Annotated in this window: 53 protein-coding genes (2 of these 53 running past the window's edge); 15 read left to right on the top strand and 38 right to left on the bottom strand. The window is 64.6% G+C overall.

What is annotated here, in order from left to right; translation table 11 throughout:
• The 10 genes from E2I15_RS04025 to E2I15_RS03980 form a co-directional block, all read right to left on the bottom strand.
• Positions 1–2,364: the 5' portion of a PAS domain S-box protein gene (locus tag E2I15_RS04025; RefSeq protein WP_137483100.1), read on the bottom strand. 318 nt of this gene lie to the left of the window's left edge; only the first 2,364 of its 2,682 coding nucleotides appear in the window; it begins with the start codon at positions 2,362–2,364; its stop codon lies beyond the left edge, outside the window.
• Between the two features lie 143 nt (positions 2,365–2,507).
• Entirely contained in the window at positions 2,508–3,479 is a 972-nt protein-coding gene (locus E2I15_RS04020; RefSeq protein ID WP_137483101.1) for a Bug family tripartite tricarboxylate transporter substrate binding protein, read from the bottom strand.
• A gap of 135 nt (positions 3,480–3,614) precedes the next feature.
• The gene (locus E2I15_RS04015; protein ID WP_137483102.1) at positions 3,615–4,523 is read right to left on the bottom strand and encodes a DMT family transporter; all 909 of its coding nucleotides are present in this window, start codon (positions 4,521–4,523) and stop codon (positions 3,615–3,617) included.
• 286 nt (positions 4,524–4,809) lie between these two features.
• Complete coding sequence (locus tag E2I15_RS04010) at positions 4,810–5,610, bottom strand: NUDIX hydrolase (protein WP_137483103.1); 801 nt, start codon at positions 5,608–5,610, stop codon at positions 4,810–4,812.
• A gap of 2 nt (positions 5,611–5,612) precedes the next feature.
• Positions 5,613–6,566, bottom strand: coding sequence for a dihydrodipicolinate synthase family protein (locus E2I15_RS04005; RefSeq protein ID WP_137483104.1), 954 nt, complete (start codon positions 6,564–6,566; stop codon positions 5,613–5,615).
• A 128-nt stretch (positions 6,567–6,694) separates the two neighbouring features.
• On the bottom strand, positions 6,695–7,573 hold the full coding sequence (locus E2I15_RS04000; protein ID WP_018272088.1) for an SDR family oxidoreductase: 879 nt from the start codon (positions 7,571–7,573) through the stop codon (positions 6,695–6,697).
• A 108-nt stretch (positions 7,574–7,681) separates the two neighbouring features.
• Positions 7,682–8,542 (bottom strand): MaoC family dehydratase, encoded by an 861-nt coding sequence (locus E2I15_RS03995; RefSeq protein ID WP_137483105.1) that lies wholly within the window; start codon positions 8,540–8,542, stop codon positions 7,682–7,684.
• Between the two features lie 203 nt (positions 8,543–8,745).
• Positions 8,746–9,135, bottom strand: a complete 390-nt coding sequence (locus tag E2I15_RS03990; protein WP_018272090.1) for a Zn-ribbon domain-containing OB-fold protein — start codon at positions 9,133–9,135, stop codon at positions 8,746–8,748.
• Entirely contained in the window at positions 9,135–10,292 is a 1,158-nt protein-coding gene (locus tag E2I15_RS03985) for a thiolase family protein (RefSeq protein WP_137483106.1), read from the bottom strand. The genes E2I15_RS03990 and E2I15_RS03985 overlap by 1 nt, the downstream gene beginning before the upstream one ends.
• Before the next feature lie 248 nt (positions 10,293–10,540).
• Positions 10,541–14,035 (bottom strand): indolepyruvate ferredoxin oxidoreductase family protein, encoded by a 3,495-nt coding sequence (locus E2I15_RS03980; RefSeq protein ID WP_137483107.1) that lies wholly within the window; start codon positions 14,033–14,035, stop codon positions 10,541–10,543.
• A 234-nt stretch (positions 14,036–14,269) separates the two neighbouring features.
• Here E2I15_RS03980 and E2I15_RS03975 point away from each other — a divergent pair, with 234 nt between their 5' ends.
• Entirely contained in the window at positions 14,270–15,496 is a 1,227-nt protein-coding gene (locus E2I15_RS03975; RefSeq protein ID WP_137483108.1) for a c-type cytochrome, read from the top strand.
• Between the two features lie 4 nt (positions 15,497–15,500).
• Here E2I15_RS03975 and E2I15_RS03970 read toward each other — a convergent pair whose 3' ends face one another.
• The gene (locus E2I15_RS03970; RefSeq protein WP_137483109.1) at positions 15,501–16,142 is read right to left on the bottom strand and encodes a trimeric intracellular cation channel family protein; all 642 of its coding nucleotides are present in this window, start codon (positions 16,140–16,142) and stop codon (positions 15,501–15,503) included.
• Between the two features lie 144 nt (positions 16,143–16,286).
• Here E2I15_RS03970 and E2I15_RS03965 point away from each other — a divergent pair, with 144 nt between their 5' ends.
• On the top strand, positions 16,287–16,727 hold the full coding sequence (locus E2I15_RS03965) for a hypothetical protein (RefSeq protein ID WP_137483110.1): 441 nt from the start codon (positions 16,287–16,289) through the stop codon (positions 16,725–16,727).
• A gap of 67 nt (positions 16,728–16,794) precedes the next feature.
• Here the strand turns inward: E2I15_RS03965 and E2I15_RS03960 are convergent, their stop codons facing one another.
• From E2I15_RS03960 to E2I15_RS03950, 3 genes are read right to left on the bottom strand one after another with little or no spacing between them, the layout of a single operon-like run.
• Positions 16,795–17,613, bottom strand: coding sequence for an isocitrate lyase/PEP mutase family protein (locus E2I15_RS03960; RefSeq protein WP_137483111.1), 819 nt, complete (start codon positions 17,611–17,613; stop codon positions 16,795–16,797).
• Positions 17,614–17,669: 56 nt separating this feature from the next.
• A complete protein-coding gene (locus tag E2I15_RS03955; protein ID WP_016839915.1) occupies positions 17,670–18,020 on the bottom strand; it encodes an antibiotic biosynthesis monooxygenase family protein in 351 nt (116 codons plus the stop codon).
• A 33-nt stretch (positions 18,021–18,053) separates the two neighbouring features.
• Positions 18,054–18,362, bottom strand: a complete 309-nt coding sequence (locus E2I15_RS03950; protein ID WP_137483112.1) for an NIPSNAP family protein — start codon at positions 18,360–18,362, stop codon at positions 18,054–18,056.
• A 116-nt stretch (positions 18,363–18,478) separates the two neighbouring features.
• Between E2I15_RS03950 and E2I15_RS03945 the strand changes: the two genes are divergently transcribed.
• The gene (locus tag E2I15_RS03945) at positions 18,479–19,174 is read left to right on the top strand and encodes an ArsR/SmtB family transcription factor (protein WP_170991768.1); all 696 of its coding nucleotides are present in this window, start codon (positions 18,479–18,481) and stop codon (positions 19,172–19,174) included.
• A gap of 301 nt (positions 19,175–19,475) precedes the next feature.
• Positions 19,476–19,739 carry a GCG_CRPN prefix-to-repeats domain-containing protein gene (locus E2I15_RS03940; RefSeq protein ID WP_076831326.1) on the top strand — a complete coding sequence of 88 codons (264 nt, stop codon included), beginning with the start codon at positions 19,476–19,478 and terminating at the stop codon, positions 19,737–19,739.
• A gap of 158 nt (positions 19,740–19,897) precedes the next feature.
• Here E2I15_RS03940 and E2I15_RS03935 read toward each other — a convergent pair whose 3' ends face one another.
• Together E2I15_RS03935 and E2I15_RS03930 are read right to left on the bottom strand one after the other, a co-directional pair.
• Positions 19,898–20,170 (bottom strand): twin-arginine translocation (Tat), encoded by a 273-nt coding sequence (locus E2I15_RS03935; protein WP_502707168.1) that lies wholly within the window; start codon positions 20,168–20,170, stop codon positions 19,898–19,900.
• A gap of 149 nt (positions 20,171–20,319) precedes the next feature.
• Positions 20,320–20,637, bottom strand: a complete 318-nt coding sequence (locus tag E2I15_RS03930; protein ID WP_137483114.1) for a hypothetical protein — start codon at positions 20,635–20,637, stop codon at positions 20,320–20,322.
• Between the two features lie 92 nt (positions 20,638–20,729).
• Between E2I15_RS03930 and E2I15_RS03925 the strand changes: the two genes are divergently transcribed.
• The gene (locus E2I15_RS03925) at positions 20,730–21,977 is read left to right on the top strand and encodes a glycerophosphodiester phosphodiesterase family protein (RefSeq protein ID WP_137483115.1); all 1,248 of its coding nucleotides are present in this window, start codon (positions 20,730–20,732) and stop codon (positions 21,975–21,977) included.
• 149 nt (positions 21,978–22,126) lie between these two features.
• Positions 22,127–22,477: a cupin domain-containing protein gene (locus tag E2I15_RS03920; protein WP_137483116.1), complete on the top strand. Its 351-nt coding sequence runs from the start codon at positions 22,127–22,129 to the stop codon at positions 22,475–22,477.
• Positions 22,478–23,815: 1,338 nt separating this feature from the next.
• Here E2I15_RS03920 and E2I15_RS03915 read toward each other — a convergent pair.
• The 3 genes from E2I15_RS03915 to E2I15_RS03905 form a co-directional block, all read right to left on the bottom strand.
• Entirely contained in the window at positions 23,816–24,163 is a 348-nt protein-coding gene (locus E2I15_RS03915) for a hypothetical protein (protein WP_137483117.1), read from the bottom strand.
• A gap of 108 nt (positions 24,164–24,271) precedes the next feature.
• Entirely contained in the window at positions 24,272–24,547 is a 276-nt protein-coding gene (locus E2I15_RS39680) for a DNA-directed RNA polymerase subunit alpha C-terminal domain-containing protein (protein ID WP_170991769.1), read from the bottom strand.
• A 576-nt stretch (positions 24,548–25,123) separates the two neighbouring features.
• Positions 25,124–26,656, bottom strand: coding sequence for an acyl-CoA carboxylase subunit beta (locus E2I15_RS03905; RefSeq protein ID WP_137483119.1), 1,533 nt, complete (start codon positions 26,654–26,656; stop codon positions 25,124–25,126).
• A gap of 161 nt (positions 26,657–26,817) precedes the next feature.
• On the opposite strand from E2I15_RS03905, the gene E2I15_RS03900 reads away from it, so the two are divergent.
• On the top strand, positions 26,818–27,219 hold the full coding sequence (locus E2I15_RS03900; RefSeq protein ID WP_137483120.1) for a DUF4260 domain-containing protein: 402 nt from the start codon (positions 26,818–26,820) through the stop codon (positions 27,217–27,219).
• Here the strand turns inward: E2I15_RS03900 and E2I15_RS03895 are convergent.
• Both E2I15_RS03895 and E2I15_RS03890 read right to left on the bottom strand, forming a co-directional pair.
• Positions 27,212–28,012, bottom strand: a complete 801-nt coding sequence (locus E2I15_RS03895) for a PilZ domain-containing protein (protein WP_137483121.1) — start codon at positions 28,010–28,012, stop codon at positions 27,212–27,214. The genes E2I15_RS03900 and E2I15_RS03895 overlap by 8 nt on opposite strands.
• A 266-nt stretch (positions 28,013–28,278) precedes the next feature.
• The gene (locus tag E2I15_RS03890) at positions 28,279–29,142 is read right to left on the bottom strand and encodes a DMT family transporter (RefSeq protein ID WP_137483122.1); all 864 of its coding nucleotides are present in this window, start codon (positions 29,140–29,142) and stop codon (positions 28,279–28,281) included.
• Between the two features lie 319 nt (positions 29,143–29,461).
• Between E2I15_RS03890 and E2I15_RS03885 the strand changes: the two genes are divergently transcribed.
• Positions 29,462–30,817, top strand: a complete 1,356-nt coding sequence (locus tag E2I15_RS03885) for an aminotransferase-like domain-containing protein (protein ID WP_137483142.1) — start codon at positions 29,462–29,464, stop codon at positions 30,815–30,817.
• Between the two features lie 219 nt (positions 30,818–31,036).
• Here E2I15_RS03885 and E2I15_RS03880 read toward each other — a convergent pair whose 3' ends face one another.
• From E2I15_RS03880 to E2I15_RS03860, 5 genes are all read right to left on the bottom strand, one after another.
• Complete coding sequence (locus E2I15_RS03880) at positions 31,037–31,693, bottom strand: carboxymuconolactone decarboxylase family protein (protein ID WP_137483123.1); 657 nt, start codon at positions 31,691–31,693, stop codon at positions 31,037–31,039.
• An 80-nt stretch (positions 31,694–31,773) separates the two neighbouring features.
• On the bottom strand, positions 31,774–32,586 hold the full coding sequence (gene blaOXA, locus E2I15_RS03875) for a class D beta-lactamase (RefSeq protein WP_137483124.1): 813 nt from the start codon (positions 32,584–32,586) through the stop codon (positions 31,774–31,776).
• A 131-nt stretch (positions 32,587–32,717) separates the two neighbouring features.
• Positions 32,718–32,981: an EscU/YscU/HrcU family type III secretion system export apparatus switch protein gene (locus E2I15_RS03870; protein WP_137483125.1), complete on the bottom strand. Its 264-nt coding sequence runs from the start codon at positions 32,979–32,981 to the stop codon at positions 32,718–32,720.
• Entirely contained in the window at positions 32,978–34,561 is a 1,584-nt protein-coding gene (fliK, locus tag E2I15_RS03865; RefSeq protein WP_137483126.1) for a flagellar hook-length control protein FliK, read from the bottom strand. Before fliK ends, E2I15_RS03870 begins: the two co-directional genes overlap by 4 nt.
• 64 nt (positions 34,562–34,625) lie before the next feature.
• Positions 34,626–35,411 carry an ATP12 family chaperone protein gene (locus E2I15_RS03860; protein WP_137483127.1) on the bottom strand — a complete coding sequence of 262 codons (786 nt, stop codon included), beginning with the start codon at positions 35,409–35,411 and terminating at the stop codon, positions 34,626–34,628.
• Between the two features lie 70 nt (positions 35,412–35,481).
• Between E2I15_RS03860 and E2I15_RS03855 the strand changes: the two genes are divergently transcribed.
• Complete coding sequence (locus E2I15_RS03855; protein ID WP_137483128.1) at positions 35,482–35,937, top strand: hypothetical protein; 456 nt, start codon at positions 35,482–35,484, stop codon at positions 35,935–35,937.
• An 86-nt stretch (positions 35,938–36,023) separates the two neighbouring features.
• Here E2I15_RS03855 and E2I15_RS03850 read toward each other — a convergent pair whose 3' ends face one another.
• From E2I15_RS03850 to glsA, 5 genes are all read right to left on the bottom strand, one after another.
• Complete coding sequence (locus tag E2I15_RS03850; RefSeq protein WP_422109890.1) at positions 36,024–37,331, bottom strand: metal-dependent hydrolase family protein; 1,308 nt, start codon at positions 37,329–37,331, stop codon at positions 36,024–36,026.
• Between the two features lie 172 nt (positions 37,332–37,503).
• Positions 37,504–37,842 carry a DUF308 domain-containing protein gene (locus E2I15_RS39675; protein WP_338134500.1) on the bottom strand — a complete coding sequence of 113 codons (339 nt, stop codon included), beginning with the start codon at positions 37,840–37,842 and terminating at the stop codon, positions 37,504–37,506.
• A complete protein-coding gene (locus E2I15_RS39670) occupies positions 37,758–38,039 on the bottom strand; it encodes a DUF308 domain-containing protein (RefSeq protein WP_349629364.1) in 282 nt (93 codons plus the stop codon). Before E2I15_RS39670 ends, E2I15_RS39675 begins: the two co-directional genes overlap by 85 nt.
• A 454-nt stretch (positions 38,040–38,493) precedes the next feature.
• Complete coding sequence (locus E2I15_RS03840) at positions 38,494–40,059, bottom strand: MFS transporter (protein WP_283810531.1); 1,566 nt, start codon at positions 40,057–40,059, stop codon at positions 38,494–38,496.
• A gap of 158 nt (positions 40,060–40,217) precedes the next feature.
• Positions 40,218–41,216: a glutaminase A gene (gene glsA, locus E2I15_RS03835; protein WP_137483130.1), complete on the bottom strand. Its 999-nt coding sequence runs from the start codon at positions 41,214–41,216 to the stop codon at positions 40,218–40,220.
• Positions 41,217–41,636: 420 nt separating this feature from the next.
• On the opposite strand from glsA, the gene E2I15_RS03830 reads away from it, so the two are divergent.
• Positions 41,637–41,846, top strand: coding sequence for a hypothetical protein (locus E2I15_RS03830; protein WP_137483131.1), 210 nt, complete (start codon positions 41,637–41,639; stop codon positions 41,844–41,846).
• A 152-nt stretch (positions 41,847–41,998) separates the two neighbouring features.
• On the opposite strand, the gene E2I15_RS03825 is transcribed toward E2I15_RS03830, so the two are convergent.
• From E2I15_RS03825 to E2I15_RS03815, 3 genes are all read right to left on the bottom strand, one after another.
• Positions 41,999–42,202, bottom strand: a complete 204-nt coding sequence (locus E2I15_RS03825; protein ID WP_246729352.1) for a hypothetical protein — start codon at positions 42,200–42,202, stop codon at positions 41,999–42,001.
• 187 nt (positions 42,203–42,389) lie between these two features.
• Entirely contained in the window at positions 42,390–43,604 is a 1,215-nt protein-coding gene (locus E2I15_RS03820; protein WP_137483133.1) for an amidohydrolase family protein, read from the bottom strand.
• Between the two features lie 108 nt (positions 43,605–43,712).
• A complete protein-coding gene (locus E2I15_RS03815) occupies positions 43,713–45,029 on the bottom strand; it encodes an RluA family pseudouridine synthase (protein ID WP_137483134.1) in 1,317 nt (438 codons plus the stop codon).
• A 169-nt stretch (positions 45,030–45,198) separates the two neighbouring features.
• Between E2I15_RS03815 and E2I15_RS03810 the strand changes: the two genes are divergently transcribed.
• Positions 45,199–46,116 (top strand): alpha/beta hydrolase, encoded by a 918-nt coding sequence (locus E2I15_RS03810; RefSeq protein ID WP_246668393.1) that lies wholly within the window; start codon positions 45,199–45,201, stop codon positions 46,114–46,116.
• Positions 46,117–46,540: 424 nt separating this feature from the next.
• Here the strand turns inward: E2I15_RS03810 and E2I15_RS03805 are convergent, their stop codons facing one another.
• A complete protein-coding gene (locus E2I15_RS03805) occupies positions 46,541–47,401 on the bottom strand; it encodes a LysR family transcriptional regulator (protein ID WP_137483136.1) in 861 nt (286 codons plus the stop codon).
• 246 nt (positions 47,402–47,647) lie between these two features.
• Between E2I15_RS03805 and E2I15_RS03800 the strand changes: the two genes are divergently transcribed.
• The 3 genes from E2I15_RS03800 to E2I15_RS03790 all read left to right on the top strand — a co-directional run bounded on the left by E2I15_RS03800 (position 47,648) and on the right by E2I15_RS03790 (position 50,106).
• Positions 47,648–48,544, top strand: coding sequence for an NAD(P)-dependent oxidoreductase (locus E2I15_RS03800; protein WP_137483137.1), 897 nt, complete (start codon positions 47,648–47,650; stop codon positions 48,542–48,544).
• Positions 48,545–48,623: 79 nt separating this feature from the next.
• Positions 48,624–49,472 carry an alpha/beta fold hydrolase gene (locus E2I15_RS03795; protein ID WP_137483138.1) on the top strand — a complete coding sequence of 283 codons (849 nt, stop codon included), beginning with the start codon at positions 48,624–48,626 and terminating at the stop codon, positions 49,470–49,472.
• A 103-nt stretch (positions 49,473–49,575) separates the two neighbouring features.
• Positions 49,576–50,106 carry a VOC family protein gene (locus E2I15_RS03790; protein ID WP_137483144.1) on the top strand — a complete coding sequence of 177 codons (531 nt, stop codon included), beginning with the start codon at positions 49,576–49,578 and terminating at the stop codon, positions 50,104–50,106.
• Positions 50,107–50,758: 652 nt separating this feature from the next.
• On the opposite strand, the gene E2I15_RS03785 is transcribed toward E2I15_RS03790, so the two are convergent.
• The 3 genes from E2I15_RS03785 to E2I15_RS03775 all read right to left on the bottom strand — a co-directional run bounded on the left by E2I15_RS03785 (position 50,759) and on the right by E2I15_RS03775 (position 54,664).
• Positions 50,759–51,793, bottom strand: a complete 1,035-nt coding sequence (locus E2I15_RS03785; protein WP_349629363.1) for an IS110 family RNA-guided transposase — start codon at positions 51,791–51,793, stop codon at positions 50,759–50,761.
• Between the two features lie 116 nt (positions 51,794–51,909).
• Positions 51,910–53,244, bottom strand: coding sequence for a replication-associated recombination protein A (locus E2I15_RS03780; protein ID WP_137483436.1), 1,335 nt, complete (start codon positions 53,242–53,244; stop codon positions 51,910–51,912).
• 7 nt (positions 53,245–53,251) lie between these two features.
• The gene (locus tag E2I15_RS03775) at positions 53,252–54,664 is read right to left on the bottom strand and encodes a DegQ family serine endoprotease (protein WP_137483437.1); all 1,413 of its coding nucleotides are present in this window, start codon (positions 54,662–54,664) and stop codon (positions 53,252–53,254) included.
• Between the two features lie 287 nt (positions 54,665–54,951).
• Here E2I15_RS03775 and E2I15_RS03770 point away from each other — a divergent pair, with 287 nt between their 5' ends.
• Positions 54,952–55,767: the 5' portion of an OprO/OprP family phosphate-selective porin gene (locus E2I15_RS03770; protein WP_137483438.1), read on the top strand. It continues 783 nt past the right edge of the window; 816 of the gene's 1,599 nt are visible here — the first part of the coding sequence; its start codon is at positions 54,952–54,954; its stop codon lies off the right edge, out of view.

Raw genomic sequence — 55,767 nt, 5'->3', positions numbered from 1 at the left:
GTTGAGGAACAGATTGGTCAGCACCTGGCCATACGGTCCCGGATAGGAATTCATGATCAGGTTCGGCTCGCAATCGACGTTGAGCGTCAAATTGTGCTTGCGCAGGCCGGGCCGCAAGCTCATCACCACCTGCTCGGTGAGGTCGCCGAGATCGAAGGTGCGCTGGTCGGAATAGTTGCGGTCGGCGGCGACCTGCTTGAACGACTGGATCAGCTCCGCGGCGCGGTTGAGATTGGCGACGAGTTGCGAGGAGGCATCGCGCGCCGTGTTCAGGAAATCGTTGAGGCTGGAGCGGCGCAGGTCGCCGCGCTCGACCTGGGTGGCGAAATTCGCGGTCTTGCGCTCCAGCGCGGACGCCACCGTCAGGCTGATCCCGACGGGATTGTTGACCTCATGGGCGACGCCGGCCACCAGGCGGCCGAGCGCGGCGAGCTTCTCGGCCTCGATCAGCGAATTCTGGGTTTCCCGCAGATTGCGCAGCGCGGCCTCCGCGGAATCCCTCGCCTTGCGCATCTCCTGCTCGGAGCGCTTGCGCTCGCCGATGTCGAGCGCGACCGTGACGATGTTCTCGATGTCGCCCTGCGCGTCGAGGATCGGCAGCTTGTTGACCAGCCATTGCCGCATGTTGCCGGCGACGTCCTTGTACTCCTCTTCATAGAAGCCGAGCTCGCGGCGCGCCGACAGGACGCGCTTGTCGTTCTCATCGGTCTTGGCCGCGCCGTAGCGCGACATCAAATCGCCGGTGGTCTGGCCGATCGCGTCCTGCGGCTCGATGCCGAAGATCCCCGCCATGTAGCGGTTCATCAGCACGTAGCGCAGGTCGCGGTCCTTGACGTTGATGACGGCGGGCACCGTGTCGATGACCATCTGCAACAGCCGACGGCCTTCGGCGATCGCGTCTTCGGCGCGCTTCTGGTCGGTGATGTCGCGCACCGTGCCCTCGTAGCGGATCACCTCGCCTTCGTCGTTGCGGACGACGGTCGCCGAATCGGACAGCCACAGCACCATGCCGTCGCTCGCGCGCACCTGATACTCGTAGTCGCGCACCATGCCATCGCGCTGCATCAGCTGCTGGTACTGCTCGCGCGCCGCCGGATCGACATAGACAGTGGTGGCGATGTCGTCGATGCCCTTGATCAGGTCGTGCGGCGTGCCATAGCCCATCATCCGCGCCAGCGCCGGATTGGCGTTGAGCAGGGCGCCGCCCGGCGTCGTGACGTAGATGCCCTCGACCGATGCCTCGAACAGCTTGTGGTAGCTCTCCTCGGCGAGCCGCTGCTCGGCGAGCGCGCGCAGCGCAGCCTCGCGCGCGCTGTCGGCATCGACCAGAGTCTGGCGGAATACTTCGGCGGCGCGCGCGATGTCGCCGATCTCGTTGTCGAGATCGGCGCCGGGAATGAACGCGCTCTTCTCGCCGCCGGCGACCTTGCGGATCGAGCCCGCGATCCTGGCGAGCGGGCGAACGGTGCGGCGAACCACCAGCACCGATGCGAACAGGCCGATCAGCACGCCCGCCGTGCCGAGCACGATGCTCTGCCATTTTGCTTCAGCCAACGTCCGGGCAAAATCGCGCGACAGTACGTGGCCGCGGCGAGAGCTGAGCTCGCGGAGCAGCTCGGTGACCTTCTGGATCAGCCGGCCTTCGGCGCCGAGCACCTCCTTGTCGATGTCGGCGATCTGGCCCTCGCGCACCGAGACCGCGACGATCGCCTCGGCATAATCGTCGACGGCGCCGCGCAGCGCAGGATCTGAGATGGTCATCGCCCTCATGCTCTGCGCGGCCTGCTCGGCGGCGGACGTGTTGTGCGCCAGCAGCGCGGTGGCAATCCGGCTCTGGGATTGCGACAGCGCATTGGCCAGCGCCGCATCGTTGCTCGCGGCGACCGCCTTGTCGAAGGCGTCGCGCAGCGGCGGCAGCCCGGCGACCAGTTCGGCGCGGCGGCTGAGCAGCGCCGAGATGCGCTCGATGCCGTTGCGGTAGGTCGCCAGCCGCTGGGTGACGCCGTCGATCATGTCCTGCTGCTCGGGCGCCAGCTTGATGCGGGTCTTTTTCAGGATCTCGCTCAGCGACTGGGCCGCCTCCGCGACCTGGACCGACTGGCTGCCCGGCTCGGTGACGAAGTCGCGCGCCGCCAGCCGCAGCTCGTTCATGCGACGGTCGATATCCTCGGCGATGTCGCCGACGCTCTGCAGCCGCTGCAGCTCGGCGAAGGTCGTATCGATGTGGCGGATCGCGATCACGCTGGCGGTGGATGTGATGATGATCACAGCCAGGACCAGCAGGAAGCTGCCGAACGTGAGCTGGCCAATGGAGAGGGAGAACGCGCGCGGCGCTTGCGAATTCGGCGGCAATTCAGCGGTCATGTCATCAAGGGCCGGGGTCCAATGGGCCCAATATACGGGAAATTACGGGTTTTGGGGAAACATGCTGCAGGACCAGGCCGGCCGGTGTGACCGGTGTCACCCCGGGGCGGCCGCTGGCTTAATCCGGCACAGGGCGGCGGGGCTCAGTCCGGCGGGATGCCGGCCTCCTTGACCACCCTGGCCCAGAGCGCAACGTCCGCCTTGATGATATCGGCGAAGTGCCTCAGCGGCGCGCTCCGGGCGTCGCAACCTGCTACATCCAGCTTCCTCCGCACCTCGGCCGAGGCCAGCGCGGTTTCGAGCGCCGCGCTGATGCGTTCGACCACCGGCTGCGGCGTGCCCGCCGGCACCACGAAGCCGAACCACGGCGTCACCTGCGCCTCGGCAAACCCCTGCTCGGCCATGGTCGGCACGTCGGGGAAATACTTCGAGCGGCCGTCGCTGATCGCGCCGATGATTCTGATGCTGCCGGATTGCACCTGGGCCAGCGCCTGGTTGGCCGACAGGAAGCTCGAGGTGATCAGGCCGCTCGCGATATCGGGTACCATCTGCGGATAGCCGCGATAGCCGATCGCGGTGACGTCGATCCCGGCGAGCCGCTTGAACAGCTCGAAGCCGAGATGGCCGGTCGAGCCCTTGCCGGGATGACTGTAGTTCAGCGTGCCCGGCTTGGCCTTGGCCAGCGCGACATAGTCGGCGACGGTCTTGACCGGCAACGAGGTCGGCACGATGAAGAAGTTCGGGGCAAGACAGATCTGCCCGACCGGCACGAAGTCTCTGACCGGATCCCAGCGCAGCTGGGTGTTCAGCGCCGGGCTTGCGGTGAAGAAGGTCGTCACCAAGAGCCATGTGTAGCCATCGGGCGCGGCGCGTGCGACCTCCTCGGCCGCGATCGAGCCGTTGGCGCCGGATTTGGCCTCGACGACGATCGTCCCCTTCCACTGCTCCTGCATGTCCTGCGCCATGATGCGCGCGAACACGTCGGCGACGCTGCCCGGCGCGTAGGGAATGACGATGCGGATCGGCCGGCTCGGGAAGTCCTGCGCGCGCGCCGTGCCGGCCATCGCCAGCAACGTCATGCACGCAGCGGCAATGAGGCTGATCCGCCGCAACATCGTCCGTTTCCCCCCTGTGATCTCGTTGCGGGCAGCATGCAGGGATTGCCTGACGGCAGCAAGGCGCCGGTTTCAGCGGGCGACTTTCAGGCGGTGGCGATCTTACGCGCAGGAATCGTCATCGCGGCGATGACATCAAGCCGCGGCGATCCTTCGCGCGGGAATCGTCATCGCCGCGACGCCGATCACGACGCAGGCGAGGCCGATCCACGCCGTCGGGCTCAGCCGTTCGCCGACCAAGACGACGCTGAGCGCAACTCCGATCGGCACCCGCAAGTAAGCCTGCGCGGTGGTGCCGACCGAGCCGAGGGTCTGGATCAGGCGGAAGTAGATCACGAACGCGATCGCGGTCGAGAACATCGCAAGCGCCAGCAATGCGGCGAGCGATGTCGTCGACGGCGACAGCGTCCAGGGCCGCTCGACGACAAGGCTGAGCGGAACGAGGATCGCGGCGCCCGCGATCAGCGAACCCGCCGCCGGCGCCATCGGATCGAGCTCCTTGAAGCCGCGGCTGAAGATCGCGGCACAGGCGTAGCAGATGGTGGCGGCAACGATCGCGACCTCGGCCACGATCCCCTGACCGAGATCGCGGAACGCATCGACGCCGACGATCAGGCAGATGCCGGCCATGCCTGATATCACCCCAAACAGCTTGCGCGGGCTCGCGGCCTCGTGGCGGGTGATCGCGACGGTGAGCAGGAAGGTGAAGATCGGCGAGGCCGAATTGAGGATGGTGGCGAGCCCGGCATCGACGAAGCGTTCGCCCCAGGCGATCAGCGTCCACGGGATCACGCTGTTGAGACAGGCCTGGAAGATGAAGCGGCGCCAGGTCGCGCGATCGGCCGGCATCGTCACTCCGCGCATCCGCATGATGACGAGCAGCAAGAGCCCCGCGAACGCGGTGCGCGCCGCGATCAGTGTGATCGGCGGGATGGTTTCGACGCCGAGCTTGATGAAGGTATAGGAGCCGCCCCACAGGGTGGCGAGCGCGAGCAGCAAAGCGAGCTCGAAGGCCATGCTAGGCTGTCGTGGGGTGGTGGTCATGGCAAGGCTTCCGTCTCGATGATTGAGACGGAATCTACACTGCTGCGACGTGATGATATTTCGATCTAAGCCGAAATGTGGAGAAGCGACTCTCCTTCCCCCGTCGTCCCGGCGAAGGCCGGGACCCATTACCACAGGGGTGTGTTGTCAGAAGAAGCTGTGGCTCCAGAGTCGCGCAACATTGCAGTTCAGTGGTAATGGGTCCCGGCTTTCGCCGGGACGACGCCTAGTGTTGTGTTGCGCCGCCTCCGAGTGAGAGGCGCTCTCGATCTCTCGGGATGACGGACTACCCGAGCGCCCCGACGTCGAACACCTCGCCGTCGTACCCCGCTTCCTTCGGGATGCGGAGCTGGCGGCCGGTGGCGGTCTTGGTCATCACTGGCATCACGGCGACGATCGGCTTGCCCTTGCTGTCGGCGAGCGCGGCGCTGACGTTCGGCTGCTTGCCGAGCCGGATCAGGTTGCGCGTGGTCGGGAACGGCAGCTTGAAGCGGCCGGTCTCGCCGCCCTCCAGCGCCTCGCGCGTCGACACCCAGATCGAGTCGGTCGATTCCTTGCCGTCATGGGCGCCGAGCTGCTCGGGCGGCGCGGCGGCGAGGAAGAACCAGGTGTCGAAGCGTTTCGGCATGCCCTCCGGCGTGATCCAGTGCGCGTAGGGCACGAGCTCGTCGAGCGCGAGCACCATGCCGTTGTCGGTCAGCACCTTGAGGAAGCTGATCTTGCCTTCGTTCAGCGCCGCGCGATGCGCGGTCGCGATCTCGTTCGCACGCTTCGCATCGACCAGATGCTTCGACCCCTGCGGCCGCGCCAGCAGGATGCCGCTCTCCTCGAAGGTCTCGCGGATCGCCGCGATCCGGAAGCCGAGCGCGTCGCCGTCGAGCCCTTCCCCGCCGGAATAGAGCGCGGGATCGGCGGCGATCTCGTTGTCATTCTTGTCGACGCTTCCGCCCGGAAACACCAGCGCACCCGAGTTGAACTCGATCTGGTGATGGCGGACCATCATGAAGACTTCGATTTCGCGTGACGACGTCCCGTCACGCAGCAGCAGCACGGTCGAGGCAAGGCGCGGGGCAACGATCTCGGTCATGATTAGCCTGCTGCACTGGATTGCGGTTGCAGATTGGCGCGGCGATCGACGCGCGCCACGCGGGAGAGCAGATAGTCGACCTCCGCCCTCGCCTGCGGCGTGATGACAGCACCCGGCTTGCGCTGCGCGCTCGAGGAGATGATGCCGCGCTTCTGCAGCACGTATTTGCGCACGGTGAGGCCGACGCCGGGCTGCTGCTCGTAGCGGATCAGCGGCAGATGCGCGTCGAACAGATCGTGCGCCGCATCGCGTTTTCCCGCCTTGGACAGGTTGACGACATCGATCAGAAGTTCGGGGAAAGCATAGCCGGTCATCGCACCATCGGCGCCGCGCTCCATCTCGAAATCGAGGAACAGGCCGCCATTGCCGACCAGGATCGACAGCGGCCGCAGCGAGCCGTCCTTCTGGAAGTTGCGCAGCGTCGAAATCTTCTCGAGGCCCGGCCAGTCCTCGTGCTTGAGCATCACGCAGGACGGCGCATCCATCACGATCTTGCGGATCACGGCGGGCGTGAACACGACGGTCAGCGTCAGCGGATAGTCCTGCAGCACCCAGGGAATATCGTCGCCGATCGCTTCCTGCGCCTGCTTGAAGTATCCGATGATCTGGTCGTCGGTGCGCAAGTGCGGCGGCGGCGCGATCATGACACCGGCGGCGCCCGCATCCATCGACTTCCTCGCCAGCGAGCGCATCGTGGCAAAGCCCGGCGCCGAGACGCCGACGATCACCTGCAGCTTCTTGGCACGCTTGACGAAGCGCAGCGCGACCTGCTCGGCCTCGGCGGCATCGAGCTTCGGCGCCTCGCCCAGGATGCCGAGCACGGTGACGCCGTCGCAGCCGACATCGGTGTAGAAATCGGTCAGCCGGTCGATCGATGCCTCGTCGATCCGGCCGTCGTCATGGAACGGGGTCGGCGCGATGGCAAAGGTTCCTGCGGCCTGGGCGGTGAGATTCATGGATGCCTCAAATTTTTGATCGTCATTCCGGGGCACGCGAAGCGTGAACCCGGAATCTCGAGGTTCTCGGTGCGCAATTGCGCACCTGAGGGTTCGTCCTTCGGACGCCCCGGATCGACGTTTATCACCTAAAACCGCCGCGCGCCCATCTTGATCTGCTCCTCGGAGAAGAAGATCTCCTTGGCGTGGGTGACGATGTCTTCGGCCTTCCAGCCGGTAAAGGGCGGCTTCCAGCCCTCCATTTCCATCATCCGCATCTCGCGGACGCCACGCGGACCCGAGACGCCGAGGACCTTGCCGGTCTGGTCGCCGGACAGATCGCTGACCATGTAGAGCACGGCCGGCGCGATGCCGTCCGGGCCGAGCGCCGCACCGGGGTTCTCCTTGTAGCGGGGCAGGTCTGCGGTCATGCGGGTCAGCGCGCCCGGCGCCAGGGTCCAGATCCGGATGTTGTACTTGCGGCCCTCGATCGCCAGCACGTTGGACAGGCCCCAGATGCCGCCCTTGGCGGCGCCGTAATTGGTCTGGCCGAAATTGCCGATCAGACCCGAGGTCGAGGACGTGTTGACGATGACGCCGCCGCCATTGTCGCGCATCCATTTGAACACCGGCTGGGTGCAGCAGAAGGTGCCCTTGAGGTGCACCTTCATCACCTTGTCCCAGTTCGCTTCCTTGGCCTTGTGGAAGGTCTCGTCGAGCAGGATGCCGGCATTGTTGACCAGGATGTCGGCGCGGCCGAAATGCTTGATGGCGTCGTCGAACACCGACTGGCCGCCGGCCAAGGTCGAGATGTCGGCGCCGTTGGCGACCGCACGGCCGCCCTCGGCCTTGATCGCGTCGACCACCTTGTCGGCCATCGACTTGTCCGAACCCGAACCGTCGCGCGGGCCGCCGAGATCGTTGACCACTACGGCCGCGCCCTCGCGCGCGAACAGCTTCGCATAGGCTTCACCAAGTCCGCCGCCGGCGCCCGTGATCAGCGCCACCTTGCCGTCGAGTAATCCCATGGTCGTTTCTCCGTTGTTGTTGCCGTCATTCCGGGGCGCGCGCAGCGCGAACCCGGAATCTCGAGATTCCGGGTCTGGTCCTTCGGACCATCCCGGAGTGACGGAAAGCTACGCCAGCACCGTCTTGCCGCTCTTGATCACGGTGACGCCGCGCGACTTCACCTTGGCCTCGAACGACACCACGTTGCCGTCCTTCCACAGCTCCATGGTCACGGTCTCACCGGGGAATACCGGCGAGGAGAACCGCGCCACGTGCTGCTTGAAGGCGGACGGATCGTAATCGGCATAGGTCTGCAGCACGCCGCGGCAGGTGATGCCGTAGGTGCACATGCCGTGCAGGATCGGCCGCGGGAAGCCGGCCTTCCTGGCGAACTCCGGATCGGAATGCAACGGGTTGCGGTCGCCGCAGAGCCGGTAGATCAGTGCCTGATCGGGCCGTGTGGTGATGTCAACCACCTTGTCCGGCGCGCGCTCCGGCACCTTGTGCGGCTCGGGCTGGCCGTCGGACGGGCCGCCGAAGCCGCCATCGCCGCGGGCGAAGCGCGAGGCGACCAGCGTGGCGAGCTTCTCGCCCTTCTCGTCTTTCAGCACGGTCTGGTGCCGGATCACCGCGCCCTTGTCCTTGCCCTTGTCGAACACGTCGAGCACGGTCGAGTCGGCCGTGATGTGCGCCGCGGTCGCGAACGGCTTGTGGAAGGTGATGTCGCGCTCGCCATCGACCACCATGACGCGGTTGAGGTTCATCTCGCCGGGGCCGGCGCCCCAGGCCGCGACCGATGCAAACGTCGGCACCACCTTGAGCGGGCGCGGCGTCAGCACGCCCTCATTGACGAAGGCGAGCTCCTTCTCGTCCATCGGATCGGCTCCCAAGCCGATGCCATAGGCGTAGAGCATCACGTCGCGGTCGCTGTAGCTGTATTTCTGGCCGAGATTCTTCAGGGCCATCAGCTGTTCGTACACGATCGGCATTGTCGTTTTCTCCCCGAACTGTTCTTTCTTCGCCGCTGCCCATTATTGCGCCCTCGCCCCTTGCGGGAGAGGGCTGCACCGGCATCAAACGCAAACTCGTTTGGGAGAGGGGTTGCCTCCTCAAACACATATCGTGCGGACAGAAACCCCTCTTCCGGCAGCCTTCGGCTGCCACCTTCCCCCGCAAGGGGGGAAGGTACTTTTTAGGCCGGCGTGAAGAACGGCAGCGGCGCGCCGTCGGTCGGCTTCCACACCACCTTGACCTTCTGGCCGATCTTCACCGTCTCCAGATCGCAATCGACGATGTTGGTCTGCAGCGACGGACCTTCCTTCAACGTCACATAGGCGATCGCATAGGGACCGGTCGGCGATTTGCGCATCAGGCTGTAAGTGTAGACCGTGGCCTCGCCGCTCGACTCTTCCCACACTGTCTTGTCGGAGAAGCAGAACGGGCAGATCGCGCGCGGGAAGTAGTGCGCCTCGCCGCAGGTGTTGCAGCGCTTGATCATGAACTTGCCCGCCTTCGCCGCTTCCCAGAACGGCGCGGTCTCCGGGTTGGTCACCGGGGCATTGTACTTCTTCGCTTCAGACATCACGCACGCTCCAGAATGCAGGTTGAGGCGGCGTGGCGAACGCCGAGCAGACCGCCGGTGCCGTGGGCGATCGCGAGGTCGCAGTTCTTCACCTGCACCTTCGGATGCGCCTCGCCGCGCAACTGGCGCACCGCCTCGAGGATTTTCGTCATGCCGCCGCGGTTGACGGGATGGTTGCTGCACAGGCCGCCGCCATCGGTGTTGAACGGCAGCTTGCCGACGCCCGAGATCAGATTGCCGTCGGCGACAAACTTGCCGCCCTCGCCCTTCTTGCAGAAGCCGAGGTCCTCGAGCTGCATCAGCACCGTGATGGTGAAGCTGTCATAGATCGAGGCGTATTTGATGTCCTTCGGCGTTACGCCCGCCTCCTCGAAGGCGCGCGGGCCGGACCACACGCCGGCGGAGTAAGTCAGATCGAGATCCTTGCCGCCGCGCGGGCCCTTCATCGCCTCGCCATGGCCGATCAGGCGCACCAGCGGCTTCTTCAGGCTCTTGGCGATCTCCGGCGTCGTGACGATCATCGCGCCGCCGCCGTCGGTAACGACGCAGCAATCCATCCGGTGCAGCGGATCCGAGATCATCGGCGAGTTCAGCACGTCCTCGACGGTGACGACTTCCTTCAGCATCGCATGCGGATTGTATTGCGCGTGATGCGAGGCCGCGACCTTGATCCAGGCGAGTTGTTCGGAGGTGGTGCCGTAGTCGTGCATGTGGCGCATGGCACACATGCCATAGGCATTGTGCGTGGTAGCCCCGTAGGCGGATTCGAAATCGGCCTCGGCGCCCGACGCGCGCGGCGGCATCGGGCCGGTGCGCGGTTTGCCTGCCAGCGTGACCAGCGCGACCGAACATTTGCCCGCGGCGATCGCCTCGGCGGCGTGGCCGAGATGGATCAGATAGGAACAGCCACCGGTCTCGGTGGAGTCGACGTGACGCAGCTTCCTGGTGTTGAGGCCGAGATAATCGACCATCGGCCACAGCCCGCCCGGCGCGTCGCCGGCGCAGAAATAGCCGTCGATATCGTCCTTGGTGAGCCCCGCGTCCTCGATCGCGCCCTTGGCGACCTCGGCGTGAAGCTGTGCTGTTGATTTATCGGGTGCGTGCCGGGCGGGATGCTCGTAGATCCCGGCAATGTAGGCCTTGCCCTTGATGGTCAAATCGCTCTCCGCTGGCGTTTCTTCGCTCGAGCGTTTTTCTGAACCGGACGCGCGACCTTGGCAAGCGCGGAAATATTCCGTCAGGCGAGACTGTATCCGCAACTCAATCGTCGTCCCGGCGAAAAGCCGGATCCATAACCACAGGATTGTGTGGTGAGAGTGAGATGTGGCCCAAGCGTCGCGCTACAACGAGGTGCGGTGGTTATGGGTCCGGCTTTCGCCGGGACGACATCGAACTTACGGCTACACTACTCCGCCGCCATTTGCCGCGGCGCGGGCGGCGGGTTGGCGAGGTCGGCGGCGAGTTGCGCGTAGCGAACCTTTGCTTCCTTGATCGCCTTGTCCTTCACCGGGCCGTAGCCGCGGATGCTATCGGGCAGCGCCAGCAATTCGACCGCGATGTCGTGGCTGAGCGGCGACAGCAGACTCAGCACCGTCGCGACATCTTTCTCATAGCCCGCGATCAGATCGCGTTCGAGCTTGCGGTCGGCGTTATAGCCGAAGACATCGAGCGGCGTGCCGCGCAGAAAGCGGAATCGCGCCATCACCTTGAACACCGACATCATCCACGACCCGAAGGCGCGCTTCTTCGGACGGCCCTGCGCATCGAGCCCGCCGCCGAGGATAGGCGGCGCGAGATTGAAGTTGAACTTGAACTCACCCTCGAACTGGTCGCGCAGCTGCTTCTCGAAGCGGCCGTCGGTGAACAGCCGCGCCACCTCGTACTCGTCCTTGTAGGCGAGTAGCTTTGCGTAGTTGATCGCGACCGCGCGCGGCAGCGCCTCGCCATAACCGCCCTTGGTGGCGGCGTCGCGAATCTGGTCGACCAGCTTGCGGTAGCGCTTTGCCAAACGCGCGCTCTGATAGTCGGTCAGAAGCGCCATGCGGTGGGTGATGATCTCGTCGAGCGACATCGCATCCAGCGCCTTGACCGGGGCTGCGTCGTCATCCTGACCCTTCATCATCGCGGCGAGCCGCGCCGGATCGGCCGCGGCCAGACGCCCGAGCTGGAACGCCTGCGTGTTCATCTTGATCGAGACCCCGTTGACCTCGATCGCCTGCAGAATCGCTTCCGCCGACAGCGGCAGCAGCCCGCGCTGATAGGCAAAGCCCAGCATCATGATGTTGGTGGCGATGCTATCACCGAGCAGCGCTTCGGCCGGCTTGGTGAAGTCGAAGAAGGCGGAGTCCTTGCGCAGCTCGGTCTCCAGCACGCTGTTGACCTTGCGGCTCTGGAAGTTGAAGTCGCGGTTGAGAATGAAATCCGCGGTCGGGATCACGTGGCTGTTGATGATACCGACGGTACGGCTCGCATCGCACAGCGTGATGGTGTCCTTCGACGCCGCCACGACCTCGTCGGCCGCAAGCACCAGATCGGCCGTGCCGGTCACGATCCGCGAACAGGTCACGTCGGCGGTGTGCTCGGAGAGCCGGACGTGGCTCAGCACCGCGCCGCCCTTTTGCGCGAGGCCGGACATGTCGAGGATCATCGAGGCCTTGCCCTCGATATGGGCGGCCATGCCGAGCAGCGCGCCGATCGTCAGCACGCCGGTGCCGCCGACGCCGCCGACCGCGATGTTGTAGGGCCGGTCGAGCGCGGGCTTGGAGGCCGGCTCTGGCAGATTATCGATGCTGCCGAGCTCGGGCGGCGCACGCCGCCTGAGCTTGCCGCCGTCGACCGTGACGAAGGACGGGCAAAAACCCTTCACACAGGAATAGTCCTTGTTGCAGGTCGACTGGTTGATGGTGCGCTTGCGCCCGAGCTCCGTCTCCAGCGGCTCGACAGAGATGCAGTTCGACTGCACCGAGCAGTCGCCGCAACCTTCGCAGACCGCGGGATTGATCAGCACGCGGCGCTGCGGATCCTCCATCAGGCCGCGCTTGCGGCGGCGGCGCTTTTCGGCGGCGCAGGTCTGCACGAACACGATCGCCGAGGTGCCCTTAGTGTCGCGGCACATCTTCTGGACATTCTCGAGCTCGTCGCGATGGAACAGCTTGACGCCGGGCGCGATGGTATCGGCCGGATAGGCACCGGGATTCTCCGAGACCAGGTAGATTTCTCGAATGCCTTCGGCGTGGAGCTGGAAGGTGATCTGCTGCGGCGAGAGATCGCCGTCGTGACGCTGGCCGCCGGTCATCGCGACCGCGTCGTTGTAGAGGATCTTGTAGGTGATGTTGGCCTTGGAGGCGATCGACTGGCGGATTGCGAGAATGCCGGAGTGGAAATAGGTGCCGTCGCCGAGATTGGCGAAGATGTGGTTCTCGTTGGTGAACGGCGCGATACCGACCCACGGCACGCCTTCGCCGCCCATGTGGGTGAAGGTCTCGGTCGAGCGGTTCATCCACAGCGCCATGAAGTGGCAGCCGATACCTGCCAGCGCGCGGCTGCCTTCCGGCACCTTGGTCGAGGTATTGTGCGGACAGCCCGAGCAGAAATACGGCGTACGGCTGACGGGCGCGGTCGCTTGCATCTGCGTCGACTGACGGCCGTTGAACCAGTCCGCCTTGGCGCGCAGCATCTCCGCGATTTCGGGATTGAGGTTAAGTCGAAGCAGCCGTTCGGTGAGCGAGCTCGCAAGCGAGGCGACGCTGAGCTCGGCGGCGAAGGTCAGGAAGCGCTTGTCGTGATCGTCCATCTTGCCGACGATGCGCGGGCGCACGTCGTCGCGCCAGTTGAACAGCTCCTGCTTGACCTGATTCTCGACGATCTCGCGGCGTTCCTCGACGATGAAGATCTCCTCGAGGCCGACGGCGAAGTTGCGCACGCCTTCCGGCTCCAGCGGCCACGGCATGCCGATCTTGTAGAGGCGGATGCCGATCTTGGCGGCGATCTCGGGCGTGATGCCGAGCTCACGCAGCGCCTGGCGGATGTCCTCGTAGCTCTTGCCCGAGGCCATGATGCCGTAGCGCGCGTTCGGCGAATCCATGGTGATGCGGTTGACCTTGTTGGCGCGGGCGAAGGCGATCGCGGCAAAGCCCTTGTAGTCCTGCAGCCTTCGGTCCTGCTCGAAGCGATCGTCGGGCCAGCGGATGTTGAGGCCGCCGGGCGGGAGCTCGAAATCGGCCGGGATGATGAACGGCGTCATCTCGTCGGTGAGGTCAATCTCGGCGGTGGTCTCGACGGTCTCGGTGATCACCTTCATGCCGACCCAGCAGCCCGAGTAGCGCGACATCGCGATGCCGAGCAGGCCCATCTCGATCATTTCATGGATGCTGGAGGGGTAGAGGTAGGGCATCAGCGCGGAGATGAAAGCGTGGTCGGACTGATGCGGGACGGTGGAGGATTTCGCGCCATGGTCGTCGCCGGCAAGGCAGAGCACGCCGCCATGCTTGGCGGAGCCGGCTGCATTGCCGTGGCGGAACACGTCGCCGCAGCGGTCGACGCCGGGGCCCTTGCCGTACCAGATGCCGACTGCGCCATCATATTTGGCGCCCGGCGACAGGGCGAGCTGCTGCGAGCCCCAGATCGCGGTGGCCGCGAGGTCCTCGTTCACGCCCGGCTGGAATTTGATGTTGTACTGCTCGAGATGCTTGCGGGCGGCGAACAGCTGCTGGTCGTAGCCGCCGAGGGGGGAACCGCGATAGCCGGAGATGAAGCCTGCTGTGTTGAGACCCGCGGCGCGGTCGCGCCTGATCTGCGCCATGGGCAGGCGGACTAGCGCCTGGATGCCGGTCATGAAGACGTGGCCGGTGCCCTGGGTGTACTTCTGGTCGAGGCTGATAGGCCCTTGGTTGATTCCCATTTAGCCCTCTTTTCGCTGGTCGCGACGACTGCTTTTTAGCTAGTCATCCGAGCTTATTAGAACCAGTCTATGTCGGATTTTCCGGCTCGCGCAGCACAATTCTGGGCGACCAGGCCCGTCGCTCAAAAATCGCAATTTCGTGCCGGGAATATTGCAGGGCCGTTTCGGTTTCTGTCGCAGGACAGGCCCGCGGCGAAATGGCGTAACGCGTCTTGTGGACCGAAAGGTGATTGGATGCGGCGACGATTTCGAACCACGGGTGCGATTCTGGTCGCAGCGCTGCTGTGCGATGCGCTCGCGACCCGCGAATGTGCCGCCGTGCCGACCGACGACGTCATCGCCCGCGGCAAGGCGCTCACGATCGCCGGCGACTGCGCCAGCTGCCACACAGCCGACCCGGCAAAGCCCTTCGCCGGAGGCAAGCGGATCGACACGCCGTTCGGTGCGGTGTTCTCGCCGAACCTCACCCCCGACCGCGATACCGGCATCGGCGGCTGGAGCGACGACGATTTCGGGCGCGCGCTGCGGATGGGCGTCTCGCCGAGCGGCGCGCATTATTATCCCGCCTTCCCCTACCCGTATTTCACGAAGCTGATCCGCGACGACATCCTGGCGATCCGCACCTATCTCGCGACGCTGGCACCGGTCAGCAACAAGCCGCCGCCGCCGGAGCTGCGCTGGCCGTTGAACTACCGCGTGCTGATGCGGGTCTGGAACGCGCTGTTCTTCACGCCGGGCATCATCCAGCCGGACCAGAACAAGGGTGCGGAATGGAATCGCGGCCGCTATCTCGTCGAGGCCCTCGCCCATTGCGGTGCCTGCCACACGCCCAAGAACGCCTTCGGCGCCGACAGGCGCGACCAGGCGCTCGGCGGCAGCATGGTGCAAGGCATGTTCGCGCCCAGGCTCGATGGCGCCGCGCGCAGCGGGCTGAAATCATGGAGCGTGGCTGATATCGCCGAATATCTGCAGAGCGGCCGCAACGGGCACAGCCACGCCGGGCCCCTGATGTCCGAGGTGGTGCTCAATTCGACCTCGAAGATGAGCGACGCCGATGTGCGCGCCATCGCGGTCTATCTGAAGAGCCTGCCCGCCGGCGCGCCGGAGCCGGAGGTCACCCCGCCCTCGCCGGCGCAGATGAGCAATGGCGAGCGCATCTATCGCGGCGCCTGCGTCGCCTGCCATGAACTCGACGGCTCCGGCGCGCCGCGGATCTATCCGCCGCTGCCCGGCAACGCCAATCTGCTATCGGCCAATCCGGCGAGCACGCTGCGCATCATCCTCGACGGCGCGCAGACCGTGACCACGCCGCGCGCGCCGAACGCAGGCTCGATGCCGGCCTATCCGAAGCTGACCGACCAGGAGGTCGCGGACGTTGCGACCTACATCCGCAATGCCTGGGGCAACGCGGCGCCGGCCGTCACCGCGGACGAGGTCGCGAAGGCGCGGCCGGCGAAATAGCCGTTCAACGCTCCTCGCCGCTGAACACGAATTTCGGCATTTCCCATCGGTAGCGGATCGCAAGCATGCGGAACGTCAGCCCGAGCGCGAAGGTCAGCGCGGTCCAGAGCTGGGCGTTCACCTGCAGCCCGGAGCCGGTCACATAGAACAGTCCGGTCACCACGGAGACGCTGGCGTAGAGCTCGCTGCGAAACAACAGCGGCACCTCGTTGCAGAGAATGTCGCGCAGCACGCCGCCGGCGCAGCCGGAGATCATGCCGGCGACGATCACGATCGGCAGCGGGACGTCGACTTGCGAGGCCACGTCGCAACCGGCCATGGTGAACACCACAAGTCCGATCGCATCGAGCACCAGGAATGCGAGGTTGAGCCGGTGCACCAGCCGCGCCAGCAGGATGGTGGCGAAGGCGCCGGCGGCTGCGACCGCAAGATAGATCGGGTGCGCGACCCAGAGCAGCGGATAATGCCCGAGCAGCACGTCGCGGATGGTGCCGCCGCCGAGCGCGGTGACCGCGCCGAGCATGCAAACACCGGCCCAATCCATGCTGCGCCTGCCGGCCGCCAGCGCCGCCGTCATCGACTGCGCCGCAACCGCAATGAACGAGAGCACTTGCAGCACCGAATCGGTGGGCGGCATGGTCCACATTGAGAAGGCCTCATGAAACAGGTTGGAACCCAAGGAATCGACGGTTCCGGCATGAACAGGTTGCAACATTGGCGCGGAACATCCTCGCGCGCCAGCCATTGTCCCATGCGTTTAGCTTTGAGGTGCTAACGGAGGAACTTTGCAATGGCCTATCAACCTGACGATCCGTATCGCGCCAACCTGACCGAGGACGAAATGCGCCGTCAGGCGCGCTTCAACAGCCTGGACAACGAGCTGCAGCCGGATCCGGAACTCCAGGAGGGACCGGCCAGCACCACCAAGATCGCGATGTTTGCAGTTGCGGTGGCCGTGGTGCTCGGCGCGCTGTTCTACGGCTTGAACAATACGTCGGTGCATGAGGCGGGTACGACGCCGTCGACGCAGACCGCGCAGCAGCAGCCGGCCAATCCGGCCGCGCCGCCTCCGGGCATGCGCGACGTGACGCCGAAGCCGAACAGCCAGCCCGGCATGACGACAGGCGCCGCGCCGGCACAGCCGGCCTCCCCGTCAGCCAACAAGCCGACCGGGCAGGAGATCGATCGTTCGGCGACCCCGTCTGACTCGACCGGCGACAAGAACAAGTAATCCGCTTCCGTCCCCGGAGTGGTGAAGCAGCGGGCCGGGGCGGCCCGCTGCTTTTTTTCACGTAAGTCTACTTGAACATCTTGTTGAGATCGCCGCCCGAATAGCCATTGGCGAATTCAGTGAAGGTGCCCTTCTCGGCCATCTCCTTGGCCGCCTTCATCACGCCGGCCCAGGCCATCCGTGCCAGCGCCCCGCCGACGCTAATCCGGCGCACGCCGAGATCGGCGACCGATTGCAGCGTCAGCTCCGACGCGCCGCCGATCAGCAGATTGACCGGCTTTGGCGCCACCGCCTTCACGACCGCGGAAATCTCCTCCTTGGTGGCGATGCCCGGCGAATAAAGGACGTCCGCTCCTGCTTCCGAATAGGCCTGCAGCCGTTCGATCACCAGATTGAGGTCCTTCTTCCCCCACAGGAATGCCTCGCAGCGGCCGGTGAGCAACACGCCGCTGTTGTCGGCATCGATGGCCTTGCGCGCCGCCTTGATGCGCTCGACCGCAAGCTTGTGCTCGAACAGCGGGTTGGCGGCATCTCCGGTGGAATCCTCGATAGAAAGCCCGGCAACACCGGTCTTGACGCCGCGCGCGACATTGACCGCGACCTTGTCGGGCTCGACCGCGAAGCCGCCCTCGAAATCCGCATTGACGGGAATATCGACCGCCGCGCACAGCGCAGTCAGGTGGTCGCAGACGTCATCGACGGTGACGCGGTTGTCGGCCTTGGCGATGGTCCAGGCAAAGCCCGCGCTGGTCGACGCCAGCGCCTTGAAGCCGAGATGTTGCAAGGCGCGGGCGCTGCCGACATCGAACGGGTTCGGAATGATGAAGCAGCCGCTCTCATGCAGCGTCTTGAAGGCGGCGCGTTTGTCAGCAGTTGGCAGTGGCATTGGTCGCTCCCTGGAGTCATTGGCCGCGCACAGATAGGCACCCACAAATCCGCCCGCTAGTGCGGCTCATGCACCGCGCGGCTGTCCTTCGGCGCCTGATCGCGTTCGTTCAGGCCGTAATCACGGATCACGCTCGCCACCCGCAGCCGGTAGTTCTCGAAGATCCGCGCACGGCCCTTGGCCTGGGTACGGCGATGCTCGATCGTGTTGCGCCAGGCTTCCACCGCAGCCTCGTCGCGAAAGAACGACAGCGACACGAACTTGCCCTTCTCGGTGATACTCTCGAACCGCTCGACCGAGATGAAGCCGTCGATCTCCTGCAGGATCGGCTTCAGCTCGGCTGCGAGGTCGAAATAGAGGTCCCGGTGCTCAGGCTTCGGCCAGACTTCGAAAATCACGGCGATCATGGGCGTCTCCCGTACATTGCTGTCGTGGTCCCACTATAACTCGACCTTGCGGAGAAATGTCCGTTCCTCGGCGAGGATGAAGCGGTTTTCTTCCGCGAAGTTGAAGTTGGCGACGCCCTCCTTGTCCTGACGCAGCCGCGCGCGATAGGCTTCATAGGCGGCAAGGCTTTCGAACGAGATCAGCGCGAAGGCGACATTGTTGGTTCCCTCATGCGGCACCCAGTAGCCGATGAGATCGCCGCCGCAGCGCGGGATGATCGAGAGCCAGTTCCGCGAATACTCTTCGAACATCGCGCGCTTGAACGGATCGAGCTGGTAGCGGATGAAAACGGTGACGGTCATTGATGGCCTCCGGTAATTTTCCGTCATTGCGAGCGTCAGCGGAGCAATCCTCGCAATGACGGCACGGTGGACAATAGCGCCTTGTCCGACCTCGATGCTTCGGCTATCATCGAACTATGAAAGCAGGACCTGACATCTCCCGGATCGCCGCTTTGGTCGGCGATCCGGCACGTTGCAACATGCTGACCGCGCTGATGACCGGCCGCGCGCTGACCGCGAGCGAGCTGGCGCAGGAGGCCGGCATCACGCCGCAGACGGCGAGCTCGCATCTTTCCAAACTCGAGGCCGGCGGGCTGATCGAGCCCGAGAAGCAGGGCCGCCACCGCTACTACCGCCTCTCTGACCCCGACGTCGCCGACGTGCTGGAAGGCCTGCAGGGCATTGCCGCCCGCGCCGGCCATATGCGGGTGCGCACCGGGCCGAAGGATCCGGCGCTGCGCCGCGCCCGCATCTGCTACGACCATCTCGCCGGCGATCTCGGCGTGCAGATGCTCGACAGCATGAAGCGGCAGAAGCTGGTCCGCCAGAGCAAGCAGGCGATCGAGCTCACCGGCGAAGGCAAGCGCTTCATGGCCGAGGAGTTGCAGATCGATGCCGATGCGCTGACGCATCCGCGCCGTCCGGTGTGCAAGGCCTGCCTCGACTGGAGCGAGCGGCGACATCATCTCGCCGGCACGCTCGGTGCTGCCATGATGGATCGCTTCACGGAATTGAAATGGGCCGCGCGCGATGTTGCGCCGGGCAGCCGCGTGGTCAATTTTTCGCGCAACGGCGAGAAGCGATTCGCCGCGCTGTTCGGCCCGGACCAATAGCGGCGCGCCTTCGGGCAAGCGTCGATGAATCGCCGGTCTCGCTTGCCTCGCCTTCCGATGCATTTCGCACGCTCGCCATTGGCGCGCGGCTGCCCGCGTCCGCGAAATATTTCGAAGTGATGCTGAGCCGGCTTGCGGCGTGCTGACGCAGCTGTGAGCTGCAACATTCATGTCGCATTCAGGCCGCAACATTATGGTCGGCGACATCGGGCACGGCTTCTGCAATGATCCGGCCGGGCGAATCGTTAGACGAACGTTTGTTGCGGTGCCGCAGCGCGGCCCAAATAAAAAAGGAGAAGACATGAAGTATCTTTTTGCTGCAGCAGTTTTGCTGACGACCGCATTCGCCGGCATCAGCGCCGCTGATGCCGCCGGTGGCTGCGGCCCCGGCTGGCACCGTGGCCCCTATGGCGGCTGCGTCAGGAATCGCGGCGTCGTCGTCGCGCCGGGCGCCGTTGTCGTGCGTCCGCCGGTCGTGGTCGAGCGCCCCGTCGTGGTGGCGCCGCGTGTCCGCGCCTGCCCCTACGGCTTTGTCTGGCGCTACGGCCGTTGCCGCCCGATCTGATCGCGGCAGATTCCGAACTAACAAAACCCCGCCGGTAGCGGGGTTTTTCTTTCTTTTGTCGCGGACTAAAGCACGATGAATCGTCATTGTGCTTTAGCTCATTGTTTGAGCATGACCTTATCGGAAAGCCGCTTCGCACTTTTCCGGATCATGCTCTATCACCAGCGGCGCCAGTGATGACGGCGCCAATGGTGGCGGCGCCAGCCCCAATGCCTGCGGTGCCAGTGCCGGTGACGCCAACCCCAGTGGCGATGATGCCAGCGTACTTGCTCGGGCTTCATGCGGCCGACCTCCTCGCCCGTGGTGACGGCGGGATGCGCATCGCCAGCCGCCGGCGCGCGTGCATCCTGGTTGAGAGGAAGCGGCGCGAGCGGCGCCGCCTGCGCCGTCGCTGCGAACGTGACGGCTCCGGCGGCGACACCGAAGGCCATCTTCATAAAATCCCGGCGTTCCATGAGCGTTTCCCTTTGTTGCTGAATTGGACCAACCGCGACGAGTTTTTGCCGCGCGACCTGAACGCTCGCTGAACTGCGCGTTCACGTTCATGGAACTCGATCCATCGTCATGGGTCACGCAACCATCATGCCGCCGTCGCCTCCTCCGCCAGCACCAGGAGATCGCGCGTCCGCGTCACCTCCGGCCAGTCACGGTTGAAGTCGGCTACCAGCCGCTTCATGTCATCGCTGTTCACCGCGCGCTCGAGCGCCTTCTGGTCGGCGAACTGATAGGTCGCCTGGTGCAGCGACGGGTCACTCAGGCTCCAGCATCGCCAGGCGCGCTCGGCGCCGAACGATTTCATCGCGTCGGGCAGATGCTCGCGCGAATACCAGGCATCGAAGGCGGGACGCCTTGCGGCGTCCATAACGGTGGCGCGGACGACGAAATAGGCTGCCGGCATTGTTTCCTCCATGGTTTCATTTCGCACACGCGGCCGGTCTATGCTCCGTGATATGTCGGCCTGCTGACAATGCCCGATCAGGGAGATCACCCATGCTTGCCCGTCACCGCACCGCCCTGCTCTCGTTCCTGTTCGCCCTCGGCGCCGCGCTGCCTGCCGCCGCCGAGGAGATCGCGCTGCCGCGCGAGGCGCAGCTCGGACCGCGTCCGTTCTATCTGGTCGACAAGATGAAGGACGGGCCCCTGAAGCAGCAGCTCAGCCAATGCACCGGGCCGTTCCACAAGACCGATTTCTCGATCGGCCACCGCGGCGCCGCGCTGCAATTTCCCGAGCATAGCCGCGAGTCCTATCTCGCCGCCGCGCGGATGGGCGCCGGCGTGATCGAATGCGACGTCACCTTCACCAGGGACCGCCAGCTGGTGTGCCGGCATTCGCAATGCGACCTGCACACCACGACCAACATCCTGACGGTGCCGGATCTCGCGGCAAAATGCACGCAACCCTTCAGCCCGGCCGATCCCGCCACCGGCAGGAAGGCCTCGGCGAAATGCTGCACCAGCGACATCACGCTTGCCGAATTCAAGCGGCTCACCGCGAAAATGGACGGTTTCAATCCGGATGCAAGGACGCCGGAGGACTACCAGAACGGCACGCCGCGCTGGCGCACCGAGCTCTACGCCAATTCCGGCACACTGATGAGCCATGACGAGAGCATCGCGCTGATCAAAAGTCTCGGCGCAAAATTCACGCCCGAACTGAAGGCGCCGGAAGTGGCGATGCCGTTCGACGGCGACTACACCCAGGAGACATATGCGACCCAGATGCTCGCAGCCTACAAGGCCGCCGGCATTCCGGCGAGCGACGTGTTCCCGCAGAGCTTCAGCCTCAAGGACATCCTGTATTGGGTAAAGACCGAACCGGACTTCGCGAGCCAGGCGCTCTATCTCGAGGACCGCTACGAGAAAGCAGGCCTCGATCCGAACCGGCCGGAGACGTGGAAGCCGTCGATGCAGGAATTGAAGGCCTCCGGCGTCGCGATCCTGGGGCCGCCGATCTTCGCGATGCTGGCGCTGAACGACAAGGGCGAGATCGTCCCGTCGGCTTACGCCAGGGCGGCGAAGGCGGCCGGCCTCGATCTGATCGGCTGGTCGCTGGAGCGCGACGGGCCGCTCAACCGAGGCGGTACGTTCTACCACAAGTCGGTGAAGGCGGCGATCGACCGCGACGGTGACACGCTGACCGTGCTCGATGTGCTGGCAAGGCAGGTCGGCGTCCGCGCGATGTTCTCCGACTGGCCGGCGACGACCACATTCTATGCGAATTGCATGGGGATGAAGTGAGATCATGCAGGGCGGATTACGGCCGCGCCTGCCCCGCCCTACGCACCGTGCGCGCCCGCCATGACCATTCCGGCCGTTCCGCGCGCGGCAGAACAGGACTAGCATCGCCGCCTTCCCGCCCGACGGGACAACACCACAGGGAGGCCGCCATGAAGCCAGGACAACCGGTCAAGGACGCCAGCCATCTCTACGAAGTCGAGCGCCGCGCCCAGCACGCCGCCCGCCCCGGCTTCCGCATCATGGAGCTGCAACTCTCGCCGACCCAGAAGGTGCCGTGGCACACCCACAGCAACATCTCCGACACCTTCTACGTGCTGGAGGGCCAGATGCGGCTGTTCCTGCAGGAGCCGAAGGAGGAAGTGAACCTGAAGGTCGGCGAAGTCTACGCCGTCCGCGCGACCCGCCCTCACCTCGTCACCAATGCCGGCACGACGTCGCTGACGTTCCTGATCCTGCAAGGCGTCGGCGAATACGACTACGTGCCGCTGGCGTCGGGCTGAGGACACGCGTCGCTTGCTGCGCCGTCGTCCCTGCGGAAGCAGGGACCCATAACCACCGCGTTACGTTGTTGAGGCAAGCTGTGGCCCCAACGTCTTGCAACAAGATCGAGCTGTGGTCATGGGTGCCGGGTCGCGCTGCGCTTGCCCGGGACGACCCAAGGATAGAAACCGATTCACATCTCAAACAGCCTGTACGGTATCATCACCCGCGCATGCGGATGATCCAGTATTCCAGAGGCGCCGGTGCTTGAGCCGAGAGGCCGCGGCGTACTGGATCGCCCGGACACCGAAGTGAGTGCACGATCTTTCCCGCGCGTCGTCCCGGCGAAGGCCGGGACCCATACGCCGCGGCGTCTGTTGTGAACGGGACTCGTCGTTCCACCATTGGACAGCAATCACCATTCGTGGTTGGGTCCCGGCCTTCGCCGGACGACGGCGAGTTTGTGGCGCGGCCGGTGAATCATGAGTTTGCATTCTCGCGACATCTTTCGCCCGAGCTTTGCATTTCGTTTCGCCCTCTCCGCTAGCAGAGGGCGCAGGGAAAGCCGGGTGCCGATCGCACCCATGGGCCCCGAGCAATGGGTAGCAAGCTCGGGGTAGGACCACAGGTGTAACCAGAAGCAACCCGACCTTCCCTGTGCGATGGTCCTCCGTCGGAGTAATTTGTCGCAGGCGGCGTAAGCGGATTTGATTTGCATCGAGGCAATTCAGCTGCGCGGCCAACCCGAGGGCAAACCCACACCAGCCCGTACCGTTGTTCTCCGCGCAACGTCACGCGCATGGTCCAAGTCCGATGAGCCCGCTGCAGCGCCTTAGCTCGCGGGAATTTTCTTAGCGTGTCATAGCAAGATTGAGACTGCTCCGTCCAATCTTAGCAAGCGCCCCTCTTTGGATCCCTTCGCCTTCCGCCACAAGTCTTTGGCCGCGGACTTCAGCACTCGCTTGTCTCTCGCCGACAGCTTGTAGCCAAAACCGTCATCGCCCGACCGCAAGACATAAGTAATGCTACTCTTCTCGCCGTCAGCAGCGATCGGCCAGGTCTTTTTTGTGTTAAAAGTCCTACAGCTGCCTATGCTGGTGAACGTTCCATTTTTGACACGACAACTAATCAGAAACGTGTCTGCGGGAAGCCGAATCGGAGCCGCAGTCTTACAGATGTTCTGGATTTCGTGAGTTAATGAACTTTCCGTGCAAAAACTTCATGCTACCCCGCCAGCCCTCGTAAAATATTCAAGGGGAACTACTATAAGGGACTATCAAGCACGCCACTACTGGGTGCAAGCAAAATTGCAAGAGTTGAGCGCGTTCACACTTTGAGGAAACGACGTGTTGGACACCTCACATTGGCTTCAAAGGCACATGGTGTACTAGGCGTAGGTCGATGCTGCCGATCAAACGCGCACGGCGCACCTCGGCGGTGCTGATGGCGGCCTCGGTCTGCCGCAGCGTGCTGACATTCGATCCAAGCGACACGATGCCGCCGAGCACCAGCGCGATCGATCCGAGTGCCGCAGTCTGACCGGCCCCGAACAACCCGAGCAGCGCGATCAACAGCAACGCGAACCCGCCTGCGACCGCGACCTTCGAGCCGAGAATGATCCGCCGCGATCGCTCGGCGCTCTCGGCAAGCTCCTCGATCTGCGCCTCGATCTCGGAAATCTCGTCGGCCGGCTCGTCTTCGGTCATCAGGTTCGGACCTGTCGGACTGGTTAGGCGACGGCGTTCGCCGTAGCTCAATGAGAAGGCCGAAGCCGTAACCCGCTGCGGATTTTCTGAAACGCAGATGCCAAGGATTTACATCCAGATGGCCTGATAGACCACGTCCTTAATTCGATTAAGACTCTTCGTGCCGATTGTATCGATCCTTAGTAACTCCGCATCGGTGGCATCAGCCAGTTGTCCGATAGTCGCGAAACCAGCCTCCCTCAATTTGTCCAACTTATTCCTGGTCAATCCGTAAGGATAAGTATCGCTCTTCTCCAGCTTCTCAATCTCAAGATCCAGAATCCGGAGGTCGGCATCTTCACTAAGTTCGGGCAGTTCGATCGTCTGGGCGAACCCGCTCGACACATGCAGCTCGGCTAGAGCTGCTTAATCTCGCCTTGATATCGACTAAGCGCAATCTGCGGGGTTTGTGACTGAAAGAACCCTATGTCGGTTAGACCGCCGCTCCTTGAAGTAAAATCGAGCATAGCTTCTGCCGCTGGTACCCAAGCCGTATCGATAGTGTGCGCACTGAAAAGGGCTCTGCTGACCGACTGAGTTTTAAGTTCCGGATTCCAGACATCTTGAGGAGGCGCATCGCTAGGATAGATGTCGCCAGACCACTGAATTCTATGCTTGAAGGCATCGTTGGCGTCATATCGCGGATGTTTGGCGAAGCGGTCTAGCGATCTTGATCTAAATGGGTCGAAGCGAAGAAGGATAGCAGTAAGCGCGGATTCGAGAATTGACCGACCAACATACGGGCCGAATGTGACCAGGTCTCGATGTCCCGGGTTTCCGATGAATCTTTGTGAGACACGATCGAGCTGCCCGAGGTGCACGCGCAAGCTTGCCACGCAAGGGTCTGCAGAACCGCCGTCGCTCCTTGTCTCGCAGAGAAGCGACGCCAATGACGAACTCGCCATTCATTCCCCCAACTAACTACAACGGCAGATTGTCGTGTTTCTTCACGGGGATCTCCACCTTCTTGTCCCTGAGCATCGCCAGCGCCCGTGCGATCCGGCGCCTCGTCGAATGCGGCATGATGACGTCGTCGATATAGCCGCGCTCGGCGGCGATGAAGGGCGACAGGAAGCGGTCTTCGTATTCCTTGGTGCGCGCCGCGATCTTGTCGGGGTCGCCGATGTCACTGCGGAAGATGATCTCGACCGCGCCCTTGGCGCCCATCACGGCGATCTGCGCGGTCGGCCAGGCGTAGTTCATGTCGGCGCCGATCTCTTTCGACGCCATGACGTCGAAGGCGCCGCCATAGGCCTTGCGGGTGATGATGGTGACGAGCGGCACCGTGCACTGCGAGTATGCGAACAAGAGCTTGGCGCCATGCTTGATCAGGCCGCCATATTCTTGGCTCGTGCCCGGCAGGAAGCCCGGCACGTCAACAAAGGTGACGATCGGGATGTTGAAGGCGTCGCAAAACCGGACGAAGCGCGCGGCCTTGCGCGAGGCATCCGAGTCAAGCACGCCCGCGAGCACCATCGGCTGGTTGGCGACGAAGCCCACGGTGCGGCCGGCGATGCGGCCGAAGCCGGTGACGATGTTCCTGGCGAAGGTCTCCGAGATCTCGAAGAAGTCGCCCTCGTCGACGACCTTCAGGATCAACTCCTTCATGTCGTAGGGCTTGTTCGGATTGTCGGGGATCAGCGTGTCGAGCGACATGTCGACCCGGCCGATGTCGTCGAAGCTCGGCCATTCCGGCACGCCGTCGGTGTTGTTGCTGGGAAGGAAGTCGATCAGGCGGCGCATCTGCAGCAGCGCGTCGACGTCGTTCTCGAACGCCCCGTCGGCGATCGAGGAGCGCGTGGCGTGCACCGAGGCGCCACCGAGCTCTTCCGCGGTCACCACCTCGTTGGTGACGGTCTTCACCACGTCGGGGCCGGTCACGAACATATAGCTGGTGTTCTTCACCATGAAGATGAAGTCGGTCATGGCGGGCGAATAGACGTCGCCGCCGGCGCAGGGGCCCATGATGACAGAGATCTGCGGGATCACGCCCGAGGCCTGCACGTTGCGGCGGAACACGTAGGAATAGCCCGCGAGCGCCGCGACGCCTTCCTGGATGCGCGCGCCGCCGGCGTCATAGAGGCCGATGATCGGCGCCCTCGCCTTCATCGCCATGTCCTGAAGCTTTGTAATCTTCAGCGCGTGGGTTTCTGAGAGCGAGCCGCCGAACACCGTAAAATCCTTGGCAAAGACAAACGTCTTGCGGCCGTTGACGGTGCCCCAGCCGGTGACGACGCCGTCGCCGGGGATCCTGGTCTTCTCCATGCCGAACTCGGTCGAGCGGTGCTCGACGAACATGTCGAATTCCTCGAATGAGCCCTTGTCGAGCAGAAGCTCGATCCGCTCGCGGGCGGTCAGCTTGCCGCGGGCGTGCTGCGCCTCGATGCGCTTTTCGCCGCCGCCCAGCTTGGCGCCGGCGCGCCGCTCTTCGAGGGTATCGAGGATGTCTTTCATTTGTTTCCGCCCGTGTTAGCTACAGTCCGCGTCCCGGCGCGAGGTGCGGGTCCGCTTCGTTCGGAAATGGCTTAGCACGGCCGTTTCGGAACCGGAAAGCCGCTTGTGAGCGGGTTCGGGCGCAAAAACGGTAGGATTTTCCGACATCTGGGGAGACGGCAATGACTGAGACAAGCGTGGCGGAAACCGGCGCGCCGACCGGCGGGGTACGCACCCTGCTCCGGCTGGAGGGCTTGGTGCTGTTCCTCGGCATGACCCTGCTCTATGCCCAGTGGGAGGGCTCGTGGCTGGTCTATGTCCTGCTGTTCCTGGTGCCGGATTTAAGCTTTGCCGCCTATCTCGCCGGCCCCCGGGTCGGCGCCATCGTGTACAACGCCGCCCACGCCTACCTCGCGCCGGTCGCGCTGATGACGCTGGGCTTTGCCGCCGCGGCGCCGCTGGTGCTCTCGGTCGCGATGATCTGGCTCGCCCATATCGGGATCGACCGCGCGCTCGGCTACGGGCTGAAATATTCCAAAGGCTTTGGCTTCACCCATCTCGGGCGGATCGGGAAGCTCAGCTGAACTGCACGCCGATCCGGCCCCTCCTGCGCCAGATCACGCGACAGCGCCGCTCGGTCGCCTCCATCTCCAGCACGAGGCGGAAGCTGTCGGGGATCGCAGCAGGATCGGTTGCCTCGACCGCGGCGCCGGTCGCGGAGAGGTTGCGCACGATGCACGTCATGCTGCGCCGCGCGAAGCTGAGCCGCGCCGCCCGCGCGACGTTGCGCCTGACGGCCCTGCGCTGGTCGCCGGCGGCCTCGCCGGTCGCGCCGGTCGAGAAGCCGGAACGGATCCTGCCCTCCAGCCGGACCTCGCTGTGCATGTCGAAATGCTTGAGAATGCGGCGCCTGCTTCCGACCACCGTCAATTGCAGCGACGCCAGCAGATACTCGACCTTCGGGCCATTGCCGAACGGCAGCAGCAGCCGTTCGCAATCAACCTGCCTGTCGTTAGCATCGACGGTCGAGAACACCATGTAGACCGCGCAGCCGCTCGCCGCGCATTCCTTCGCCGGCCTGAGCGTGATGCGCCGGAGCGACATCGGGACGACCTGCTCCATGGTCCTCCCGGCCCAAGCGGAATTGAACGCCTCGGCGACATTCTCGCCCTGATACATCGCGCGGAACTTGCGCAGGCGTCCCTCGCCTTCGACGGCCCACGCCACGAGTTGCCGCGGATCATGCATCGCAGGATCCGGCTTCAACTCGGCGAAAGCGGGAAATGGCCGGCCGGCGGCCAGCTGATCCCACTGTTCCAACAATGCGCGCTGGCTTGCCGACCTGATCGCGTCAGGCGCAATGAACCTGAAGGTCATAAGCCCCTCTCATGTCGCGTCAGCGCGCAAGGTGGGCAGCTCCACTTAAGGATCGCTGAAACCTGATCCGTAACAGTGCGGGACTTCGCGGCGGGCGCGATGAATTACCGCTTGGCATGGTTAGCGCGCACTTTACAGTTCGACCGAGCCACAGGGGGGAAATCATGAGGAGCCGCGAAGCGGCGTCTCGAAGCATGCAGGCCCGCCTGTGGCCTCATGGTTCGAGACGCGCGTTCCGCGCTCCTCACCATGAGGAGAGATAGACGTCAAGCGAAGCGGCGCGCGAACACCACGCAGACCACGACCAGCAGGGTCGCCGCAATCATCGACCAGGCTACCTGCTCATGCAGCAACAGTCCGGCCAGCGCGAGGCCGAAGAACGGCTGCAGCAGCTGCAACTGGCCGACGCTGGCGATGCCGCCGAGCGCAAGCCCGCGATACCAGAACACGAAGCCGACCAGCATGCTGAAGATCGAGACATAAGCGAGCCCGAGCCAGGCCGGCGCGCCGATGCCCTGCCAGCTCGGCGGCAGCGTCATGATCGTCATCACGAGCACCACCGGCGCTGAGAGCACCAGCGCCCAGGAGATCACCTGCCAGCCGCCGAGCCGCCGCGACAGCGCAGCGCCTTCGGCATAGCCGAGGCCGCAGACGATGATGGCGGCGACCATCAGGAGGTCACCGGTCAGCGACGTCGATCCGTCGCTCGACAGGGCGAACGCGCCGACCGTCGCGCTGCCGATGCAGGAAAACAGCCAGAACGGCGGCTGCGGCCGCTCGCCGCCGCGCAGCACGCCGAACACGGCGGTCGACAGCGGCAGCAGCCCGATGAACACGATCGAATGCGCCGAGGTGATGTGCTGGAGCGCGAGCGCGGTGAGCAGCGGAAAGCCGATCACGACGCCTAGCGCGACGATGGTCAGCGACACCAGGTCCTTGCGCTGCGGCCAGGGCTGCCGCAGCACCGCCAGCAGCGCGGCGCCGAGCAGCGCCGCGATCGCCGCCCGTGCCGAAGTCAGAAACAGCGGCGAGAACCCGGCCACGGCCACGCGGGTCGCCGGCAGCGAGCCGCTGAAGATGATCACGCCGAGCAAGCCGCTGCCCCAGCCGTCGATCGAAGCCTTGTCCATCGTACCTTGCTTCCCAAAACGTAACTGCGCCCCCTCGCCTCGCTCTTGCGGTCGGGGTGAGGGGCCGCCCCGCATACTCGGTAACGGCCGAACCCGTGGAGACTCCCCCTCACCCGGAGCGCATCTGACGATGCGTTCCGACCTCTCCCCGCAGGCGGGGCGAGTGAAGCGGAGTCCGACGTCGCACCGACCATAGCCGGCGAAGGCTCGCCAAGGCAGCTACAGATCAGTACAATACCGCAAAACTGTATGGGCAAAGGTCGGCATACACTTGCGACAGCAATCCGATGCACCAAAGGCGACCCGGACCACCGACGTGATGAACGCGATCCGCGCCAAGGTGGCGAGCCGCGCGCTGGTCGCCGACGACCGCCTGCCCTCGATCCGCGGCCTGGCCGCGACCATGGGCGTGTCGCCCTCCACCGTCGTCGAGGCCTATGACCGGCTGGTGGCCGAGGGCCTGATCCGCGCCCGGCCCGGCTCCGGCTTCTATGTCTCGTCCGCGGCGCTGCCGCCGCTCGCGCTCGCCAAGGACCAGCCGCAGCGCGACCGCGCGGTGGATCCGTTCTGGGTGTCGCGGCAATCGCTCGATGCCGAGACCGGCGCGCTCAAGCCCGGCTGCGGCTGGCTGCCGGCCGAGTGGATGCCGACGGAGGCGCTGCGGCGCGCGTTGCGCGGCCTGGCGCGGGCCGACGACGCCGTGCTCTCCGACTATGGCGCGACGCGCGGCTCGCTCATGCTGCGGCGGATCCTGATGGCGCGGTTTGCCGACGAGGGCCTCGAGGTGCCGCCCGAGCAGCTCTTGCTGACCGCGTCCGGCACGCAGGCGATCGACCTCGTCTGCCGCTTCCTGCTGCGCCCGGGCGACACCGTTCTGGTCGACGATCCCTGCTACTTCAATTTCCGCGCGCTGCTGCGCGCGCATCAGGTTCGCATCGTCAGCGTGCCCTATACGGCATCGGGCCCCGATATCGCGAGCTTCGAGGCGACGCTCGCCGCCGAGCGGCCGCGGCTCTATGTCACCAACTCGGCGCTGCATAATCCGACCGGAGCGACGCTGTCGCCGCAGACCGCGCACCGCGTGCTGAATGCCGCCACAGCCTACGATCTCACCATCGTCGAGGACGACATCTTTGCGGACTTCGAGCCGGAGCCGTCGGCGCGGCTCGCCGCGCTCGATGGCCTGAGCCGCGTGATCCGGATCGGCAGCTTCTCCAAGACGCTGTCGGCATCGGTGCGCTGCGGCTTCATCGCCGCGCGCGCGGACTGGATCGAGGATCTCGTCGATCTCCAGGTCGCGACCGGTTTCGGCGGCCCCAGCGCGGTCGCGACCGAGATCATCGCCAGCGTGCTGTCGAGCGGTTTCTATCGCAAGCATGTCGAGGAGCTGCGCCGGCGCCTTGCCCGCGCCCGCCGCGACGTCGGCGACAAACTGCAGCGCATCGGCGTCACACCCTGGCTGATGCCGCGCGGCGGCTTCTATCTGTGGTGCCATCTGCCCGACGGGTGCGACTCCGCCGACGTGGCGCGCGCCGCGCTTGCCGACAACATCGTGCTGGCACCCGGCAACGTGTTCAGCGCCTCGCAGACGGCTGCCGCCTTCATGCGCTTCAACGTCGCGCAATGCCGCGACCCGAAGCTGATGCCGACCTTGCAACGGGCGATCGGGCGCTAGACCAGGATGAAATTTGGGTTGAATCGGTCTCGCCGCAGACTGGCTCTACCTCTCCCGCTTGCGGGGGAGGCGCATCGCATCAACGATGCGATGCGGGTGGGGGCTCTCTCCGCGATGCGACCCGTGGAGAGAACCCCCACCCCAACCCTCCCCCGCAAGCGGGAGAGGGAGCACACCGCCTTCGCGACTGCGCAGGCAGCCAACCGACGCAGCGGCACCCTACTTCTCACCCACCTTGAACGGCTCTTCCTTGCCCGGCGGCACGGTCTCCTCCGCCATCGCCAGGATCATCGCAACCATCACGTAATTGCCGGCGACCGCGGTGAGGTCGACGATCTGCTGATCGTTGAAGATCTTCTTGGCCCGCGCATAGGTCTCGTCGGAGACTTTCTTGGTCGTGGTCAGCTCGGTGACGAAGTCGTACACGACCGCCTCGTCGTCGGCCATTTTCGACGGCCGGTTGCCGGCCTTCAGCTCCGCGATCACATCAGGCGGCAGGCCGGCCTTGGCGGCGAGCGGTGCGTGCGCGAACCACTCGACCTGCGAGCGCCACTGCCGGCCGATGATCAGGATCGCGAACTCGTTCAGCCGTGTCGGCACCGAGGTCTGCCAGCGCAGATAATAGAACAGATCGTAGAGGCGCTGGCCGAGCACCGGGCTCCTGATCATCGGATTGTAGGGACCGCCGATGCCGACGCTCGACACCTTCATGATCTGCTCGCCGAGCGGCTTTTGCAGGTCGCTGAGCTGCTCCATCGTGAGCTGCGGGAAGCGCGGCTCCTTGCTGGTGGCCGGCGCCGAAAACACCGTCGCCGCGAGCCAGCCGCCGGCCGCGGCCAGCGTGAGCGACGAGAGCCAGACTGTTGCCGAATGCATGATTCCTCCGCTTGATTTTATCGGAGGATGCTAGTCGAGCTACGTAGCGCCAGCCAGCGATGAACACGCAGATCAGGTCATCACAGCGCGACGATATCGGTGAGGCATTGCTGCGTGACGCTCATCCGCGCGTCGATCTGCGCCTGGGTCTTGCAGTCCATGTTCATCGCGAACACCGTGACGTCGGTGCCCTTCTCGGCCCAGCCGACCAGCCAGCCGAGCGAGCCGTGCTCCTTGTCGGTCAGGCCGGTCTTGGCGCGAATGACGGCGTCGCCGACTTTCGTGACGGGGAGAATGTCGCGCACCAGCTGCTGGCTGCGCTTGCCGACCGGCAGCACGCCGCGGCGCAGCCGGTCGAGGAAATCGATCTGCTGCACCGGATCGATCCGCAAATTGCCCGTCACCCAGAACTGGTCGATGCCGCCGCCGATGTCGCGGTTGCCGTAGTCGATGATGTCGAGATATTTCTTCATCCGCTCCTCGCCGATGCGGCGGGCGATCTCCTGGAACACCGGAAAGGCCGATACCGCGAGCGCGGAACGCAGCGTGTGATCCCTGTTCCAGGCCTCGATGCTGCGCGTTGTGCCGTCCCACTTGAAGACGTCCTTGTCGGGGTCCTGCACCACGCCGGTCTCGAGCGCGATCAGCGCGCTCGGGATCTTGAAGGTCGAGGCCGGCAATTTGCCGTCACCCGAGCGGACCTTGTCGCTGGCGATGATCAGATAATCGTCCACCTTGTAGCCGACGAAAGTACCCTCGGTGCCGAGATCGAAGAACCGCTTTTGCAGCTCCTCGCGAAACTCGCTGCGCTGGTAGGACACGTTGGCGAAGCTGCGCGACGGCAGGATCGTAGCGGCAGCAAGCAGACCGAGCACATGGCGGCGATGGATCACGACAAGTCCTGGGCAGGTTCGATTGACGACGATGCTGATGCCATCGTGGTGAAAGGATGGCAATAAGACTCACTTGTTTGTCGCGTTTCCTTCACGCGAACCGGTGCCCACTTCGCTCGAAAACGCGCCCGCTAGCGCGCCCGGCCCGACATCCGCAGCACGAACACCAGCACCTCGGCGACGGCCTTGTAGAGCTCGGCCGGAATCTCGTCGCCGAGCTCGACATTGGAGAGCGCGCCGGCCAGCACCTCGTTCTCCTCGATCGGGATGTCGTTGGCCTTGGCGACCTCAATGATCCTGGCGCCGATTGCGCCCTTGCCTTTCGCGACCACGCGCGGCGCGCCGGCGTGGTCGTAATGCAGCGCGACCGCGAGCTGGTTGGTGGCCTCGCTCATGATGCGCGGTCCAGGAAATGGCCGGCGCGCGCCGGCGCGGGTTGCGGCGGGCTGCCGTCGCGGATCTCGATGTCGCCTGGCGTGAGCTCGACTCTGGTCAGCGCCAGGCTCAGTTCGGACGCGCCGGCGCGCAGCTGCGCGGCGGTCGAGGGCCGCTCGGCCCACATCCGCACCGAGGTGCGCTCGCCGTTCAGCGTGACCAGCGCGTGCACCGGGCCGGCCGGCTCGACATAGAGCGTGAAGCGCGCGCGCCACACCCGCTTGGCCGCCTCGACCTCATTGCCGCCGCCCTCGCGGGAAATCTCGAACTGCGCCATCGCCGTGCCCTGCTGGGTCAGGAACGGAATCTCGAAATTCCAGCGCGGCAGCATGGCGTCGAGCTGCGGGCGCGTGCCGTCGCCGCGGTCCGGCAGCGAGGCGACCTGCAGCAGAGTCTGCCGCGCCAGGGCCGCGTCGGTGTTTTCCAGCAGGCGATGCGCGGCGGTCGCGAGCGGCGTGCCAGCGGCAATCGACGGCTCCGCGACGGCCTGGGCCGACGGCAGCGCGCCGTGAAACGGCGGCGGCGGCGTATTGCCCCGTGCGGGCACGTCGCCGGGCAGCATCTCCCGCGGCGCGGCACCCTGTCGTGCCGGGTTGCCGAGCTCGTGCAGCGCTTCCTGAATGAGATTGAGCGCGCCGCCAGATGACGGGCCGGCATCGAGCGCATTCGCGAGCGCCCCGGCGAGCCCTGCGGTGCCGCGGGTGAGATCCTCGGCAACCGGCACGCGCGCCTGCGGCAGCAGGATCTCCTGAACGTCGAGGTCTGGCGTGCCTGACGGCACGAGGCTCGGTGCCGTGGCGTTGCCGGCCAGCGCCGGTTGCTGGAGCGGTGTGGTGGACGCGGGCCTTGCGGCATCGCCGGCGCCGAGCGAGCTCAGCGCCTGGCGCAGCACGATCAGCGCCGCCTTCAGATCGGGCACGCTGCCGCTCGCCGGCGCAACGCCCGCGGCGAGCATCGCCTCCAGCAGCAGGCCGGATCTCTGGAAGCCGGCCTTGACCGCATCGCCGCTCAAATTCTCGGTGAGGCCGGTCTGCTGTGCCAGCACCTGTGCGATCGCAGCCTGCAGCTTCGGCGGCAGATTGGCTGAGGCGACCGCGGCGAGATTGGCGAACAGCGACGCCTGGCTGCCCTGCACCGCCGCCGCATTCTGCGCCGCGGCCGTAATGGTGACGCGCTCCAGCGGCGTCAGCACAGCCTTCGGTGCCGTGGCGACGGGCTGGGCGGCATCGATGGCGTCGGCCACTGCCGGCGACAGCCGTGCGGCGTCGCCGGTGTCGGGGCCCTGCCCGACCAGCTGCAGGCGGATGCCGTCATTGGTCTGCGACACCGCAAGCTGCAGGTTCTGGCCCTGCTGCAGCGGCACCTCGGTCTGGACGTCGATCGACAGGCTCGCGATCGCGATCCGCACCAGATCGGCGGACAGCACTTTCAGCACCTGCGCATTGACGACGCTGCCGGCCTCGAGCGTGAGATCAGGCGCAACGCCGTTCGCCTCCTTCGAGGCGAGCACCGGCAGCACGGGATTAATGGCGAGTGCCATGTCGGAGGTCTCGGCCAGGCGCGAGGAACGTGCCGCAGGCTAGCCCGGCGCCGTAAACCCCTCGTTAACCGGCAGCCGGCTTGAGCTCCCTGAGCACGTCCGCGGCGGCCTTGAAATCGAGCTGGCGGGCGGCGCGGCGGGCGGCGACCTCCTCGTCGACGCCCCATTTCTCGATGTTCCAGTCCTCGTCGACATGGGCGGCGACCCAGACCTGGTCTGTGTCGCGGACACCATGCGCCAGCGCCAGCGCGAGCAGCGCCGAGCCGGTCAGGGTCGTCACCACATGGAGTGCCGCGACCGACCAAGGATCGGTCGGGAACGCCGCCCGCGCCGCCTTGATCGCAGGCTCGGGCTGACTGACATGCATCACCCCCTCGGCCATCACGAAATGGGCGCCGAGCGCGTCAGCGGCCCAGAACAGGATCGGATCCCAATGCTGGGCCTCGCGCGCCACCAGCGTTTCGGGATGCCCGGCGCGATAGAACAAGAGGTCGCTGCCGAGGAACTTGGCCGCATCGTCGGCCACCTCGTCGACGCGATCGATCACCCCCTCGATCACGCTGTTGGCAAGCCGCGTCAGCGGCATGGTCACGGGATCGATGGTCTCGCCCTGCGCATTCCATTCCGCCGCCACCGTGTCCGCAATGGCCCGCGTCGGCACCGCGATCGGCTTGCCGGACGGCGAGCGGATCGGCTTGCCGTCGAGCGTGATTGAAAATCCGCCGTCGGCCTCCGCGACGCCGGCGCCGGTGTAGAACCGCTTGCGCTGGGGCGTGCGGATGTGGCGCCGCACCGCCTCCTGCGGGTCGAACGGAGATTGTTCTGGGACATCGTCGAAAAGTTCGCGCATCGCGCCGGGTAGCTTTCGTTCGGAAGGATTTCCCTGCAAGATATGTCAGGGGCAACGGCAAATAAAGCTGATGGGACGCGGCAAATTCCTTGCGGGGTTTTCGCTGGTTGCGGCGGTTTTCGCGGCCGCCACGGCCTGTGCCGGGTTCCGTTCGCCGGAATCCCTGATCCGCAACGTCTACGCGCATTATGGGCGAGGCAGCGCCGAATATTCCAACGGCCTGCCGCGTGACGAGGAAACCGCTCGCCGATTCTTCGATCCCACCATGCGCGGAGCCTGGACCGCGCTGCACGATGCGCCCTACGATTTTCTGGTGCAGAGCCCGACCTGGCGGCTCGGCCCGATCTCGATCGCAATCCCGCGCCGACAGTTCGACAGGACCGATGTGACGGTGACATTCGACAATGAGGGCCGCGCTGTCACGCTCAATTTCATCATCGTCAACGGACCCGACGGCTGGGTGATTTCCGACGTCGAGAGTCAGCACGATTCCTTACGGATGTTTCTCACGCAGTTTCGGCGGTGATCGCTGCTCCGCCGGCCAACGTCGGCAGCCATATCGGCTACAAGCTGACGCTTTGACGCTGGCGCCGGGCCGGCCTTGTCATCGGCCTACTTGTTCCGGTCACCACCAAGAAGATTCTTGTAGACCTTTCCATCCTTCATGATGACCAGGAAGTTCTTTGCCGGATCTTCGATCAGCTTGATGTTGTCGATCGGATTGCCTTCGACCAGCAGAAGGTCGGCGAGCGCACCTTCCTCCACCACACCGAGCTTGCCCGAATATGGATTTCGAAGCCCGGACAGAGCGAGCAATTCGGCATTCGTCGATGTCGCCATGATGAGCGCTTCAGCCGGCGTGTACCATCGCGTGAGGGCTGTCAGCATGGCGCCTTGCCGGTCAGCGAGCGCTTTCGAGAACAAGACGTCGGTACCGAAGGCCGTCTTCAACTTGTACTTTTTGGCAAAGCCGTAGACCCTGTCGGTGCCGGCAACGACCTGCCGCATCTTGTCCTGCTCCGCAGGTCCAAGGGCACTGGCGCCCGACAGATCGAGGAAGGGCTGTGTGCTCAGCCAAATTCCCTTCTCGGCCATCAGGCGGGCCGACGTGTCGTCCATCAAATGACCGTGCTCGATGCACTTGACCCCCGCTGCGATCGAGCGCTGGATCGCGACCGAGGTATAGGCGTGTACGGCGACATAGGTACCCCAGTTCTCGGCAGCATCCACCGCGGCACGCAACTCCGGTTCAGTAAACGTGGACACATCGAGCGGACTGAACGGCGACGCCACCCCACCGCCCGCCGTGAGCTTGACCTGCGTCGCCCCCTGCATCAGCTGCTCGCGCGCGCGGACGCGGACTTCATCCGGGCTGTCCGCGACCATGGCGCCACCTATCCTTTCCATGCGGCTGAGCATGCCGCCGATCGTTCTGGGCAGATCGGACAGCTGCCGGAAGTCACCATGGCCGCCGGTGATGGTGATCATGGCACCGGATGGGTAGATGCGAGGACCGGCGACGAGACCCTCGTCGATCGCCCGCTTGAGGGAAAAGGCCGGCCCGCCCATGTCGCGAATGGTGGTGAAGCCTCGCATGAGTGTCGCCGTTGCCTCGGCGGCCGCAAGAAGATTGGTGTAGCCGACGTCGCTGACCATCACGACCGCCGGCGTCGGGCGTACCAGCATTGCATGCCAATGCGCGTCGATCAGCCCGGGCATCAGCACCCGTCCATCGCCGGCGATCACCTGCGCGTCGGCCGTGATCGCCGCAGTCGAAATCTTCTCGATCTTGTTGTTCCGGATCAGCACATTGGACGGCCCGGACAGCGCGCCATTCTTGCCATCGAAAATGCGTACGTTCTGGAACAGCACGCCACCATCCTGCTGAGCCTGCGCCGGCCGCGAGGCGACGAGGCTCATCGCAATCGACGCAACCAGCGCCGAAACCCTGACGCTCTTCCTCAAACCTGACATGTCCACTCTCCGCCGATGGCGCATCGCGCGAGACCGTCATTGATCTCGCTGTGCGCGAGGGACCGACTTGATTTCAGCACTTGGTGAGAGTTCTGCTGCTCCCTGGAAGATCGACGACCTATTGAGCCGCTCCGGCGGCAGGCTGCAAAGCGTGGCTCAGCCATCCGATGCCATGGGACAGCAGATCGATCCCCAGCAGCAGCCCGAGCACCCACAGCCCGGTGGCCGGAAATCCGGTCAGAATGATGAGGCCGGCCAGGACGCCAAACAGCCCGGACGCCAGCATGATCCAGCCCGACTGCTGCCAATGGCCGATGCCGACCAGCATGCGCACAATCCCGGAGACCAAAAGCATGAGACCGAGGGCATAGGTCAGGAGCAGCGCACTCGCCACCGGCTGGCTGAGCAGCACGATTCCGCAGGCAAGGTAGAGCACCCCGAGCAGAAGCTGCCACACGAATCCCCCCAGCCCTTGGTCCAGAAGGCGTGCAGGATTTCGAACCCGCCGGCAACGATGGCGGTCCAGCCGATAAAGATGGCGCTGATCACGGTGAAAAGCACGACATCTCCCAGGACGAGAAGGCCCGCGGCGATCAGGACGAGGCCTAGCAGAACGCAGACCCATAAAGGCGGGCCAGGCAGCCCGCGGAGCATCGTGGAACTGTTCTCATAGGTAGCCATGTCGTCCTCCTTGATCCCAGGCAGCCATGGCACGGTCGCGCATTCCAGGCGGCGCAACCGGGCCACTTGAGCTGCCGAAGCTTATTCCTGCCGTCACCAGCGCCATCCGCAGCGGCGGCGACCTCTGTGCCACCAACAGGCCCAGCGGCGCCGGCGATGCCAGCGGTGGCGGAGGACGCGGGCGCGGTGGTGGCCGGGTGACGACCATATGAAGCGGCCGCTCCGGATCATCCGTCTTCGCCACAAGGGCATCTTCGGGGGCCAGTGGCAGCGCCCTGGCCGCCTGCGTCAACAAGCCGGTTCCGAGACCAGCGGCTGCGACGCCGCCGAGCATTCTCCGGAGCACGATGCGACGGTCGAGTTCATCCATATCCGGCACCTCGTTTGTTGTGCAGAGACCTTGCTGCCCAGCGGGCCAACATCCCGATCAGGCCGATCGCTCGCGCTCGCCGGTCGCTCCGTCGTCCGGTATTTCGCCCGGCCGGTAATTCGGCAACCGTCCCGCCGGAATGACAGCAAGCAGTGCGAGGCCGGCCATGATCAACAATCCGATCTTCAAAGCGCGCAGGCGCGCTTCGGTGTTGACCCGGACGGCTTCCTCGACCTGCTGCGGCGTACCGCTCGTGCCTTCGAGCACACTGCGCAGCCGGTCATTGCTGACGAAGGTGATGTTGCCGAGATCAACCTGGCTCTGAAGCTCCCTGGTCAGCACCGGACTGGCCGCGATCCTGCCGAGCGCGATCGTGCTCAAAAGGCAGACCAGCAGAGCTCCGGCCACCGCGGTGCCAACGGCAGCCGCCAGATTCTGCGTGGTTCCGCGCAAAGACCCGACATCCCCGGCCAACGCCTTGGGCGAAGCCGTGACCAGAACGTTGAACAGCAGTGTCACCAGCGAGCCCTGGCCAATGCCGAACAGCACGAGTCCAAGGAGAACGGGAATCTCGCTCCAATCGTTGCGCACGACGAAGGCGAGCCACAGCAACGCAACGGTGCAGAGGCCGAAGCCAAAGCGTCCGATCTGGCGGGGCGTCAGTTTGTCGTAGAGATTGACGATCAGCATCGCCGAGAGAAAGACGGTCAGATTGAAAGGCATCATCGCGATCGCCGTCGCGATTGGCGAGCGTCCCTGCACGATCTGGATGTAGAGCGGCACCGTGAAGTTCAGCGCGGCCTCGAGCGCCACGACAGCGAACAGCGCGTAGACCGCACACCTCTCCTCCGGCGAGTCGATCACCTCCAACGCCAGCAGGGGCGTCTTCCCCGCGGCCTGCTGCCGATGCGTCCACATCAGGAATGCCTGCCCGAGCACGATGCCGAGCACGATCAGGATCGGCGCCGGAGAGACGCCCAGCAAGTCAAACGGCGCGTTGGGGGTCGCCAGGATCACTCCCCAACCGTTCAGATTATTGAATCCGAAGCTGATGAAAATGATTGCGCTCGCAGCCAGAGCGACGCCGATCAGATCAATCTGGACATCCGCGCGACCGCGGTCGGGCCGCAAGCGAAAACTCAGAGCGAAAGCGATCGCCGAGGCGACGATGAGAATTGCAAACGCCGGGCGCCAGCCGATATAGGTGCCGAGCAATCCACCGACGACAAATGCCAGCACGCCGGCGGCAGCCCTTGCCGAGCCCAGCGCACCAAGGGCAGTCGCCTGCTGGCGTCCAGCATAATTCTCGGCAATCAGCGCGACGAGCGAGGGCACGATGACCGCGCCCGCAGCGCCGCAAAGCGCCTGAGCGGAAATCATGACGGAGGCCGTCGGGCTGAACGTCATCGCGATCTGCGCTATCAGGAAAAGCACGACGGCAGCGCGAAATACCTGCACCGCCCCGAACCTTTGTGCGAGCTTGGCGCCAAGCATCACGAACCCGGCCACGAGCATCGAGTACGCCACGATTCCGGTCGCGACCGTGGTCGGCGGCACGCCGAAGCTGGCCACCATTCCCCCCATCGCAACCGGCAACGACGCGACGTTGAACGACATGATCATCTGGCCGACCGCAATCGCGATCATGGGTACCCATGATGCGCGCTCTTCCTGTTGAATGTCGCCGATCGAGATCGCTTGCGTTGCCATCGCGTCCTCCAACCTGCCCGGTGTTGCGATCGATCGAGCGACAGCTCGGCCGATCCTCACAGCATCTGGTTTCACTCGTCCGGTTGGGACACGAACAGATCCATGCCCAGTCTCTGCGACAAGAACTTCGCGGCGAGCTGCCCTCGCACGCTGTTGCCGGCCGCATCCAGTGGCGGCCCGAAAGTGCCGAATCCACCTTTTCCCGGAGACACCGCGACGATGCCGCCACCGATGCCGCTTTTGCCGGGCAGACCGATGTCGTACAGCCAATCGCCCGACGTCTCATACAGTCCGGCCGTGACCATGACGGCCAATGCATAGTGGCACACGGCCGCATCGACCACCCGCTGCCGGGTCACCGGATTCACGCCACCATCGGCCAGCGTCGCCCCCATCACGGCCAGATCCCTGGCGCTCACATTCAGCGAACACTGCCGGGTGTAGAGATCGGTCGCCTGCCTGGCGTCGCAATAGATCCGGTCGTAGCTCTCCAGCAGCCGCGCGATGCTTCGGTTGCGAAAATTGGTCCTGGATGCCGATGCGTAGACTTCCTCGTTGAGCGAAAGCTTGCGGCCCGCGAAGCGCGAGAGGCCGTCATGGATGAATTGCCATTGCTCTTCCGCGCTCGAACCCGGCACAAGGCTTGTGGTCGCGATCGCGCCTGCGTTCACCATCGGGTTGGTGCGCCCGGCACCGTGCTCGATCGCCGCCAGCGAATTGAACGGCAGCCCGGTCGCGTTCGCGCCCAGTCTTGCGCGAGCCTCTTCAGGGCCGATGGCCTCGCACACCAATGCGAACACGAATGGCTTCGATACACTCATGATCGAGAATTCGTATTCGATATCGCCGGCGCCGTAGACGCGCCCGCTGGTACCGGCCACGCAGACGCCGAACAGTTCACTCGGCACCCTGGCCAGGGCCGGATAAACCTGCGAATTGGTCCCTTCGCTGTTCGACTTGAAGCGCAGATGCGCTTGAGACACGAGCTCCTGCACCATCTCGGGCTTGGGCAAGTGCCCAGTCGAGATGTAGGGCCGCTCCGCTTGTTCCGCGATCGAAGGCGGCCACATTGGCACTCCTTCCGGATTTCGACCTTATTGCTTCAGGTCTTCTAGTCGGCAACCAGAAGTAGGCTCCCAAAAAACTACGGAGTCAACGATCCGCTCCCACAGCCTTTGCAATGCTTGCGTTGGTCCAGAACACTTTACGACAAATGCGCTGAAGGCGTTGCGGATCGCGGAATTGCAGCGCCGTTGCGCGATGAGACACTCGATATAGTCATGCGACGTTTCGGCGCGGCTAGGTAAGCAAGATTGTCCAATCGCCCGCGACGCAATTGAATCAAAAAGTCATCTGCAACGAGCGATTTCCATCGTGGGCCCGCGAGAGTACGATCATCGTGTGCGGGTGTGAGCCCGCTGCTTGGTCCAAGCAACACTGGCCCGCGGCGATGTTGGAATGACCGCATCACTTGCAGAGTGAGGTTGATCATGGTGGCGCGCGCAAGCGACGGACAGCTTCTGCTGGTAAAGAAGCTGGGTGGGCTCATCGCTATCGTTGTTGGCTGCTTGCTGACAGCAATCGGTGTGACATTCGAATCGACAAGCACAATTGTCGTCGGTGTCCTGCTTCTTGTGCTCGGGGCAGCCCTGCTCACGCTCAAGATCATGAGACGCAATCAAAGTGGTCCGTTTGGATAGCCAAACAGATTCGCACGTTTGACTCGTCATACCCGGGCCTGTCCCGGGCATCTACGTCTGCGTTTCATGCAAAGAAAAACGTGGATGGCCGGGACAAGCCCGGCCATGACGGTGCAGAAAAATCAGTTCTTTCCTAGTGCGATTACCCTGCCCTAATCCCGGTGGTTGGCGCAGGATCGCGAATAGGCGGCGCGCTCGGCCTGGTTCAGGCCGGCGGCGGCGGCTTCGTCGAGGCAGCGGCTGATGCGGTCGCCGAACGAACTGCGCGGCCGGGAACGCAGGCTCGGCTGCGTCGGTGCATCCATCCGCGGGATGGCCGGCACCTCGATCCGCGGCGGTGGCGGAGGCTGGGGCACCGGCGGGTCCCACATCGAGCGGCCCGGCGGAGGGAATTGCGCGCTCGCCGCACTCATGGCCCAGAGCAAAACGCTGCCGATAATCAAGGATCGTTTCATTAGCTATATGTCGTGACGCGGCCGCAACGGTTCAAGTGAACGCACCATGTGTCGACGCCGCCCCCGAGATGCGAGTTCCCCGTCCTCGTCACGGCTTCTGGTAGATCACCTGACCGGCACGGATGGTGCTGCTCACTTTCGCGAAATTGCCGACGTCGCCAAGCGGATCGCCGTCGAGCACCACGAGATCGGCGTCGAATCCCTGCTCCACCCGTCCCTTCTTCGCGGCCTTGAAGAACCGCGCCGGATTGGTCGTCAGCGAGGCCAGCACCTGCCGCTCCGACAACACGCGGTGCATCAGCTGAAATTCCTGCGTGGTGTCGTACAGCGTGGTGAAGCCGACATCGGTGCCGAACAGCACCGTGCCGCCATTCTCCGAAAACTGCTTGAGCTGGTTGACGGTCGAAGCCACCAGACGGTTGGTGACGTTCGGATCGAGCACCACGGTGGTGAACAGCGACAGTGTGGGAACGAGCGCAGTCCCCTGTGCCCTGAACCGCGCCAGCTGATCCCCGGTGTAGCTGGGTTCGCCGGGTGTGGTGTGCGCGAGCACGTCGACGCCGGACTCGATCACCGTCTCGACGCCGACCTTGTTCTGCGGATGCGCGAACACCGGCCGGCCCTGCGCATGCGCCACATCGACGGCTGCTTTCGCAATCGCCGGGTCCATGTTGACGACGGGCTTGTCGCCCATGAAGGCGCCGGTGAACAGCTTGATACCGTCATCACCCATCGCCAGCCAGTCCCGCGCCCATTTTGTGGCCTCCTCGGGCGTTGCGACTTCCGGAAGCTGCACCTCGCGCGGGATGTAGACGGGATGCCCGCCCTTCGGGAAGATGTTGCCGGCAAACAGGATGTCGGGGCCGGCGACTTCGCCCGCGACGATGCGCTTGCGCAGCGGCAACGTGTCCCTCGGATCGGAGCCGAGATCCCAGACCGTCGTAAAGCCCCAGCGCGTCAACATCTCCTGCATGTGCTGCGTCAGCGCCGCGGCCGGCGCTGCGCCGGAGTTGCGCCAGACATTCTGCGTGAAATGGACATGACTGTTCCAGAAGCCGGCGACGATGGTCTTGCCGCTGCAATCGATCACGCGCGCATCCGGCGGCGCCTGGATGTCGCCGGACTTGCCGACCGCGCTGATGACGCCGTCGGTGATCACGATCACCGCATCCGGCAGCGCTTCCGCATCGGCCGATGCGTAGAGCGTGCCGCCGCGGAGCACGATGGTCTCGGCCTGCGCGGTCACCGCGGCGACAGCCGACCCAATCAGGAAGAGCGTGACGCGCAGCCAGGTGCCGATCATGGAGAGTCTCCGTTGCAGGCCGGCATAGGCCGGCGCGCGAAGATAGCCGCAAGGCGCGGAGCCGTTTGATCGTTCTTGCTGTCCGCGCCGGATAGCGGCGCCCGCCCGTCACTCCTCCGGCGCGTTCTCGATCGGGTCGAAGCGGTCGGCCTCGAGCCCGAGCAGATTCCAGGATTGCAGCATGTGCGGCGGCAGCGGCGCGGTGGCATCGATCACGCCGCCGCGCGGGTGCGGAATCACGATACGGCGGGCAAGCAGATGCAGCCGGTTCTGCAGGCCGCCGGGCAGCTGCCAGTTCTCCTTGTTGAAGTATTTCGGATCGCCGACGATCGCGTGATCGATATGCGCCATGTGGGCGCGCAGTTGATGGGTGCGGCCCGTCACCGGCTTGAGCGAAACCCAGGCGAGCTTGGTCGCCGAGGTCTCGACCACGGCATAATAGGTCACCGCGTGGCTCGCGCCCTCGTCACCATGCTCGGCGATCCGCATGATGCTGTCCTCCTCGCTCTCCTCCTTCGCGAGATAAGTCGAGATGCGGCCCTGTTTCGGCTTCGGCACGCCGGCAACCAGCGCCCAGTAGATCTTGCGCGCGGAGCGATGGCGGAATGCGCCGGTGAGATGCGTGGCGGCGAACCGCGTCTTGGCGACCAGGAGGCAGCCCGAGGTCTCGCGGTCGAGCCGATGCACCAGCCGCGGCTTCTGCCCCTTGGCGTCGCGCATCACCTCGAGCATCTGGTCGACATGGCGCGTCATGCCGGAGCCGCCCTGCACAGCGAGACCGGCCGGCTTGTTCAGCACCAGCACGTCGTCGTCTTCGTAGAGCGTCATGTCCTTCAGCGCCTGCAGCGTCTTCGCCTCGGCCTCGGAGAGCGCGCCTGAAGTCTTCGGCGTGTCGAGCCGCAGCGGCGGAATCCGCACGCTCTGGCCCTCCTCGAGCCGGTCCTTGGAATCGGCGCGCTTGCCGTTGACCCTGAGCTCGCCCTTCCGCACGATGCGCTGGATATGGGAGAACGAGAGGCCCGGAAACCGCGCTTCGAGGAAACGGTCGACGCGCATGCCGTTCTCGTCGGCAGTGACGACGACGGTCTGGACCTTGGTTGGCAATGGCTGCTCGGCCGCGGCAGTCTTCCAGATGGCGGGCTCAGCCCGCTCCTGCCGGTCGCGGCGCGGCTCGGGCAAGCGCGGCGGCTTTCCGGCCGCACGGTGCGCGAACGGACGGTCGCCGGACTTGCGGTCGCCGGTCTTGCGCTCACCGGTCTTCCGCTCACCGGTCTTGCGGTCATCGAACTTGCGATCGTCCGGCTTGCGGCTGCGCTGCGCCGATCCGCCTTTGCCACGATCGCCGGCGCGGTCCCGGTCGCGGCCCTTGTCGCGCCCTTTGGCGCGGTCGCCCGGCGATGTGGTTCTCTTGATGCGGCGGCTCATGGTGATTTTTCGGCTCCAGACCTGCATTGTGCCTAGCGCAAATGCCGCGAATCGTCACGGCGAAATCGGTGTGAATCCGGTGCGGCATCGGCCATGTTCGGCCGTATACGGCAATCGACGGGGGGCCCCTGGAATGAGACTTGCGATATCGGCTTTGGCGGCGGCCCTGATGCTCACGGACCCTGCGCTCGCCCAGCAAAGCCCGATGCCCGAAGCCGCGATGCCGGAAGATCTGGCCTGGAAGCTCCTGGAACTCGGCCGCGTCATCGACCCGCCCAAGACCGCCGCGCTCTACGCGCCGCTGCAACAGAAGGAGCCCTATCAGGGCGTCAAGGTCGAGCGCGACGTCAAATACGGCCCCGCCGACCGGCATCTGCTCGACGTGTTCACGCCGGAGACGGCGGCGCCGGCGCGAGCCGTGCTGATCTACATCCATGGCGGCGGCCTCATTGCCGGCAACAAGCGCGCCCCCGGTAGCCCGTTCTACGACAACATCATGCTGTGGGCGGTGAAGAACGGCTTCGTCGGCGTCAATGCCACCTACCGCCTGGCGCCGGCCTTTCCGTGGCCGGCAGGCGCGGAAGACATGCGCGCGATCGTGCAGTGGGTTTCGGAAAACATCGCCCCCCGCGGCGGCGAGCCCAGGCGCATCTTCCTGATGGGCCAATCGGCCGGCGCGATCCATGTCGCGAGCTATGTCTCCCATGGCGAATTCCACAAGGTGAAGGGCGGCGGCCTTGCCGGCGCGATCATGGTGTCGGGCATCTATGATCTGACGGCCTCGCCGGCCGGCGACGCCGAGCTCGCCTATTACGGCTCCGACCCCTCGCGCTATGCCGAGCGTTCCTCGCTGCAAGGCCTGGTCGCGAGCCCGATCCCGTTCCTGATCACCGCGGCCGAGCTCGATCCGCCGCGCTTCGTCGAGCAGTTCGAGCTCATGAAGCAGGCCAGCTGCAAGCGGCCGAGCGGCTGCGCCCGCAGCTTCATGCTGCCGCAGCACAGCCACATGTCGGAGGTCTATGCGATCAATACGCCGGACACGCGGCTGACGGACGAGATTTTGGAGTTCGTGAAAAGCGTGAGGTGAGCGCTGGGGCCATAGCGATGGGCCGTCGCAGCGGACGCAGCCAAAAATATCGAAAACAACCCCATGCAAAGGAGTCGGCGGCCCGCGTTCGACCAAACGACTTGACACGTCGGGCAACTCAGGGATATTTTTCTAATATTCAGAAGTTTGACAAGTGCTCCTCGCCCAAGGCCATTGGGTATGAGGGCCGTTGCATATGGCATTTGCGGGCGTTTGCGACTGACGCTTCCACGCGGCAGGCAAGGAACGGACCGCGCGATCCGCAGCCGCAGCCTAATCTCATCTTGCACTACGGCGCGTACTCATAAGCGCCAGCGGTCCGATGTCTGCATCCGGAGAATCAGCGGGCATCGCGAGGCCAGTTGAAATCGGTCGATAATGACCCTTTGCAGGCATTCCGGCCCCTACGCGCTCGGGCCGCGCATCATGCGGTCGCGTTCACGAGATAGTCCGATACCGTTGAGATGAACGCGCGAAGACGCTCAAGACGCCTTAGGTCCCGGTGGTATCCCATCCAAATGTCCCGCGCTGGCGGCGGCCTTGGCAGTTCCAGTCTGCGGATACCCGGAATCTGATTGCCGACTACGCGGGGCAGGACAGCGATGCCGACGCCTTGCCTGCACATGCGCCCCTGGACGTTGCGGTTGTTCGATCGAAGGACCGGTCTCGCGTTGGGAAAACTCTCGATGAGCCACGCGATGTCCGGGAAATGGCCCGTGGATGTGTCATGGGTGATCAGCCGGAAACCGATCCCATCGCCATACTTGGGATCAGCCGCCTCCTCGGCAATGTAGACGCCGTATTCGAGCCTGAAGAGCCGCCGCTGAACGACATCGGCAGTGTCGAACGGAACGATACGAAAAGCGACGTCGGCCTCCCGTTGGGCAAGGTTGACCCGGCGTGTGCCGGTCAGGATCTCGACGTCGACATTGGGGCAGGCTTTCGAGAAATCCGCCAGGATAGGAGGGAGGACATAGGCCCCAAACCAGTCCGCTGACGAAATGCGCAGACTGCCTTTGAGATTCTGCTCCCGCCCCGCAAGCCGGCGCTCCATGGCCAGCGCACCTTCTTCCATTTGCTCGGCCAGCGCGATGATCCCGTGGCCCTCGTCGGTCAGAACAAGACCGTCCGCTGTGCGCTGAAAGAGCGTGTGACCGATCGCCTGCTCAAGTGCGCGAAGGCGCCTGCCGACGGTCGGATGGCTTGTCTGAAGAGAACGCGCGGCGCCGCCGAGCGTGCCGGATCGCGCAACAGCAAGAAAGATTCTGACGTCACTCCATTCCATCGCGGCCATCCACACAAAACTGAACGCCGAGAGTACAGTTATGTCACTCAAAGAACAAATCTAAGCACCTAGATTGCTGCCATCCTCTGGAGAGGTCTCCTTCTGCGGATTCGCCGGACCCATGAGCGCGGCCGCTTGGGTGGAAGCGTGATGCTGGCGGCGGACCCCCAAAGGAAGCTCGCCCGGACAGAACAGAGATTTCCTGAGCGCCCGCACAGCTCTCATCCGAACAACAGGAGTTAGAACATGCAGATCGGATTTATCGGTCTCGGCAGTATGGGCTCAGCAATGGCCCTAAACCTGGTGAAGGCCGGCCATGACGTCCGGGCCTGGAACCGGAGCAAGATCGCCCAGGAAAGCGTCCCCGGGGTAACGTTGGTCAAGCTTGCGGCGGATGCGTTCGAGGCTGACGCAGTCTTCACGATGCTATCCGACGACTCGGCCATTCGGGAGGTGATCCTTGATGCCGGCCTGCTAGCAAGCGCGCAACCAGGGCTGACCCATGTCGTCACATCGACGATCTCCGTCGCTTTCGCGCGGGAACTGGAGCTCCTGCACGAAGAGGCGGGCCTTGGCTACGTATCGGCACCGGTCCTCGGTCGACCGAACGTAGCGGCGAGTGGCCAGCTCAACATCCTGGCGGCCGGGAAGGCCGATGCAGTTACCGCGATCGAGCCGCTGCTCGGCCCCCTCAGCAAAAAGGTCTGGAAGTTGGGGGAGAACCCTGCTCGGGCGAATACGGCAAAGCTCGCCTGCAACATGATGATCGCCATGGCTATCGAGGCGATGGCTGAGGCTATCGTGCTGACCGAGAGCGTCGGCCTCGATCGTGCGGATTTCTTTGAACTCATCCTGGGTACCCTGTTCTCGGGCCGCGCCTATGAGAGCTACAGCGCGCAGATCACGGAACGATCGTTCGAGCCGGGTTTCAAAGCCAAGCTCGCTCTCAAGGACATGCGCTTGGCGACTGAGGCCAGCAACGAGATCGGACGCACGCTCCCGATGCTTGAGGCTGTCCGCGAGGGGCTCAGCAAAGCTGTCTCGGCGGGCCTCGGGGATAAGGACTGGTCGATCATGGCCGATATGACGGTTCGCGGCTGCGACAGTGTCGCGTCGTCTGAAAGCAACTCGGAGAAGAACTAATGAAAACTTGGCTCATCACAGGCTTGAGCGCGGGGCCACGAGCTACGTTTGAACGTCAACATCTGACTGGAAAGCGATCATGATCGCAACTTTGAAGGGGTTTACCCAGCAGCTGTTGCCGGTGAATGGCATCAAGATCAACGCCGTCACGGGAGGCTCAGGCTCGCCGATCCTTCTGCTTCACGGCTGGCCGGAAACATGGTGGGAATGGCACAATGTGATGCCCCTGCTGGCCGAGCATTTCCGCGTGGTGGCCATGGATCTGCGCGGCGCTGGCTTTTCCGACTGCCCGCTCGACGGCTATGACAAGGCGACGATGGCGCGCGACGCGCATGAAGTGATGGTTGCCCTTGGGCATGAACGCTACGCCGTGTGCGGACATGACATCGGCGGAATGGTCGCCTTGCCGCAGGCCGCCATCCATCGGAAGGCTGTTACACACCTAGCCGTCCTCGACGTTCCGCTTCCCGGCTGGACCGGATGGGAGGCGACGACTGTAAGGCTCTGGCACTTCGGCTTCCATATGAACCGGGACCTACCCGAGCGCCTGATTCATGGTCGTGAATATGACTATGTTTCGACCTTCATGGCAGAGCGGTTCTACGATCACAGCACCTTCAATCCGGCGGACATCGAAATCTACGCGAAGGCGATGGCGCTTCCTGGCCGCACGCGTGGCGGCATGGAATGGTACCGCACCCTCGCCGCCGATCATGCGACTGCGCTCGAGTACAAGAAGCAACCGCTCGAGATACCTGTGCTGGGCCTGGGTGGGGACCAGCGGTTCGGTGCGCAGATGGTGCCGATGCTCAAGGAGTTCGCCAGCAATGTGACCGGCGGCTCGATTGCGCGGTGCAGCCACTATGTGGCGGACGAACGGCCGGATGAAGTCGCGGCCGCTCTGGTCGATTTCCTCAAGGCCAATTGAAACTCAGCGCCCCGCGCGCCGTCGTGGGCCGGGCGGATCGCGAGGCTGCGGGCGAATTGCGCCCGCAGCGATCGCGATGGATCGAATCATAAAGGAGACTGTCATGACCGCACCCGTCATTCGCGGCGTCAATCATATCGGCATCACGGTGCCCGACATCGAAGCAGCAAAATCGTTCCTGGTAGAAGCTTTCGGCGGCCAGGTGATCTACCAGTCCTTCGGACCGCAGGATTCGCCGCGGCAAGGACCCGAATTCGAGCGGGCCGTCGGCGCTTTTCCCGGAACGGTCGTGCGTGCGCAGGCGATGGTCAAGATCGGAAGCGGACCCGATATCGAGCTCTTCGAAATGCACGGTCCCGAGCAAGCCAAGCCGATCCGGGCAAGCGACTTCGGCATCACGCACTTCGCTCTCTACACCGACGACATCGACGCATCGGTCGAGCGCTTCGAGAAGGCGGGAGGCACACCCCTCACCGCGCCGCGCGCTATTCCCTATGCAACCGAGAAAGGTCCTGGAAACAAGGTTTGCTACTGCCGCATGCCGTGGGGCACGACGATGGAATTCATCACTACGCGGGACCGCATGGCCTATCATGACCAGACGGATCTGCGCAGGTGGCAGGACGAGGACTGAGCAGGGCGCGAAAAGAGACCCGCATCAGTTAAGTCGCGGCGATGCTGACGCTGCGGAAGGTTCGACGAGTGCGTAGCCGCAACGGCTGTCGTGACAGCTCTAGCGTGCCGGCGGTCAGCTCATCCGGTTGAGCCTGCGCTTCGTCAGCGCCTGTATCATGCAGCGATGCGCTGCAAGCGGCAACGTTCCTGCGAAATTAGGTGCGCGTGAACCGTAGAGAGGATCGCGACGGCCAGTGAGAAAGATGACGCCCGCCGCGTCATGGCGCCAATTCCATCGAGGACGAGCCGATACTCTTTCCGCTTCTGGCCCCAAAGCCGACATGCCGTGGTCACCCGGCGATGTCCGGTTTTAGGGGATAAAGCCGACATGGCGGATTTATGAATACGCGCCCTTCTGTAATGGGCCCGATGATGTCAAGCCTCCCGAGTGAACGTCACGCCGCCGAGCTCATGCTTCTGTCCGTGGTCAACGCTTGGCCGCCACATCATGCTGTCAGAGGGAGCGGTGAGCCTATCTAGATACGCGTGGTTCGTCGGGCGACGGCCACTGGGCGTGTAACGGCTTCACCGCATCCACCGTCCCGGCGACGGGACTTCGGGCACTGGGCTTCTGTTCAGCCCGATTGCATTCCAGCTCTTCTCCTCGTGCTCTATGCTGCGATCGGGCCCGCGTCAGCCCAGCGGTAAGTTGTGCCGTCGACCCAGATCCGATGCAGGATCACTGCGAGCTTACGTGCCAAGGCGACTTTGGCGCGCTTCGAGCCTCGCCGCTTGGCGACGTCCATCCCCCAGCGCTTAAGTTTTGAGAACCGGGTGATGCGCGACAGCAGAACGTTGGCGGCCTCATACAACACCGTACGCACTATCTCGTCGCCGGCCAGCGTGATCCCGCCCGTGACGTCCTTTTCGCCCGATTGGTACTTCTTTGGCGTGAGCCCGAACAGCGCGCCTGCCGATTTTGACTTCGTGATGCGATTGGGGTCGTCAATCGCCGATTTGTAGGTAATAGCCACCAGAGGACCAACGCCTGGCACTGTCATTAGCCGGCGACAGACCGCATCGTCACGCACCGTTGCCAGCACAGCCTTGTGTAGCCTTCCGTACTCAGCTTTCAAGGCCGATCGCGCCGAAAGCATCGCTGCGGCAATGCGCTCCAATGTCGCCTGACCCGCAACCAACTCACGGATCCGCGCTTCGAAATTCTTCCGCGTCACCGGGCCAACCTTCAGCCCAAAGCCGCGCAAAATCCCGCGGATACTCAATTCCACATCGATCAGCCGCCCGAGAAGCTGTTTGCGTGCGATCAGAAGGGCCCGGATCTCTTGAGCATCGACCGACTTTGCGTGTACCGGCCGGAACCATCCCATCCGGATCAACTGGGCAATCCCGCGCGCATCCTTGCGATCCGTCTTGACCGTCATCGCAGACAATGCGGCCTTTACATGTCGCGTTTCCAGCAGAACCGTTTCGAAGCCTGCTCTTTTCAGCGCCGCATGCAGCCATTGCGACAGCGGCCCAGCCTCCAGCCCGATCTGCTTCACTGCAAAGCCAAGCGTCTCAAAAAATTCAACCAAGGCGTCGGGTTTGCTCGCGACCTTCGCCTCCTTCAGGATCTTACCCTGGACATCCACAACGCACACGCTCGACAGTTCCAATGATACGTCGATTCCGGCATAGTTCTCCACGGCTGTCCTCCGTCTCCAGATGCTTGGGGCCGACTCAGGTCGTGACCCCGTTTATCATCTATCGGGGGACAGCCACCATCATGACCCCTTGCTCGGAGCAGGGCCCATTACGGCATCTAGTCCCCGCCCCGCTCCTTGCGCAGCCGCGCCCAATAATCCAGCCGCTTGCGGATCTCGCGTTCGAAGCCGCGGTCGGGCGGATCGTAGAAGGTCTGACGGCCCAGCGCTTCCGGGAAATAGTCCTGGCCGGAGAATGCGTCCGGCATGTCGTGATCATATCGATAGCCGGAGCCATAGCCCTCCGACTTCATCAGCTTGGTCGGCGAATTCAAAATGTGCTTCGGCGGCAGCAGCGAGCCGCCCTGCTTCGCGGTCTGCATCGCCGCGCCGAACGCGGTGTAGACCGCGTTCGATTTCGGCGCGGTGGCGAGATAGACCACGGCCTGCGCGATCGCTAGCTCACCCTCCGGCGAGCCGAGGAAGTCGTAAGCATCCTTGGCGGCGTTGCAAACCGCCAGCGCCTGCGGATCGGCAAGGCCGATGTCCTCGACCGCCATGCGCACCACGCGGCGTGCCAGGAACAGCGGATCCTCGCCGGCATCGAACATCCGCGCCAGATAATACAGCGCCGCATCCGGATCGGAGCCGCGCACCGACTTGTGCAGCGCCGAGATCAGATTGTAATGGCCGTCGGCCGACTTGTCGTAGATCGGCGCGCGGCGTTGCAGGATGGCCTGCAACTGCTCGGCGTTGAACACTTCGCCCTTGCGGGCGGCGCGCCAGACCTCTTCGGCTAATGTCAGCGAGGCGCGGCCGTCACCATCGGCCATCCGCACCAGCACGGCGCGGGCTTCCGCATCGAGCGGCAGCTGCTTGCCCTCGATCTTCTCGGCATTGGCAAACAGTTTCTCGATCGCCGCCGTATCGAGCGAGTGAAACACCAGCACGCGGGCGCGCGACAAAAGCGCCGCGTTGAGCTCGAACGACGGATTTTCCGTGGTGGCGCCGACCAGCACCACCGTGCCGTCCTCCATCACGGGCAGGAAGGAATCCTGTTGCGCGCGGTTGAAACGATGCACCTCGTCGACGAACAGCAGCGTGCCCTTGCCGGTCTCGCGGCGAGCACGCGCGGCATCGAACGCCTTCTTGAGATCGGCGACGCCAGAGAACACCGCGGAGATCTGCTCGAAATGCAGCTCGGTTGCGTCGGCCAACAGCCGCGCCACGGTGGTCTTGCCGGTGCCGGGCGGTCCCCAGAACACCAGCGAGCCCAGCGTGCGCGTCTCCAGCATCCGCGTCAGCGCGCCGTCGGGCCCGAGGATATGATCCTGGCCGACGACGTCGGCCAGCGTGCGCGGACGCAGCCGGTCCGGCAGCGGGTGCGGCGCGTCCTGCTCCATCCCCGCCGCGGCGAACAGGTTGCTGGCCTCGCGCGGTTGCTTCGGGCTCACTTTGGGCTCATCCGCCGAGCGTCACGTTGATCTGCTGGCCGCCGCGCACCAGCGTGATGCGCCAGACCCGCGACCCTGTTTTCGAGGCCTTCTCGAGGTCGCTGGTCCGGGCGATCTTCTCGTTGTTGACCGCCATGATGATGTCGCCCTTCTGGAAGCCGACATTGGCGGCGGTGCCGTCATCGGCGAGCTCGGTCACCACGACGCCCTCGGCGCCGGCGTCGAGATGCAGCTCATCGGCCAGCGCCGGCGAGATGTTGGCGACCCTGGCGCCCTGGAACGGCGAGCGCGCGGTCAGCACGATCTCGTCGCGATTGGTGTCGGGCGCGGTCTCCAGCGGCACGGTGAGCTTCACCGGCTTGCCGGCGCGCTGCACCTCGATCTCCGCGTTGCCGCCGAGCGGACGGGTGGCGAAGCGGTAGTCGAACGCGTTGGGATCGTCGATCGGCGTGCCGTCGATCCCGACGATCAGGTCGGAGAGCTTGAGCCCGGCCTTCGCCGCCGGACTGTTCGGCGCGACATTGGCGACCAGCGCGCCAGACGGCAGCTTCAGTCCCAGCGTCTCCGCGATCTCCGGCGTCACCGCCTGCAGCCGCGCGCCGAGCCATGGCCGCTTCACGGCCTTGCCGCCGCTCTTGGCGGAGGCCACCACCACCCGCACCATATTGGCGGGAATCGCAAAGCCGATGCCCTGCGAGCCGCCGGAGCGCGAGAAGATCGCGGTGTTGATGCCGGCGAGCCGGCCGCTCATGTCGACCAGCGCGCCGCCCGAATTGCCGGGATTGATCGCCGCGTCGGTCTGAATGAAGAATTGATAATCCGTGATCCCGACTTGAGTGCGTGCCAGCGCCGAGATGATGCCGTGCGTCACGGTCTGGCCGACGCCGAACGGATTGCCGATCGCCAGCACGACGTCGCCGACCAGCAATTGGTCGGAATTAGCGAAGTCGAGCGTTGGGAATTTTTCCTTGTTGGTGTTCTTCAGCCGCAGCACCGCAAGGTCGGTGCGGCTGTCCTTCAGCACGATCTCCGCCTCGTATTCGCGCTTGTCGGCGAGCGAGACCTTCACCTGGTCGGCGCCCTCGATCACGTGATTGTTTGTGACCACAAGCCCGGAGCCGTCGACCATCACGCCGGAGCCGAGCGAGCGCTGCATCTGCTCGGGCTGCTGTCCCGGTACGCCGAAGAAGCGGCGAAAAATCGGATCGTCCAGGAAGGGATTGCGGTTCTGCACGGTCTTGGCGGCGTAGACATTGACCACCGCCGGCTGAACCCGCTGCACGATCGGCGCATAGGACAATTGCAGCTCGGCCTGCGAGGACGGCACGCGGCGGTCCTGCGCCGCGGCTGCGGAAAGATTTCCCAAGAAAGCCAACGTGCAGAGAGCGGATACGGCAGCAAAACGGACGGGTCGGAGCATTCTCACCTCTCGTGGAAACGCCGGAATATAGGCGTGTTCGCCGGGCAATTGAAGGGCGCCCGGCCGGATAACTGGCCCCCCAACTGGGCCGGTGCACAACCCGCGGCGCCGCGTTGAAGCGCGCCGCGGAGCTTCTATGATGGCTGTCATCTCACTGCGCCGCTCCGCTTGTTGCCTGCGGACCACAAGCGGAACTGGGATGCCCGGAAGCGCTGTCGTGCGTCAGTCACGATACGCTCCTAGGACCGTTCAGTGAGTGGGGACTTCAAACACAACAGGGGTGCACAATGCGTGCGACAAAAGTTGGTGCAATCGCCATCGGCCTGGCTGGGGCGCTCGCCGCCTCGCCGGCCTATTCACAATCGGCCGGAGGCGGCAGCGATGCGGAGATCGCGCTGCTGAAGCAGCAGCTGAAGATGCTCGAGCAGAAGCTCGACAGACTGCAGAAGCAGACCAACGCCAATACCGCAACCGCGGCCAGCGCAAACGCCAATGCGAAGGCGGCGGACGCCAAGGCCGCGCGGGTGGCGAGCGCCAACGCCGCGATCCCGGTGAAGGGTCCGGTCGCACCGTCCGGCGTCGTGGTGACGATGCCGAACAACCGGCCGACGATCTGCACCGCGGACGAACAGAACTGCGTGGCGATCACGAGTCGCGTGCACTGGGATGTCGGCGGCTACGACTATCGTCCGAACACCGCCGGCACCTCGCCGCAGAAGCTCGACAGCGGCGAGAACGTCCGCCGCGCGCGCATCGGCATCGTCGGCAAATTCTTCGGCGACTGGAATTACTCGCTGATCTACGACTTCGGCGGCTCGTCCGACGGTTTCGGCGGCGCGGCGCCGGGATCGCTGCCCGGCGGCGGCACCTCCGGCATCGAGAATGCGTATCTGAGCTACACCGGCTTCAAGCCGTTCGGCGGCAAGATGGCGATCGAAGGCGGCATCATGGACGTGCCGTGGACGCTCGACGAAGCGACCAGCTCCAACGACATCCTGTTCATGGAGCGCGCCTCGGTCGGCATCATCGCACAGAATATCGCCGCCGGCGACTTCCGTTCGGCGGCCGGCACGCGCTGGTGGAACGATCAGTTCTGGATCGGC

Origin of the sequence: Bradyrhizobium sp. BR2003 (genome assembly GCF_009720285.1) — a bacterium.
Lineage (GTDB): Bacteria > Pseudomonadota > Alphaproteobacteria > Rhizobiales > Xanthobacteraceae > Bradyrhizobium > Bradyrhizobium elkanii.
Note: the sequence above shows the minus strand (reverse complement) of the source record. Positions and strands in the feature narration are given on the sequence as shown.

Bases quoted from the DNA above. Each gene is read 5' to 3' on its own strand.
- E2I15_RS04020 (WP_137483101.1), bottom strand. From the start codon at position 3,479: ATGTTGCGGCGGATCAGCCTCATTGCCGCTGCGTGCATGACGTTGCTG.
- E2I15_RS04015 (WP_137483102.1), bottom strand. From the start codon at position 4,523: ATGACCACCACCCCACGACAGCCTAGCATGGCCTTCGAGCTCGCTTTG.
- E2I15_RS04010 (WP_137483103.1), bottom strand. From the start codon at position 5,610: ATGACCGAGATCGTTGCCCCGCGCCTTGCCTCGACCGTGCTGCTGCTG.
- E2I15_RS04005 (WP_137483104.1), bottom strand. From the start codon at position 6,566: ATGAATCTCACCGCCCAGGCCGCAGGAACCTTTGCCATCGCGCCGACC.
- E2I15_RS04000 (WP_018272088.1), bottom strand. From the start codon at position 7,573: ATGGGATTACTCGACGGCAAGGTGGCGCTGATCACGGGCGCCGGCGGC.
- E2I15_RS03995 (WP_137483105.1), bottom strand. From the start codon at position 8,542: ATGCCGATCGTGTACGAACAGCTGATGGCCCTGAAGAATCTCGGCCAG.
- E2I15_RS03990 (WP_018272090.1), bottom strand. From the start codon at position 9,135: ATGTCTGAAGCGAAGAAGTACAATGCCCCGGTGACCAACCCGGAGACC.
- E2I15_RS03980 (WP_137483107.1), bottom strand. From the start codon at position 14,035: ATGGGAATCAACCAAGGGCCTATCAGCCTCGACCAGAAGTACACCCAG.
- E2I15_RS03975 (WP_137483108.1), top strand. From the start codon at position 14,270: ATGCGGCGACGATTTCGAACCACGGGTGCGATTCTGGTCGCAGCGCTG.
- E2I15_RS03970 (WP_137483109.1), bottom strand. From the start codon at position 16,142: ATGTGGACCATGCCGCCCACCGATTCGGTGCTGCAAGTGCTCTCGTTC.
- E2I15_RS03965 (WP_137483110.1), top strand. From the start codon at position 16,287: ATGGCCTATCAACCTGACGATCCGTATCGCGCCAACCTGACCGAGGAC.
- E2I15_RS03960 (WP_137483111.1), bottom strand. From the start codon at position 17,613: ATGCCACTGCCAACTGCTGACAAACGCGCCGCCTTCAAGACGCTGCAT.
- E2I15_RS03955 (WP_016839915.1), bottom strand. From the start codon at position 18,020: ATGATCGCCGTGATTTTCGAAGTCTGGCCGAAGCCTGAGCACCGGGAC.
- E2I15_RS03950 (WP_137483112.1), bottom strand. From the start codon at position 18,362: ATGACCGTCACCGTTTTCATCCGCTACCAGCTCGATCCGTTCAAGCGC.
- E2I15_RS03945 (WP_170991768.1), top strand. From the start codon at position 18,479: ATGAAAGCAGGACCTGACATCTCCCGGATCGCCGCTTTGGTCGGCGAT.
- E2I15_RS03940 (WP_076831326.1), top strand. From the start codon at position 19,476: ATGAAGTATCTTTTTGCTGCAGCAGTTTTGCTGACGACCGCATTCGCC.
- E2I15_RS03935 (WP_502707168.1), bottom strand. From the start codon at position 20,170: ATGGCCTTCGGTGTCGCCGCCGGAGCCGTCACGTTCGCAGCGACGGCG.
- E2I15_RS03930 (WP_137483114.1), bottom strand. From the start codon at position 20,637: ATGCCGGCAGCCTATTTCGTCGTCCGCGCCACCGTTATGGACGCCGCA.
- E2I15_RS03925 (WP_137483115.1), top strand. From the start codon at position 20,730: ATGCTTGCCCGTCACCGCACCGCCCTGCTCTCGTTCCTGTTCGCCCTC.
- E2I15_RS03920 (WP_137483116.1), top strand. From the start codon at position 22,127: ATGAAGCCAGGACAACCGGTCAAGGACGCCAGCCATCTCTACGAAGTC.
- E2I15_RS03915 (WP_137483117.1), bottom strand. From the start codon at position 24,163: ATGACCGAAGACGAGCCGGCCGACGAGATTTCCGAGATCGAGGCGCAG.
- E2I15_RS03905 (WP_137483119.1), bottom strand. From the start codon at position 26,656: ATGAAAGACATCCTCGATACCCTCGAAGAGCGGCGCGCCGGCGCCAAG.
- E2I15_RS03900 (WP_137483120.1), top strand. From the start codon at position 26,818: ATGACTGAGACAAGCGTGGCGGAAACCGGCGCGCCGACCGGCGGGGTA.
- E2I15_RS03895 (WP_137483121.1), bottom strand. From the start codon at position 28,012: ATGACCTTCAGGTTCATTGCGCCTGACGCGATCAGGTCGGCAAGCCAG.
- E2I15_RS03890 (WP_137483122.1), bottom strand. From the start codon at position 29,142: ATGGACAAGGCTTCGATCGACGGCTGGGGCAGCGGCTTGCTCGGCGTG.
- E2I15_RS03885 (WP_137483142.1), top strand. From the start codon at position 29,462: ATGAACGCGATCCGCGCCAAGGTGGCGAGCCGCGCGCTGGTCGCCGAC.
- E2I15_RS03880 (WP_137483123.1), bottom strand. From the start codon at position 31,693: ATGCATTCGGCAACAGTCTGGCTCTCGTCGCTCACGCTGGCCGCGGCC.
- E2I15_RS03870 (WP_137483125.1), bottom strand. From the start codon at position 32,981: ATGAGCGAGGCCACCAACCAGCTCGCGGTCGCGCTGCATTACGACCAC.
- fliK (WP_137483126.1), bottom strand. From the start codon at position 34,561: ATGGCACTCGCCATTAATCCCGTGCTGCCGGTGCTCGCCTCGAAGGAG.
- E2I15_RS03860 (WP_137483127.1), bottom strand. From the start codon at position 35,411: ATGCGCGAACTTTTCGACGATGTCCCAGAACAATCTCCGTTCGACCCG.
- E2I15_RS03855 (WP_137483128.1), top strand. From the start codon at position 35,482: ATGGGACGCGGCAAATTCCTTGCGGGGTTTTCGCTGGTTGCGGCGGTT.
- E2I15_RS03850 (WP_422109890.1), bottom strand. From the start codon at position 37,331: ATGAGCCTCGTCGCCTCGCGGCCGGCGCAGGCTCAGCAGGATGGTGGC.
- E2I15_RS39670 (WP_349629364.1), bottom strand. From the start codon at position 38,039: ATGCTCCGCGGGCTGCCTGGCCCGCCTTTATGGGTCTGCGTTCTGCTA.
- E2I15_RS03840 (WP_283810531.1), bottom strand. From the start codon at position 40,059: ATGATCATGTCGTTCAACGTCGCGTCGTTGCCGGTTGCGATGGGGGGA.
- glsA (WP_137483130.1), bottom strand. From the start codon at position 41,216: ATGTGGCCGCCTTCGATCGCGGAACAAGCGGAGCGGCCCTACATCTCG.
- E2I15_RS03830 (WP_137483131.1), top strand. From the start codon at position 41,637: ATGGTGGCGCGCGCAAGCGACGGACAGCTTCTGCTGGTAAAGAAGCTG.
- E2I15_RS03820 (WP_137483133.1), bottom strand. From the start codon at position 43,604: ATGATCGGCACCTGGCTGCGCGTCACGCTCTTCCTGATTGGGTCGGCT.
- E2I15_RS03815 (WP_137483134.1), bottom strand. From the start codon at position 45,029: ATGAGCCGCCGCATCAAGAGAACCACATCGCCGGGCGACCGCGCCAAA.
- E2I15_RS03810 (WP_246668393.1), top strand. From the start codon at position 45,199: ATGCTCACGGACCCTGCGCTCGCCCAGCAAAGCCCGATGCCCGAAGCC.
- E2I15_RS03805 (WP_137483136.1), bottom strand. From the start codon at position 47,401: ATGGAATGGAGTGACGTCAGAATCTTTCTTGCTGTTGCGCGATCCGGC.
- E2I15_RS03800 (WP_137483137.1), top strand. From the start codon at position 47,648: ATGCAGATCGGATTTATCGGTCTCGGCAGTATGGGCTCAGCAATGGCC.
- E2I15_RS03795 (WP_137483138.1), top strand. From the start codon at position 48,624: ATGATCGCAACTTTGAAGGGGTTTACCCAGCAGCTGTTGCCGGTGAAT.
- E2I15_RS03790 (WP_137483144.1), top strand. From the start codon at position 49,576: ATGACCGCACCCGTCATTCGCGGCGTCAATCATATCGGCATCACGGTG.
- E2I15_RS03775 (WP_137483437.1), bottom strand. From the start codon at position 54,664: ATGCTCCGACCCGTCCGTTTTGCTGCCGTATCCGCTCTCTGCACGTTG.